At 66.3% G+C, this 56,358-nt stretch carries 60 protein-coding genes and 1 pseudogene (1 of these 61 only partly in view); 27 read left to right on the top strand and 34 right to left on the bottom strand.

All coding sequences use genetic code 11. The annotated features are described in order from the left end of the window. The 9 genes from B1790_RS02320 to B1790_RS02280 form a co-directional block, all read right to left on the bottom strand. Nucleotides 1-258, bottom strand: partial view of an MCE family protein gene (locus B1790_RS02320; protein WP_369832271.1) — the beginning only. 1,068 nt of this gene lie to the left of the window's left edge; the window shows 258 of its 1,326 coding nt (coding positions 1-258); the start codon lies at nt 256-258; the stop codon falls past the left edge of the window. An 8-nt stretch (nt 259-266) separates the two neighbouring features. Then, on the bottom strand, nt 267-1,772 hold the full coding sequence (locus tag B1790_RS02315) for an MCE family protein (protein ID WP_079921527.1): 1,506 nt from the start codon (nt 1,770-1,772) through the stop codon (nt 267-269). Then, nucleotides 1,769-2,863, bottom strand: a complete 1,095-nt coding sequence (locus tag B1790_RS02310; protein ID WP_079921526.1) for an MCE family protein — start codon at nt 2,861-2,863, stop codon at nt 1,769-1,771. Before B1790_RS02310 ends, B1790_RS02315 begins: the two co-directional genes overlap by 4 nt. After that, a complete protein-coding gene (locus tag B1790_RS02305; protein ID WP_079921525.1) occupies nt 2,863-3,888 on the bottom strand; it encodes an MCE family protein in 1,026 nt (341 codons plus the stop codon). The genes B1790_RS02310 and B1790_RS02305 overlap by 1 nt, the downstream gene beginning before the upstream one ends. Next, the gene (locus B1790_RS02300) at nt 3,885-5,078 is read right to left on the bottom strand and encodes an MCE family protein (RefSeq protein WP_079921690.1); all 1,194 of its coding nucleotides are present in this window, start codon (nt 5,076-5,078) and stop codon (nt 3,885-3,887) included. The genes B1790_RS02305 and B1790_RS02300 overlap by 4 nt, the downstream gene beginning before the upstream one ends. Nucleotides 5,079-5,090: 12 nt before the next feature. Next, entirely contained in the window at nt 5,091-5,948 is an 858-nt protein-coding gene (locus B1790_RS02295) for an ABC transporter permease (RefSeq protein ID WP_079921524.1), read from the bottom strand. 7 nt (nt 5,949-5,955) lie between these two features. Then, on the bottom strand, nt 5,956-6,765 hold the full coding sequence (locus B1790_RS02290) for an ABC transporter permease (protein ID WP_079921523.1): 810 nt from the start codon (nt 6,763-6,765) through the stop codon (nt 5,956-5,958). Between the two features lie 289 nt (nt 6,766-7,054). Next, nucleotides 7,055-8,263: a CaiB/BaiF CoA-transferase family protein gene (locus B1790_RS02285; RefSeq protein ID WP_079921522.1), complete on the bottom strand. Its 1,209-nt coding sequence runs from the start codon at nt 8,261-8,263 to the stop codon at nt 7,055-7,057. After that, nucleotides 8,260-9,765 carry an aldehyde dehydrogenase family protein gene (locus tag B1790_RS02280; protein WP_079921688.1) on the bottom strand — a complete coding sequence of 502 codons (1,506 nt, stop codon included), beginning with the start codon at nt 9,763-9,765 and terminating at the stop codon, nt 8,260-8,262. The genes B1790_RS02285 and B1790_RS02280 overlap by 4 nt, the downstream gene beginning before the upstream one ends. Nucleotides 9,766-10,004: 239 nt before the next feature. On the opposite strand from B1790_RS02280, the gene B1790_RS02275 reads away from it, so the two are divergent. The 4 genes from B1790_RS02275 to B1790_RS02260 are packed head-to-tail and all read left to right on the top strand — an operon-like array spanning nt 10,005 to nt 13,222. Further along, on the top strand, nt 10,005-10,706 hold the full coding sequence (locus B1790_RS02275; protein ID WP_079921521.1) for an SDR family NAD(P)-dependent oxidoreductase: 702 nt from the start codon (nt 10,005-10,007) through the stop codon (nt 10,704-10,706). A 45-nt stretch (nt 10,707-10,751) separates the two neighbouring features. After that, entirely contained in the window at nt 10,752-11,612 is an 861-nt protein-coding gene (locus B1790_RS02270) for a mycofactocin-coupled SDR family oxidoreductase (protein WP_079921520.1), read from the top strand. A gap of 19 nt (nt 11,613-11,631) precedes the next feature. After that, complete coding sequence (locus tag B1790_RS02265) at nt 11,632-11,823, top strand: ferredoxin (RefSeq protein WP_079921519.1); 192 nt, start codon at nt 11,632-11,634, stop codon at nt 11,821-11,823. A 31-nt stretch (nt 11,824-11,854) separates the two neighbouring features. Further along, nucleotides 11,855-13,222: a cytochrome P450 gene (locus B1790_RS02260; RefSeq protein WP_079921518.1), complete on the top strand. Its 1,368-nt coding sequence runs from the start codon at nt 11,855-11,857 to the stop codon at nt 13,220-13,222. A 22-nt stretch (nt 13,223-13,244) separates the two neighbouring features. Here B1790_RS02260 and B1790_RS02255 read toward each other — a convergent pair whose 3' ends face one another. Genes B1790_RS02255 through B1790_RS02245 form a run of 3 tightly spaced genes read right to left on the bottom strand, consistent with a single transcriptional unit; the run spans nt 13,245 to nt 16,217 of the window. Continuing rightward, complete coding sequence (locus tag B1790_RS02255; protein ID WP_079921517.1) at nt 13,245-14,021, bottom strand: SDR family NAD(P)-dependent oxidoreductase; 777 nt, start codon at nt 14,019-14,021, stop codon at nt 13,245-13,247. 16 nt (nt 14,022-14,037) lie between these two features. After that, the gene (locus B1790_RS02250) at nt 14,038-15,219 is read right to left on the bottom strand and encodes an acyl-CoA dehydrogenase family protein (RefSeq protein WP_079921516.1); all 1,182 of its coding nucleotides are present in this window, start codon (nt 15,217-15,219) and stop codon (nt 14,038-14,040) included. After that, complete coding sequence (locus B1790_RS02245) at nt 15,219-16,217, bottom strand: acyl-CoA dehydrogenase family protein (RefSeq protein WP_079921515.1); 999 nt, start codon at nt 16,215-16,217, stop codon at nt 15,219-15,221. The genes B1790_RS02250 and B1790_RS02245 overlap by 1 nt, the downstream gene beginning before the upstream one ends. A 246-nt stretch (nt 16,218-16,463) precedes the next feature. On the opposite strand from B1790_RS02245, the gene B1790_RS02240 reads away from it, so the two are divergent. Genes B1790_RS02240 through B1790_RS02225 form a run of 4 tightly spaced genes read left to right on the top strand, consistent with a single transcriptional unit; the run spans nt 16,464 to nt 20,043 of the window. Further along, on the top strand, nt 16,464-17,564 hold the full coding sequence (locus tag B1790_RS02240) for an amidohydrolase family protein (RefSeq protein ID WP_079921514.1): 1,101 nt from the start codon (nt 16,464-16,466) through the stop codon (nt 17,562-17,564). A gap of 14 nt (nt 17,565-17,578) precedes the next feature. Beyond that, entirely contained in the window at nt 17,579-18,721 is a 1,143-nt protein-coding gene (locus tag B1790_RS02235; protein ID WP_079921513.1) for an amidohydrolase family protein, read from the top strand. 40 nt (nt 18,722-18,761) lie between these two features. Next, nucleotides 18,762-19,154, top strand: a complete 393-nt coding sequence (locus B1790_RS02230; protein WP_079921512.1) for a Rieske 2Fe-2S domain-containing protein — start codon at nt 18,762-18,764, stop codon at nt 19,152-19,154. 31 nt (nt 19,155-19,185) lie between these two features. Then, nucleotides 19,186-20,043, top strand: a complete 858-nt coding sequence (locus tag B1790_RS02225; RefSeq protein ID WP_079921511.1) for an alpha/beta fold hydrolase — start codon at nt 19,186-19,188, stop codon at nt 20,041-20,043. A 9-nt stretch (nt 20,044-20,052) separates the two neighbouring features. On the opposite strand, the gene B1790_RS02220 is transcribed toward B1790_RS02225, so the two are convergent. Further along, nucleotides 20,053-20,535 (bottom strand): hypothetical protein, encoded by a 483-nt coding sequence (locus B1790_RS02220; protein WP_079921510.1) that lies wholly within the window; start codon nt 20,533-20,535, stop codon nt 20,053-20,055. 39 nt (nt 20,536-20,574) lie between these two features. On the opposite strand from B1790_RS02220, the gene B1790_RS02215 reads away from it, so the two are divergent. The 7 genes and pseudogenes from B1790_RS02215 to B1790_RS35155 all read left to right on the top strand — a co-directional run. Beyond that, nucleotides 20,575-21,852 (top strand): NADH-ubiquinone oxidoreductase-F iron-sulfur binding region domain-containing protein, encoded by a 1,278-nt coding sequence (locus tag B1790_RS02215; RefSeq protein ID WP_079921509.1) that lies wholly within the window; start codon nt 20,575-20,577, stop codon nt 21,850-21,852. Next, complete coding sequence (locus tag B1790_RS02210) at nt 21,853-22,071, top strand: ferredoxin (RefSeq protein ID WP_079921508.1); 219 nt, start codon at nt 21,853-21,855, stop codon at nt 22,069-22,071. It abuts the gene before it with no gap. Between the two features lies 1 nt (nt 22,072). Continuing rightward, entirely contained in the window at nt 22,073-23,728 is a 1,656-nt protein-coding gene (locus B1790_RS02205; protein ID WP_079921507.1) for an OB-fold domain-containing protein, read from the top strand. Next, nucleotides 23,725-24,594: an alpha/beta hydrolase gene (locus B1790_RS02200; RefSeq protein WP_079921506.1), complete on the top strand. Its 870-nt coding sequence runs from the start codon at nt 23,725-23,727 to the stop codon at nt 24,592-24,594. The genes B1790_RS02205 and B1790_RS02200 overlap by 4 nt, the downstream gene beginning before the upstream one ends. After that, nucleotides 24,594-25,415: an NAD(P)-dependent oxidoreductase gene (locus tag B1790_RS02195; RefSeq protein ID WP_079921505.1), complete on the top strand. Its 822-nt coding sequence runs from the start codon at nt 24,594-24,596 to the stop codon at nt 25,413-25,415. Before B1790_RS02200 ends, B1790_RS02195 begins: the two co-directional genes overlap by 1 nt. Next, nucleotides 25,412-26,206 (top strand): NAD(P)-dependent oxidoreductase, encoded by a 795-nt coding sequence (locus B1790_RS02190; protein WP_079921504.1) that lies wholly within the window; start codon nt 25,412-25,414, stop codon nt 26,204-26,206. The genes B1790_RS02195 and B1790_RS02190 overlap by 4 nt, the downstream gene beginning before the upstream one ends. 78 nt (nt 26,207-26,284) lie before the next feature. Beyond that, a pseudogene (locus tag B1790_RS35155) lies at nt 26,285-26,431 on the top strand (cytochrome P450); the annotation flags it as partial. Nucleotides 26,432-26,542: 111 nt separating this feature from the next. Here B1790_RS35155 and B1790_RS02185 read toward each other — a convergent pair. From B1790_RS02185 to B1790_RS02175, 3 genes are read right to left on the bottom strand one after another with little or no spacing between them, the layout of a single operon-like run. Then, nucleotides 26,543-26,836 carry a DUF1330 domain-containing protein gene (locus B1790_RS02185; protein ID WP_255407240.1) on the bottom strand — a complete coding sequence of 98 codons (294 nt, stop codon included), beginning with the start codon at nt 26,834-26,836 and terminating at the stop codon, nt 26,543-26,545. An 18-nt stretch (nt 26,837-26,854) separates the two neighbouring features. Further along, nucleotides 26,855-27,046: a ferredoxin gene (locus tag B1790_RS02180; protein ID WP_079921503.1), complete on the bottom strand. Its 192-nt coding sequence runs from the start codon at nt 27,044-27,046 to the stop codon at nt 26,855-26,857. After that, complete coding sequence (locus B1790_RS02175) at nt 27,043-28,317, bottom strand: cytochrome P450 (RefSeq protein ID WP_079921502.1); 1,275 nt, start codon at nt 28,315-28,317, stop codon at nt 27,043-27,045. Before B1790_RS02175 ends, B1790_RS02180 begins: the two co-directional genes overlap by 4 nt. 321 nt (nt 28,318-28,638) lie before the next feature. Here B1790_RS02175 and B1790_RS02170 point away from each other — a divergent pair, with 321 nt between their 5' ends. After that, nucleotides 28,639-29,436 carry an emopamil-binding protein gene (locus tag B1790_RS02170; protein ID WP_142270971.1) on the top strand — a complete coding sequence of 266 codons (798 nt, stop codon included), beginning with the start codon at nt 28,639-28,641 and terminating at the stop codon, nt 29,434-29,436. Nucleotides 29,437-29,500: 64 nt separating this feature from the next. Here B1790_RS02170 and B1790_RS02165 read toward each other — a convergent pair whose 3' ends face one another. The 7 genes from B1790_RS02165 to B1790_RS02135 all read right to left on the bottom strand — a co-directional run bounded on the left by B1790_RS02165 (nt 29,501) and on the right by B1790_RS02135 (nt 35,890). Further along, complete coding sequence (locus tag B1790_RS02165) at nt 29,501-30,007, bottom strand: hypothetical protein (protein ID WP_079921501.1); 507 nt, start codon at nt 30,005-30,007, stop codon at nt 29,501-29,503. Next, nucleotides 30,004-30,624: a TetR/AcrR family transcriptional regulator gene (locus B1790_RS02160; RefSeq protein WP_079921684.1), complete on the bottom strand. Its 621-nt coding sequence runs from the start codon at nt 30,622-30,624 to the stop codon at nt 30,004-30,006. Before B1790_RS02160 ends, B1790_RS02165 begins: the two co-directional genes overlap by 4 nt. 127 nt (nt 30,625-30,751) lie before the next feature. Beyond that, nucleotides 30,752-31,900 carry an acyl-CoA dehydrogenase family protein gene (locus tag B1790_RS02155; RefSeq protein ID WP_079921500.1) on the bottom strand — a complete coding sequence of 383 codons (1,149 nt, stop codon included), beginning with the start codon at nt 31,898-31,900 and terminating at the stop codon, nt 30,752-30,754. Continuing rightward, nucleotides 31,890-32,735: an enoyl-CoA hydratase/isomerase family protein gene (locus B1790_RS02150; protein ID WP_079921499.1), complete on the bottom strand. Its 846-nt coding sequence runs from the start codon at nt 32,733-32,735 to the stop codon at nt 31,890-31,892. The genes B1790_RS02155 and B1790_RS02150 overlap by 11 nt, the downstream gene beginning before the upstream one ends. Further along, nucleotides 32,732-33,949, bottom strand: a complete 1,218-nt coding sequence (locus B1790_RS02145; RefSeq protein WP_079921498.1) for a CaiB/BaiF CoA-transferase family protein — start codon at nt 33,947-33,949, stop codon at nt 32,732-32,734. Before B1790_RS02145 ends, B1790_RS02150 begins: the two co-directional genes overlap by 4 nt. A 10-nt stretch (nt 33,950-33,959) precedes the next feature. After that, entirely contained in the window at nt 33,960-34,724 is a 765-nt protein-coding gene (locus tag B1790_RS02140; protein WP_079921497.1) for an SDR family NAD(P)-dependent oxidoreductase, read from the bottom strand. Then, nucleotides 34,724-35,890 (bottom strand): acyl-CoA dehydrogenase family protein, encoded by a 1,167-nt coding sequence (locus B1790_RS02135; protein ID WP_142270990.1) that lies wholly within the window; start codon nt 35,888-35,890, stop codon nt 34,724-34,726. Before B1790_RS02135 ends, B1790_RS02140 begins: the two co-directional genes overlap by 1 nt. 365 nt (nt 35,891-36,255) lie before the next feature. On the opposite strand from B1790_RS02135, the gene B1790_RS02130 reads away from it, so the two are divergent. From B1790_RS02130 to B1790_RS02100, 7 genes are read left to right on the top strand one after another with little or no spacing between them, the layout of a single operon-like run. Then, nucleotides 36,256-36,783: a carboxymuconolactone decarboxylase family protein gene (locus tag B1790_RS02130; protein WP_079921495.1), complete on the top strand. Its 528-nt coding sequence runs from the start codon at nt 36,256-36,258 to the stop codon at nt 36,781-36,783. A gap of 2 nt (nt 36,784-36,785) precedes the next feature. Continuing rightward, complete coding sequence (locus tag B1790_RS02125; protein ID WP_079921494.1) at nt 36,786-38,117, top strand: SRPBCC family protein; 1,332 nt, start codon at nt 36,786-36,788, stop codon at nt 38,115-38,117. Further along, nucleotides 38,110-38,439 carry a hypothetical protein gene (locus tag B1790_RS02120; protein ID WP_079921493.1) on the top strand — a complete coding sequence of 110 codons (330 nt, stop codon included), beginning with the start codon at nt 38,110-38,112 and terminating at the stop codon, nt 38,437-38,439. Before B1790_RS02125 ends, B1790_RS02120 begins: the two co-directional genes overlap by 8 nt. A 2-nt stretch (nt 38,440-38,441) precedes the next feature. After that, nucleotides 38,442-39,671, top strand: coding sequence for an amidohydrolase family protein (locus tag B1790_RS02115; protein WP_079921492.1), 1,230 nt, complete (start codon nt 38,442-38,444; stop codon nt 39,669-39,671). After that, nucleotides 39,664-40,104: a nuclear transport factor 2 family protein gene (locus B1790_RS02110; RefSeq protein ID WP_369832274.1), complete on the top strand. Its 441-nt coding sequence runs from the start codon at nt 39,664-39,666 to the stop codon at nt 40,102-40,104. Before B1790_RS02115 ends, B1790_RS02110 begins: the two co-directional genes overlap by 8 nt. Beyond that, entirely contained in the window at nt 40,101-41,231 is a 1,131-nt protein-coding gene (locus B1790_RS02105; protein ID WP_079921490.1) for an acyl-CoA dehydrogenase family protein, read from the top strand. Before B1790_RS02110 ends, B1790_RS02105 begins: the two co-directional genes overlap by 4 nt. A 2-nt stretch (nt 41,232-41,233) precedes the next feature. Further along, entirely contained in the window at nt 41,234-42,028 is a 795-nt protein-coding gene (locus B1790_RS02100; protein ID WP_079921489.1) for an acyl-CoA dehydrogenase family protein, read from the top strand. Nucleotides 42,029-42,068: 40 nt separating this feature from the next. On the opposite strand, the gene B1790_RS02095 is transcribed toward B1790_RS02100, so the two are convergent. After that, nucleotides 42,069-43,235, bottom strand: coding sequence for an acyl-CoA dehydrogenase family protein (locus B1790_RS02095; protein ID WP_079921488.1), 1,167 nt, complete (start codon nt 43,233-43,235; stop codon nt 42,069-42,071). 183 nt (nt 43,236-43,418) lie between these two features. Here B1790_RS02095 and B1790_RS02090 point away from each other — a divergent pair, with 183 nt between their 5' ends. Together B1790_RS02090 and B1790_RS02085 are read left to right on the top strand one after the other, a co-directional pair. Then, entirely contained in the window at nt 43,419-44,075 is a 657-nt protein-coding gene (locus B1790_RS02090) for a TetR/AcrR family transcriptional regulator (RefSeq protein WP_142270970.1), read from the top strand. A 201-nt stretch (nt 44,076-44,276) separates the two neighbouring features. Continuing rightward, on the top strand, nt 44,277-45,116 hold the full coding sequence (locus tag B1790_RS02085) for a mycofactocin-coupled SDR family oxidoreductase (RefSeq protein ID WP_079921486.1): 840 nt from the start codon (nt 44,277-44,279) through the stop codon (nt 45,114-45,116). Nucleotides 45,117-45,355: 239 nt separating this feature from the next. Here the strand turns inward: B1790_RS02085 and B1790_RS02080 are convergent, their stop codons facing one another. The 5 genes from B1790_RS02080 to B1790_RS02060 all read right to left on the bottom strand — a co-directional run bounded on the left by B1790_RS02080 (nt 45,356) and on the right by B1790_RS02060 (nt 50,051). Continuing rightward, a complete protein-coding gene (locus B1790_RS02080) occupies nt 45,356-46,258 on the bottom strand; it encodes an enoyl-CoA hydratase (protein WP_079921485.1) in 903 nt (300 codons plus the stop codon). Between the two features lie 57 nt (nt 46,259-46,315). After that, nucleotides 46,316-47,461 (bottom strand): thiolase family protein, encoded by a 1,146-nt coding sequence (locus tag B1790_RS02075; protein WP_079921484.1) that lies wholly within the window; start codon nt 47,459-47,461, stop codon nt 46,316-46,318. Between the two features lie 37 nt (nt 47,462-47,498). Continuing rightward, nucleotides 47,499-47,918 (bottom strand): Zn-ribbon domain-containing OB-fold protein, encoded by a 420-nt coding sequence (locus B1790_RS02070; protein ID WP_198951888.1) that lies wholly within the window; start codon nt 47,916-47,918, stop codon nt 47,499-47,501. Nucleotides 47,919-47,994: 76 nt separating this feature from the next. Next, entirely contained in the window at nt 47,995-48,888 is an 894-nt protein-coding gene (locus tag B1790_RS02065) for an ArgK/MeaB family GTPase (RefSeq protein WP_079921482.1), read from the bottom strand. 11 nt (nt 48,889-48,899) lie between these two features. Further along, on the bottom strand, nt 48,900-50,051 hold the full coding sequence (locus B1790_RS02060; protein WP_079921481.1) for a thiolase family protein: 1,152 nt from the start codon (nt 50,049-50,051) through the stop codon (nt 48,900-48,902). A gap of 76 nt (nt 50,052-50,127) precedes the next feature. Between B1790_RS02060 and B1790_RS02055 the strand changes: the two genes are divergently transcribed. Beyond that, nucleotides 50,128-50,892, top strand: coding sequence for an SDR family NAD(P)-dependent oxidoreductase (locus tag B1790_RS02055; protein WP_079921480.1), 765 nt, complete (start codon nt 50,128-50,130; stop codon nt 50,890-50,892). A gap of 10 nt (nt 50,893-50,902) precedes the next feature. On the opposite strand, the gene B1790_RS02050 is transcribed toward B1790_RS02055, so the two are convergent. Genes B1790_RS02050 through B1790_RS02035 form a run of 4 tightly spaced genes read right to left on the bottom strand, consistent with a single transcriptional unit; the run spans nt 50,903 to nt 54,965 of the window. Further along, nucleotides 50,903-51,667: an enoyl-CoA hydratase/isomerase family protein gene (locus B1790_RS02050; RefSeq protein ID WP_079921479.1), complete on the bottom strand. Its 765-nt coding sequence runs from the start codon at nt 51,665-51,667 to the stop codon at nt 50,903-50,905. A 7-nt stretch (nt 51,668-51,674) separates the two neighbouring features. Further along, complete coding sequence (locus B1790_RS02045; protein ID WP_079921478.1) at nt 51,675-52,763, bottom strand: acyl-CoA dehydrogenase family protein; 1,089 nt, start codon at nt 52,761-52,763, stop codon at nt 51,675-51,677. Then, nucleotides 52,750-53,565, bottom strand: coding sequence for an acyl-CoA dehydrogenase family protein (locus B1790_RS02040; protein ID WP_079921477.1), 816 nt, complete (start codon nt 53,563-53,565; stop codon nt 52,750-52,752). The genes B1790_RS02045 and B1790_RS02040 overlap by 14 nt, the downstream gene beginning before the upstream one ends. Continuing rightward, nucleotides 53,550-54,965 (bottom strand): class I adenylate-forming enzyme family protein, encoded by a 1,416-nt coding sequence (locus B1790_RS02035; protein ID WP_079921476.1) that lies wholly within the window; start codon nt 54,963-54,965, stop codon nt 53,550-53,552. Before B1790_RS02035 ends, B1790_RS02040 begins: the two co-directional genes overlap by 16 nt. A gap of 101 nt (nt 54,966-55,066) precedes the next feature. Here B1790_RS02035 and B1790_RS02030 point away from each other — a divergent pair, with 101 nt between their 5' ends. Beyond that, a complete protein-coding gene (locus B1790_RS02030; protein WP_079921475.1) occupies nt 55,067-55,396 on the top strand; it encodes a 2Fe-2S iron-sulfur cluster-binding protein in 330 nt (109 codons plus the stop codon). Here the strand turns inward: B1790_RS02030 and B1790_RS02025 are convergent. After that, on the bottom strand, nt 55,384-56,358 hold a 975-nt coding region (locus B1790_RS02025; protein ID WP_142270968.1), incomplete at its 5' end, for a CaiB/BaiF CoA-transferase family protein. The two genes, B1790_RS02030 and B1790_RS02025, sit on opposite strands and share 13 nt — an antisense overlap.

Raw genomic sequence — 56,358 nt, 5'->3', positions numbered from 1 at the left:
GGGTTCGATCGACACGTCGACCTCGGCATGCCAGCCCTTGACGCGCATCGCTCCGACACTCCCCACGACCACGTCGTTCATGAGCACCGGCGAATTCGATTCCAGCGTGGCGATGTTCGCGATCTCCACGTGGTAGACGTGTGCGTCGGAACCACGTCCCACCGCACCCGGTAGGGGCAGAGAGTTGATTCCCTGGAACGCACAGCCGGTGGCGGTCGTCACCACACAGGCCCCGACGGCCAGCAGGCGGATCGGCATCCTCGACCTCATGACGGCGGTGTCCCCTCGGCCGGTGGCGGGCCGGGTGCGGGACCCGGTGGAAGTTCGGCGGGAAGCAACAGCTGCGGCAGGCTCGGCGTGCCCGCCCCTTCTGGAGCCGCCTGCCCCGAGGGGTTCCCCGGGAGTATCTGCGGCGGATCCGTCGGCACCGGCGCCCCGGGATACAGGGCGGGGAACGGCGCCACGGGGAGGCGGTCGTTCGCGGGGAGCGGCACGCCAGGAGGGCCCATTCCCGGCGGCGGCGGAACGTCGCCGTCGAGGCCGGTGTAGGCGGACACGGCGGGCGGAATCTCCGGTGCCGACTGCACTCCACCGGCGCCGCCCGGCGCCAAGGCGGGGTCTGCGTAGATCACGTGATCCGGGCTGGCCGACTTGGCGAGGTACGGATTAATCGGCACCGGAATGTAATTGAGGTTGAGCAGCCGCAGGGCCGGCCCGAGGTAGTCGTTGCACAGCTTGGCGGTCTCCGGTGCCGTGCTGTTGGCGGTCGCGCCGACCATGCCGCAGACGAACTGCATGGGGTTCGCGAGGTTGGGAATCGAGAACGCTCCCCGGACCGCGCCGAGATCGGGGTCGTAGATGTTGTAGGCGTTGGCGAATGCGTTGGGCGTGACGTGCAGGACCTGCTCCAGGTCGTCCTTGGAGTTCACCAGCGTCTGGGTGACCTGGGCCAATCCCTGGACCTGCTCGACGGTCTGATTCCTGGTGCCGGCGACGAACCGCGTCACCTCGTGCACAGCGGCCGCAAGGTTCGTCAATGCGCCGTCCAGATCCGACTTGCTTCCGTCCAGCACGCTGGACAACGTCGCCAGCCGATCGTTGAACGACACGATCTGTTCGTTGCTGTCGCGCAGGGCGGTGACGAAGACCTGCAGGTTCTTGATTGTGCCGATGAAGTTGCCGCTACCGTCGGCCAGGATTCGTCCGACTCCGGAGAGTTGGGCCAGGGTCTGACGCAGCTTGTCGCCGTTGCCGTCGAGCGCGTTCGCCGCGCTGTCGATGAACCTGCCGACCGAGGACGTCGACACGTCGCTCGTCGGACCTAGGTCCGACGCGAGCCGCTCGAGTTGCCGTTTGACCTCGTCCCATTCCACCGGAACGGCCGTGCGCTCCAACGGGATGACCGCTCCGTCGGCCATCTTGGGACCGGACGAACGATAGGCCGGTGTCAGCTGCACGTACCGGGCGGCGATCAGATTCTGCGCGACGATCACGGCCTTGGCGTCGGCGGGCACCGACACGGAATGGTCGACGCTCATGACGATCTTGGACTGGGTGCCCTGAGGGACGATCGAGTCGATCGTCCCGACCTTCACCCCGGCGACCTTGACGTCGTCACCGGGATAGATGGACGTGGCCGTCGAGAAGTAGGCGGTGAGCGTCGCGGGCGCGAAGAACGCATCGCGGAGCACCAGGAACCCGCCGCCGATCAGTGCGACCGCCAGCGCCACCGCCACGGCAGGCGCCAACCAACGCCGCGACCCGGCCGTCATCGAGATCCACCAGGAATGGCGTTATAGGGCAACGGAAGCTCGGCGCGTGGTCCCGTCTCCGGGGTGGTGGGAGGCGCCCCGGAACCGAACGGACCGCGGCGGAAGCCGAAGGCGTAGTCCAGGAACGGCTGCAGGTACTGACCGAAGGCGACATTGGGCACGTACGCGATGTAGTAGGGACCGCTGGAGACGGCCTCACTCTGCGTCAACTGGTACTTCGCCAGACCCGGAAGCGCCTTGGAGATGTTGTCGCGGTTGCGAATGAGTACCTCGTTCACCTTGTTCAGGCGCTCCAGCGTTGGCGCTAGCGCCTTTTCGTTGTCCGCCACGAGGCCGACGAGTTGTTGGGAGACCGCGGAGGTGTTGGCGAGCAGGTCGACGATCGCCTGTCGGCGTTGCACCAGCACGTCCAGCAAGTCGTTGGCGTTGAGGATCAGGCTGTTCACCTGCTGGCTTCGCGCGGAGAGGATTCCCGTGACGTTCGACGCGGCTTGCAGCAGATCGCGCAGACTTTCGTTGCGACCGTTCAGTGCGCGGGACAATCGGGTCAGGCCATCGAACGTCGGGCCGAGCTGAGGCGCCATCTGATCGAGCGTCTCGGAGAGGGTGTCCAACGAGAGGTTCAACTGTTGGGTGTCCGTACCGGCTGTGTTGACGGTGAGCTCGCCGACGGCGTCGCTAAGCGAGTACGGCGACGACGTCCGGGAGACCGGGATCGGGTCGGCCCGGTTGAGGGCTTGACTCCCACTCGAGTCCAGAGTCAGGACCCGTTGTCCAAGAAGCGATCCCGTGCGGATATGCGCGGACGTCTCCGACCCCAGCGGGTACTGACTCTGCACGGTGAAGCCCACCAGGGCGTCACCGTCGTCGAGCGACACACTCGTCACGGAGCCGACTTTGATGCCGGACATGGTGACGTCGTTGCCGACGTAGATGCCGCCGGCCTCGGCGAAGCGAGCCTGGTACTTCAACGAGGTCGCATAGGAGAACAACCGTTCAGGTTGCAGCCCGACGGCGATGACCAGAATGGCGAGCACGACACCGACGAAGCCGGCTCTGATCAAGCGTGCGCTGGCGCGATACTTCAGCATTAGGGCTCAGCACACCTTCCGTTTTCCTGTTTCACGAAGGGGAACACCGACGCCCTGCCCTGAAGATCGGTGACGCGGACCTGAAGTGCACATATGTAGTACTGCACGAAGGATCCGTAGGCGCCGACCCGCGCGAGCTTGCGGTAGTTGCCCGGCGCGCGCTGCAGCGCACCGTCGAGGAAACCCTTGCCGCTCTCCAGATTTGGAGCGAGACGATTGAGCTGCTCGACCGTGGCCGCAAGCGGTGGCCGGGCTTGGGTCAGCAGGTCGGTCAGCGATGCCGTGCCGTTGTCGAGCGAGGTGATGGCCGTCCCGATCGGATCGCGGTCCTGCGCCAACCCGCTGACCAACTTCTCCAGCCGGTCGATGGCCCCGCCGAACTGGTCACCGTCCTTGGCGATCGTGCCCAGCGTCGTCTTCAGGTTGTCGATGAGGGCCTGAACCGTCTGGTCGTCGTCGGCTACCGTGCCGGTGAACGACGACGTCTTCGACAGCAGCGAGTCCAGGGTGCCGCCTTCGCCCTGAAACACTTGTACCAGTGAGGCTGTCAACGCGTTGACGTCCTTGGGGTTGAGGCCCTGGACGACGGGCTTGAGTCCGCTGAGCAACAGATCGAGGTCGAGCGCCGGTGCGGTGCGGCTCTTCGGAATCTGGGAGCCGGGGGGCAGCAACGCGGTGGAGCCGGGGCCGTCCACCAGGTCGACGAAGCGGTCACCGGTGAGGTTGAGGTACCGAATCTGCGCCCTTGTTCCGTCGGTCAATCCGATGCTGCGGTCGACGTCGAAGTCGACGAGCACCTCGCGGTCCGATCGCAGCGACACGTCGGTGACCGTGCCGACCCGGATACCGGCCACTCGCACCGTGTCACCCGACTTCAGCCGGGAGGCGTCGGTGAACACCGCCGAGTAGTCGTCGGTCGAACCGGTTCGGTACTGCCCGAAGGTGAAGAAGAGGAACACGGTCAGCAGCGCCATGACCGCGGCGAAGACGCCGAATTTCAGGATCATCCCCCGCGACCCGGTCATCCCGGCATTCCGACCTGCGAGGTGTTGCGCGGTGGCCCCTCGAGCGGTCCGAACAGCGCCTGTTTGAGTCCATCGGAGTTGACCAACACGCCCTGGTTGCCGAACCGCCACGGGTTCGCGCCGACGTCGGTGACCAGGAACGGCGGCCGCTTTCCGTTCGGTACGACCGGCAGCATCTGTTCCGTGCAGGACGTTCCGCTCTTCGCCGCGACCTTCGGAAGGTCCGACGGATAGCGGTAGCGGTCGACCCCGAGGGTGAACGTCGCCGAAATGTTCAGTCCGGCATTGTCGAACGGCGGGGTCTTGGTGAACGCGGCCAAACCCTGCACACCGCAGCGAAGGTTGTCGCTGTACTTGCTGGCCACTGCCGTCGTCGGCACCAGCATGCGCAGCAGGTCGGTGAGCGCCTGGCGGTTGGTCCCCAGCACGTCTTGCCCGGTTTCGGCAAGGCCGATCGAGCTCAGCAGGAACACGTCGATCGCTTGGGCCTGGTCGACGATCGTGTCACCCACCTTGGTGGTGTTGGCCAGCACGTCGACGAGATCGGGCGCGGCGTCGGCGTATGCATTCACCACGACGGGCGCCGCCTCCAGATCACGGCTGACGTTCTCCAGACTTGGGTTGAGGTTCTGCAGAAAGCGGTCGAGGTCGGTGACTGTCTGTCCGAGTTTGTCGCCGCGTCCCCGCAGGGCGCCCGAGACGGCGCCAAGAGTCTGGTTCAACTTGACCGGGTCGACGGCGTTGAGCACTGAGTTCAGTTGCTGGAAGACGGTATTCGTCTCCACGGTCACGTGTTCGACACTGACCTGGGCGCCCGCCGCCAACGGTGTCGGCGACGGATCGGGCGGTTCGGACAATTGAACCGACTTGGCGCCGAAGACCGTCGACGAACTGACGTCGACCAGGACGTTGGACGGTATGTTCCGGAGCTCGTCGGGATCCATCGCGAGGTGTAGGACGGCCATTCCGTCGGGGCGGGTCTCGATGGACTCGACCTGGCCGACCTGAACACCACGCATCTGGACCTTGGCCTCTGGATTCATCACCAGGCCCGCGCGTTCGGAGATTACGGTCACCGGAACGGTCTGACCGAAACCGCCAAGGAACATCGTGATCGCAAACACGATGACCGCGACGATCGCGAGTACGGTGGCCAGCCCCGCGAGGGGGCGCACGGACGTGCTCGACATCGGTGCCACCGCCTATCCCGACAGGTTGAAGTGGCCGTTGGAGCCGTACACGGCCAGGGAGATCAGCAGGGTGACCGACACGACGATGATCAGTGACGTGCGCACGGCGTTGCCGACGGCCACGCCCACCCCCGACGGCCCGCCGCTGGCGTAGTAGCCGTAGTAGGTGTGCACCAGCAGGATCGCCAGCGCCATCAGCAGGGCCTGCAGAAAGGACCACAGCAGGTCGACGGGGTTGAGGAACGTTCCGAAGTAGTGGTCGTACAGGCCGCCCGATTGCCCGAAGAGCACCACGGTGGTGAATCGCGAGGCAAGGAAGGACAGGATCACCGCGATCGAGTACAGCGGGGTGATGGCCAGCATCCCTGCCACGATGCGGGTGGACACCAGGTACTCGATGGGCGGGATCCCCATCGTTTCCAGGGCGTCGATTTCCTCGTTGATGCGCATCGCGCCCAACTGCGCGGTGACCCCGGCGCCGAAGGTGGCGGCCAGCCCGATGCCGGCCACCACCGGGGCGGCGATGCGGACGTTGATGAAGGCGGCGAGGAAACCGGTCAAGGCCTCGATGCCGATGTTGCCCAGCGACGAGTAGCCCTGCACGGCCAGGGTGCCGCCGGTGGCCAGCGTGAGGAAGCCGACGATGACCAAGGTGCCACCAATCATGGCCAGCACGCCGGCACCCATGGAGATCTCGGCGATCAGGCGGATGACCTCGGTGCGGAAGTGTGCTGCGGCACGCGGCGTTCCAGCGAGCGCCTTGCCGAAGAACAGCGTCTGGTCACCGATCCGGCTCAGCCTGCCGATCGGACGGTTCACCGTGCTCACCAGTCTCGGGAAGCGGCTGCGCACCACCTGCAATGTGCCCATGGCGTGCCTACCTCGCCGTCAACTGGATGCCGATGGCGGTGACCACCACGTTGATGACGAACAGGGCCATGAACGCGAAGACAACGGTCTCGTTGACGGCGTTGCCGACGGCCTTGGCGCCGCCACCGGTGATGGTCAACCCGCGGTAGCAGGCGATCAGGCCGGCGAACAAGCCGAACAAGGCCGCCTTCACGCACGAGATGATGACCTCAGGAACGCCGGTGAGCAGGGTGATTCCCGCAGCGAACGCGCCGGGGTTGACGTCCTGGACGAACACCGAGAAGAAGTAGCCGCCGAGGATTCCGATGATGACCACCAAGCTGTTGAGCAGGAACGCCACCAGACCCGAGGCCAGCATGCGCGGCGTGACCAGACGCTGGACCGGGTTGATGCCCAGCACCTCCATGGCGTCGATCTCCTCGCGAATGGTGCGCGACCCCAGATCTGCGCACATCGCCGTGGCGCCCGCGCCGGCAACGATCAGCACGGTGACCAAGGGGCCGACCTGGGTGACCGCGCCGAACGCTGCACCTGCGCCGGACAGGTCGGCCGCGCCCAGTTCGCGCAGCAGGATGTTGAGGATGAAGCTCACCAATACGGTGAATGGGATCGCCACTAGCAACGTGGGTACCAGCGACACGCGCGCCACGAACCAGCATTGTTCCAGGAATTCCCGCCCCTGAAACGGCCGCACGAACACGAATCGAATCGCATCGAGACCCATTGAGAACAACCCGCCAACGGCGCCCATCGGCGCCGACAATCCCTTGGGTAGCGAGATGCCCGTCGACCAACGTTCCGGCCCCTTGACCGCCATGGGCTTCAGGTCCTTCCCTTTTGATCGTCGTCAGCGTCAATATGTTGTGCGACAGCGCATTTCGTCTGACGTAGTTGGCGCTCGGCGTCGAGCCGCGAAAGCGGCTTGACGCACTGTGCCACACCGGACGCGCTACGCGGAGCACCTTCGACGAAGAAGTCCGCACCGATGGGTGACCCCACCGGGTGCGGATGGACGTAGACGAATAGACCCGCAGCACGGCATCTTTCACCACACCGATGACGTCGGGCCTTCCGTTGGGGCATTGCGAACACGATGTCTCCGGCGCCTAGGTGACCGCGCCGGCGGTCTTCAGCTCGATGATGCGATCCCAGTCCAGACCCAGTTCGACCAAGACCTCGTCGGTCTGCGCGGCGAATGCCGGCGCCGGGCCCGTGCGCGGCGCGGTGACGTCGAACTGAACGGGGTTGGCGACGAGGTCGAGATCGCCCGCCCGCACGATGTATTCGTTCGCAAGCACCTGCGCGTCGGCGGCGGCCTGCAAGGTGTCCTGCACGGGTGCCCACGGTCCCGCCAGCGTGGCGAAGCGCTCACTCCACTCCGGCAGGGTGCGGGTCGCGATGACGTCCCGAAGGATCTCCACGGCGGCGGCGGTGTTCTCCGCGATTGACGCCGCGGTGGAGAACCGCGGGTCGTCAACCAGGTCGTCGCGATCGATGTGCCTGCACACGTCGGCCCAGAACTTGGTGGGCTGCATCATCACCAACGAGATGTAGCGGTCGTCCTTGGTCGCATAGACACCGACGAGCGGGTTGACCGGCGAGCCGTGCACGCCGGGCGTCGGGGCGACGAGGCACTGGTCGAGGTGCGACGTCACCGCGATGGTGTGGCCCATCGCCCACAGCCCGCTTCCGAGCAGGGAGACGTCGACCGTCGACGGCTCCCCCGTGCGTTCACGCTTGAGCAACGCCGCTGCGATGCCGCCGGCCAGATTGGTGCCCGAGATGGTGTCGCCGTAGGCCGGGCCGGGAGGAGCGATCATGCCCGCGGTGCCGGGCGGGGTGATGGTGGCCGCGGTCCCGGCGCGGCACCAGAACGCGGTCATGTCATAGCCGCCCTTGGTGGCTTCGAGGCCGCGTGGACCGAGCGCGCTTCCCCTGGCGTAGACGATCTTTGGGTTCACCGCCCGAATGTCGTCGACGTCCATGCCGAACTTTTCGCGGTGGCCGGGCAGGAAGCTGGTCAAGAAGACGTCCGCGCGCCGGGCGAGTTCCAGGAGTACCTCGCGGCCCTCTGCGGTCGACACGTCCAGGCCGATGCTGCGCTTGCCACGGTTGGCGTGTTCGATGTTGGGATTGGGGTCGCCCTCGACGCGGAGCGAGCCGGTCTGCCGGAGGCCGCGCTGCGGGTCGCCAGTGACGGCGTGCTCGACCTTGATCACGTCGGCGCCCCATTCGGCGAGGACTGCGCCGGCCGACGGCACGAACCCGTACATCGCGACCTCCAGGACGCGAATACCCGCCAGCGGCAGGCTCACGACGCGGACCCGTGGACGACGGTCGCGAAGGTCTTGCGTTCTTGAAACTCCTCGAGGCCGGCGATCCCCATTTCGCGGCCGATGCCCGACTGCTTGTACCCGCCGAAGGGAGCGTCAGGACTGAAGTAGTTGCCGCCGTTGATGGAGAAGGTGCCGGTACGAATGCGGCGGGCAATCGCCACTGCGCGATCCTCGCTACCGAACACCGCGCCGGACAGGCCGTAGATCGAGTCGTTGGCGATCCGGACGGCGTCGTCGTCGTCGTCGTAGGCGATGACCACCAGAACCGGTCCGAAGACCTCCTCCTGCGCGATCTCGGCGTCGACGGCCACGTCGGTGAGCAGGGTGGGTGTGTAGAAGTATCCCGGATCCTTCTTCTCGCCACCGAAGACCAGGGTCGCGCCCGCGGCGACGGCGCGCTGGACCATGCCGTCGACCTTGTCTCGCTGCCGCTCGCTGATGAGCGGGCCCATGTAGGTCTTCGGATCTCGGGGGTCGCCGTAGCGCACGTGGGCGAAGTTGGCCTTGACCATCTCCACGATGGCGTCGTGGTGTGCGCGGGGCACCAGCAACCGCGAGGTCAGCGCGCAACCCTGGCCGGCGTGGGTGACCATGCTGAAGGCGGCGAACGTCGCCGCGGTGCCGAAGTCCGCGTCGTCGAGCACGATGGCCGCCGACTTGCCGCCCAGTTCGAGGAAGACCCGCTTGAGGGTGGCGCTGGCGGCAGCCATGATCGCCCGGCCGGTCGGCGTAGATCCGGTGAAGGTCACGATGTCGACCTCCGGGCTCGCCACGAGCGCGGCCCCCACCGCCGGATCCGATGAACTGAGGACGTTCACCACACCTGCGGGGATGTCGGTGTGGTTGGCGATGATCTCGCCGAGGGCCAGGGTCACCAGGGGCGTGTCGGGCGCACCCTTGAGGACGACGGTGCAGCCGGCGGCCAACGACGGCGCCAGCTTCGCGAGCGCCAGTTGGTTGGGGTAGTTGTAGGCCACGATGGCCGCGACCACACCGCCGGCCTCCTTCTCCACCCAGCGGTGGTGTTGCATCCCGCGGCTTTCGACGTTCCCCAGGTCTTCGGTGAGCGGGTGCGTCTTCAGGAGGTCTGAGTAGAAGCGCACGATGGCGATCGGCCCATCGAGCTGTGCGCCCGCGAGCAGGGCGGGGGTGGCGCCCACTTCGTCGGTGGTCAGCGCGGCCAGCTCATCGCGGTGGTCGACCAGCGCCTGGTGGAACTGGTTCAGGCACCGCATCCGCAGCTCGACGTCCGTCGCCCACCGGCCCTCGTCGAAGGCGCGGCGGGCCGCGGCGACCGCCGCCTCCGCGTCGGCGACGGTCCCGTCCGGCGCGTGCCCGACGACCTCGCCGGTTGCCGGGTTCATCGAGGCGAACGACCGTTGCGCCCCGACGAGGCTGCCGTCGATCAGCATCCGTCGACCGGGTGCCGCAGAATCCGTCTCGGAGAGCTCTCCGGTGGTGACCGTGGGTGACTGGCCCATCATCCTCCTCGAGTGTGATGGAAATTTCATTCTCATCTAGCGCAAATCATACATTCGGGCCCTGAGAACACAAACGTCCGTAGATCCGCTAGTCACGGCCCTTCGCGTGCCATCTCGAAATTTCCCGCGAATCGCCAGGTGGCCCAATTATCTTGCACGTAGACGGGATCCGAGAGTACGGTTCTCACAATCGGAAGCAGTATTCTTGCCGTCCACGACCGTTATCTGGAGGCCATGCAGTGAAGAACGCCGTCGTCACCGGAGGCGGATCCGGCATCGGCCGGGCGATTGCGAATCGGCTTCGATCCGACGGCTATCACGTGGCGAGTCTCGACCTGACCCCGTCGGACGAGGAATTCGCCTATACCGTCGACGTCACCGACCGTGCCGCGATCGACACGGCACTCGACGCCATCCACGCCCAGCTGGGGCCGGTCACGATCCTGGTCAACGCCGCGGGCCTCGACGGTTTCAAACGATTCCTCGACATCGACTTCGACACCTGGCAGCGGGTGGTGAACGTCAACCTCCACGGCGTCTTCCACTGCATCCAGGCCGTGCTGCCCGACATGATCGAGGCAGGCTGGGGTCGCATCGTCAACATCTCGTCCTCCAGCACGCATTCGGGCACGCCCTACATGTCGCACTACGTATCGGCCAAGTCGGCGGTCAACGGGCTCACCAAGAGCTTGGCGCTGGAGTACGGGCCGGCCGGTATCACGGTCAACGCCGTGCCGCCCGGGTTCATCGACACCCCGATGCTGCGCAAGGCCGCGAGCCGCGGATTTCTCGGCGACATCGACGAGAACATCGAGCGCACCCCGGTTCGGCGCATCGGCAGGCCCGAGGACATCGCCGCCGCGTGCTCCTACTTCGTCTCGGAGGAAGCCGATTACGTCACCGGGCAGATCTTGGGCGTCAACGGCGGCCGTAACACCTGATGCCGACGCGACGGGCCATCGATCACGGACACGAGAGGACACCCCATGGGACGCGTTGAGGGCAAGGTCGCATTCATCACGGGTGCGGCGCGGGGGCAGGGCCGCAGTCACGCGATCCGGCTGGCCGAAGAGGGCGCCGACGTCATCGCCGTCGACTTGTGCGAGGACATCGCGTCCATCGGCTACCCGCTGGCCACCGCGGAAGACCTCGAGGAGACGGCCAAGTACGTCGAGAAGACCGGACGTCGCATGGTCGCCGTCAGGGCCGACGTGCGGGAGCCCGCTCAGCTCAAGAGCGCACTCGAGCAGGGCATCGCCGAATTCGGCAAACTCGACATCGTGGTCGCCCAAGCCGGCGTCGCCGGGATGAAGGGCGAGCCGCAAATCGACGCGTGGTGCGACGTCATCAACACGAACTTGGTCGGCACCATCAACGCCATCCAGGTGGCTCTCCCCCATCTCGGTGAAGGCGCCTCGATCATCGCCACCGGGTCGACCGCCGCCCTGATGGACGTGGCCAAGGTGGACAATCCGGGTGCCGACCTGGGCGGGGTCGCGTACATGACGTCCAAGCGTGCGCTCTCCGGGTACGTCTACGACCTCGCCACCCACCTCGCTCCACGCGGAATCCGCGCCAACGTCGTGCATCCGACCAACTGCAACACCGACATGTTGCAAAGCGCGCCGATGTACCGCTCGTTTCGGCCCGACCTGGAGAAGCCAACCCGCGCCGACGCCGAGCCGGCGTTCGGGGTGCAGCAGGCCATGAAGATCCCCTACGTCGAACCGTCGGACATCAGCAACATGGTGCTGTTCCTCGCCTCCGAGGAGTCGCGGTACGTGACCGGAATGCAGATGCGGGTCGACGGCGGAGGCTACCTGAAGTGGTACGACTACCACATTTGATTCGAAAGAGGTTGCGGAAGTGAAGGTTTCAGTTGACGGACAGCGCTGCCAGGGCCACACCCTGTGCTCGATGATCGCGCCCGACTCGTTCGAGCTCGACGACGTGGACGGCCACGCGTCACCCGTCACCGACCTCGTTCCCGACGACCGGGAAGATCAGGTCAGGGAAGCCGCCCACTCATGCCCCGAGCAGGCGATCATCCTCGAATGACGTTGCGCGCCAAACAATAGGAGACACCGCCGTGAGCATCGACGACGTCGTAGGCGACGAGCACCGCAAGAAGAACAACTTTCACTTCGACCGGCACACCCCGGAGTATCGCGAGCAGTTTCAGCAGATCACCGAGGAAATGCACGCCAAGTGCCCGGTGGCGTGGACCGACGCGTACGACGGCCACTGGGTTGCGGCGGGCAGTAACGAGGTATTCGAACTGGCCCGCTGCCCGGCGATCTCCAACGACCACGATCTCAACGGAGAACGAAAGGGCTATCAGGGCATCACGATTCCCAGAGCCCAGCGGGCCACCATCGTCCGCGGCGGCATTCTGGAGATGGACGAACCCGACCACAGCATCTACCGAGGTGCGCTAAATCCCTACCTCTCGCCCGCCGCCGTCAAGCGGTGGGTGCCCTTCGTCGACGAAATCACCCGCGCGGCAATCGACGAGAAGATCGAGACGGGCCGAATCGACTTCGTCGACGACCTGGCCAACATCGTGCCAGCGGTCCTCACGCTGGCCATGATGGGCATCCACCTGGACAAGTGGCCCGTCTACAGTGAGCCCGCCCATCTGTCGGTGTCCACGCCCGAGCATTCACCCGACGCCCCTCGCGTCGCGGAGATGAGCAGACAGATGGGCATCGACATGATCACCACGATGATGGCGATCCGCGAGAACCCCCGGCCTGGTTTGGTGAACGCTCTGCTGCAACTGCGGATCGACGGCGAGCCGGCGCCAGATCTGGAGATCCTGGGCAACCTGGGGTTGGTCATCGGCGGCGGGTTCGACACGACAACGGCCCTCACCGCACACGCACTGGAGTGGTTGTCGGACAACCCCGACGAGCGCGACCGACTCAGCCGCGAACGCGACACCCTGCTGCACCCGGCCACCGAGGAGTTCCTGCGCTTCTTCACTCCCGCAGCCGGGGACGGCCGCACGTTCGCCGAGGACGTCGAGGTCGACGGCCAACGGTTCAAGGAGGGTGAGCGGCTGTGGCTGTCGTGGGCGATGGCCAACCGCGACCCGTCGGTGTTCGATGAACCCGAGAAGGTCGTCTTGGACCGGAAGGGCAACCGTCACTTCAGCTTCGGCATCGGCGTGCACCGGTGCGTCGGCTCCAACGTGGCCCGGACGGTGTTCAAGTCGATGCTGACCGCGGTGCTCGACCGGATGCCGGACTACCTCTGCGATCCCGAGGGTACGGAACACTACGAGAGCATCGGCGTCATCCAGGGCATGAAGCACCTGCCCGCGACGTTCACCCCCGGGCGACGGCTTGGCCCCGGCTTGGAGGACACGCTGCAACGGCTGCAGCAGATTTGCGACGAGCAGGAGCTCGCGCGGCCGATCACCGAGCGCAAGCAGGACGCGGTCATCACCTGGTAGCCGTCGGAAGAGCTCGACAGAACTAAAGGGCGAAGGAGAAGCCACCATTCACCGGAAGGGTCTGCCCGGTGATCCATGAACCGTGCTCACTTGCGAGCAACGCTGCAAGGTGGGTGACGTCCTCTGAGGTGCCGGGGCGCCGGATGGCGTAATTGCGAAGTATTGCCTTTGCCTGCAAAGCATCTGGCTGACTCCACAGCGGTTGGGTCAGCGGCGTCCGCATGGTCCCCAGTGCAATGTTGTTGGCGGTGATCCCGAAGCGGCCCACTTCCAGCGCAATTGACCGCGTGAATCCCGCGGCCCCGGCCTTGGCCGTCGCGTAGGCAGCTGAATTCGGATCGCCGGTTCGGCCGGCGTCGGAGACGATCGTGATGATGCGGCCCCAGTTCCGTTCGACCATCGCCGGCAGCACGGCGCGGGTGCAGTGAAGGACGCCGTAGAGATTCACCAGGAGAAAGGGCTCCCAGTCGACCGGTTCGGTCACTGCGAAACTCTGCCTAGTGCGGAAGCCGTCGGCGCCGGCGTTGCCGGCGTTGTTGATCAACACGTCCACCGTGCCAGCCGCCACGAAGGCGTCGGTGACGGCACCGTAATCGGTCACGTCGAAGACGAACGCCCGTGCCAATCCCCCTGCTGCACGTGCTTCCTCGACGACGTCGTCGGCGCGTTCCATACGTAGGTCGTTGACCAGTACCTCGGCGCCGGCCATGGCGAACGCCAGCGCCAGGCCGCGACCGATGCCCTGACCTGCCCCGGTGATTGCGACCCGCCGGCCGGCCAGATCGATCTCCAGCGTCACAGGAACATCCGAGGGATCAGCGCGGCGGCCGCGGCAGCCCCAGCACCTGCTGGGCGATGATGTTGCGCTGGATCTCCGACGTGCCGCCCGCGATCGTTCCCGAAAAGCTGCGCGCGAAGCGCTCGAACCAACTCGCGAAGTAGTGGTCGAGGTTCATGTGCGCGTACGAGCCGGACGTGGACGGATGGGTCAGACCGTCGGGTCCTACGGCGGTCAGGATGTTGGCCGACGCGTTCATCTCCGCCTCCGAGCCGAAGAGCTTGAGCACCGACACCGAGGCGACGTCGACTTCGCCCCGCGCCGCGCGGGCCAGGGAGATCGACCCCATCGCACGCAGCGCCTGATAGTCCATGACGATGGTCGCGAACTGGTCGCGCTCGAGTTCCGAACTCGGCGAGAAATCGGTGATCATGTTGTCGATCCGGTCGGCGAAGCCCAGCCACATCATCGTGCGCTCGTGGCCGAGGGAGCCGTTGACGACGCCCCAGCCGCCGTTCAGCGGGCCCACCAGATTCTCCGCGGGCACCCGGACGTCGGTGAAGAACACCTCGTTGAAGTCGTCGTTCTGCTGGCCGCACAGGTCGGCGAACGGCCGGCGCACCACACCCTCGAGGTCGGTCGGCACGACCAAAGCGCTGATGCCCTTGTGCTTCGGCGCGTCGGGGTCGGTGCGCACGAAGGTCAGCAGGAAGTCTGCGTCGTGCGCGCCGGAGGTCCAGACCTTCTGTCCGTTGACGACGAACGCGTCACCGTCGCGGACGGCGCGGGTGCGCAGCGACGCGAGGTCGGAGCCGGCGCTGGGTTCACTCATGCCCAGCGACGCGGTCTTCTCGCCGCGCAGGACCGGCACGGCCCACTCACGCTTCTGCTTCTCGCTGCCAAACGTAAGCAGAGACGCCGCAACGATGTTCACGCCTTGAGGGTTGAAGCTGTGGTAGATCCGGCGCCGGCAGAGCTCCTCGAGGTGCACGTAGGTCTGCAGTACCGAGGCGTTGCGGCCGCCGAACTCCGGCGGTTGCGCGGGGAGCAGCCAGCCGTTGTCGAACAACAACCGCTGCCAGTCGCGCGCCCATTGGGGCAGGTGAGACACCGAGCGGGGCCGTTCGAGCGTCTGCGCCGAGGTGGGCAGGTTCTCCTCGAGGAAGTCCACGAATTCGGCGCGGAAGTCCTCGACGTCGGAGTCAAAGGTCAATTGCATCAGCAGGTTCCGTATTCCGCGGCGATGACGGCGCGGTGCATGGCCGCGCCACCCAGCATGTGCTCGCCGGCCTTGGCGCGCTTGAGCGCGAACTGAAGATCGTTCTCCCAGGTGAATCCCATGGCCCCGAACAGCTGCAAACCGTGGCGGAAGACCAGCGCCTGGCACTCCCCCGCCGACGCCTTGGCCATCGCTGCAGCCAGCCGCCGGCGCGGATCGTCGGCGGCGATGGTCAGCGCCGCAAAGTACGACAGGGCGCGGGCGCGCTCGATGGCGACGTGCATGTCGGCGGCCTTGTGCTGCACCGCCTGAAAGGACCCGATCGGTACGCCGAACTGCTGGCGATTCTTGACGTGGTCCAGCGCCAAGTCGAGCACGCGTTGACAGGCTCCGACCATGGTGATCGCCATCCCCGCCAGCGCGACGTGGTGAGCGCGTTGCGCGTCGACCACGAGTCGGTCGCCGTCGACTGCGTGTAGGCCCACCAGGCTGACCTCGCCGACGTGCAGCACCGGGTCGAAGACGTCGGCGCGGCGGGCCACGACGGCGGGGTCGTCGGCATCGATGAGGAACACCCCGGCTGCGGTCACCACCGCGAACCGCTCGGCCCGGTCTGCGTCGAGGACGTAGCGGCATGTCCCGTTCAAGATCCACCCGTCGGCGTCGCGGTGGGCGGTGATGCCTTCGATGAGTGCCGCCCCGGCACGCTGCGGATCGAAGCGGTCGCCGACCAGCGGCGCGAATTGCGTCAGCGTCGCCAGAAAGGGGGTCGGGTCGGTCGCCCTGCCGAGTTCTTCGAGCAGGATGGCCAATTCAACGGCGTTCTCGGGGTCGGTCAGTTCGGTCCAGCCAGCCCCGACGTAGGTCTTCCACAGCGGTGCGGCGTCGGCACCTGCCTCGGCCACCTCACGCACCAGGGAGGCTGGACATTGCTTGCCAACCGCATCGCGGACTGTCTCCTGCCACAGACGTTGATCAGCGTCCAATTCCAATAGCATGCCGCCGCCTCCACTCTGATGATCGCCGAATGCGAGAATAGCATTCTCATTGATGAGGTATCCGTTCTCCAATTACTAAGGCGAACTTTCGGCACAGCTGGTCGCCCGACGATCTGCACGACGGTGCAACCTGCGCCTACTTGCCCGACGAGCCGGTGAGAACATAGTTCTTGCCATAGAAGAACAAGGATCTACACTGGGTTCGGCAGGAGCAGCGGTACATCCGCGCGATAGGACGGAAACGACGTGAGAGAACTGCGTGACGGGGCGGGCACGGTGTGGAACACACCGGTCATCGACGCCAGCGTGCACATCTTCTGTCAGTCGAACGCCGACCTGCGGCACACCTTCATGCGCGAGCCGTTCCGAAGCCGCGGCTTTCCCGACTACGAGATGGATTGGTACGGCGCACCCGGCGGCGAGTACGTCGCGGGCAGCGTCGGACCGGACGGTCAGTACCCCGGGTCCGACCCGGCACTGGTGGCGCACGAGCTGTTCGAGCGACGCGGCGTCGACGTCGCGATCCTGCATCCGATGACTCGCGGCATCATGCCCGACCGCCACCTCGGCACGGCGATCGCCTCGGCACACAACGACATGATGGTGACCAGGTGGCTCGACGGGGAGTTCGGCGACCGCTTCCGTGGCACCATCCGCGTCAACCCCGACGACGTCACCGGTGCCGTCCGAGAAATCGAGAAGTACCGCGACCATACGCGCGTCGTGCAGATCGGCATTCCGCTGCAGTCCCGCGAGCTCTACGGCAAGCCCCAGTTCTGGCCACTGTGGGATGCCGCGGTGGCGGCGAACCTTCCCGTGGCAGTACACGTCGAGGTGGGTACGGGCGTCGCGGCGGCACCCACCCCGTCGGGCAACACCCAGACCTACGAGCAGTACGCCGGCTTCATGGCCCTGAACTATCTGTACCACCTGATGAACATGATCGCCGAGGGTGTGTTCGAGCGACTGCCCGCGTTGAAGTTCGTCTGGGCGGACGGCGCGGCCGATCTGCTGACCCCGTTCACGTGGCGAATGGACTGCTTCGGCCGCCCACATTTGGAGCAGACGCCGTGGGCTCCGAAAATGCCGAGCGACTATCTGCCCGACCACGTCTACTTCGTGCAGGGCGACCTCGACGGACCCGGCGACGTGCCGTTCGCCGGCGAATGGGCGAGCTTCACCGGAAAGGACGACATGGTGATGTTCGGCTCGAGTTACCCGCACTGGCAGTGCAACGAACTCGTGGTGCCCACCAGCTACACCGCCGAACAGCGCGACAAGTTGTGTTGGCGCAACGCCGCCGAGCTGTACGGCGTCGACGTCCCAGCCACCGTGGTCGCAACGTAGCCAGAGGAGGCCTCGTGACAGTGACAGCGAATCCCCGGGTGGCGGCGACCGAGCGCGTCGCCGTCAGGTGCGTCGACTCCGACGTCCACCCCACGCCACGCCGTGGAGAGCTCGCCGAGTACATCCCAGAACCGTGGCGCGGCGACTACTTCGGCACGCACCCGGTGGGTGACCAGATCTACTACGACGCGCCCGATTACGCGCACGCCTACGCCATGCGGGTCGACAGCTTCCCGCCCGACGGCGAATTCCCCGGCAGCAGTCCGGATCTGGCGTTCCGCCAGCTCATCATGGAGGCCGGCGCCGACATCGCCATCCTGGAGCCGGCGTCCTACTCCGCCCGCGTGCCCGGAGCCAATACGGCCATGTGCTCGGCGCTGAACGACTGGCAGGCCAACCACTGGTTGGACGGTCGCAACAACTGGCATGAACGGTGGCGTGGCTCGATCTGCGCCAACGTCGAGGAGCCAGAAGCGGCTGCCCGGGAGATCGAGAAGTGGGCCGGACACGACTACATGGCGCAGGTGCTCATCAAGGCCGAGCCGCGTCCGTCGTGGGGCAACCCCAAGTACGACCCACTGTGGGCGGCGGCGACCAAGCACGACATCACGGTGAGCTGCCATCTGTCCCGGGGGCACTTCGAGGAGTTGCCCTTCCCCCCGGTCGGGCTGCCCAGCTACAACCACGACTTCATGGTCACCTACTCGCTGCTGGCGGCGAATCAGGTGATGAGCCTGGTGTTCGACGGGACCTTCGAACGGTTCCCGACCCTGCGAATCGTGTTCGTGGAGCACGCCTTCACGTGGATCTTGCCGCTGATGTGGCGGATGGACGCCATTTACCAGCGGCGCAAGCAGTGGATGCAGATCACACGCAAGCCGTCGGAGATCGTCAAGGACCACATCAAGTTCACCACCCAACCGCTTGACTATCCGGAGGACAAGACCGAGTTGGGCCGGGCGTTCGAATGGATGGAATGCGAGAAGATCTTGCTCTACTCGTCGGACTACCCGCACTGGACCTTCGACGACCCTCGCTGGTTGGTCAAGCACCTGCCCGAGCATGTCCGTGAACAGGTGATGTTCCGCAACGGAATTCAGACTTATCACCTGCCAGAGACCGTTCCGGCCCTCGAGGGCCAGGTCAGGGTGTTCTGATGCGGCGGGCAGGAGCGAAGCCACCGGGGAGTCCACTCTAGTGACCGAGGAAGTCGAACCGCCCCGGCTGGCGCAGGGCCGCGAGCACGTCGTGGCAACCGTGGGCGACATCCCCCCTGGCACACACAAATTGGTCCCGATCGGCAGGCACGGCGTTGGCGTCTACAACGTCAACGGCACCTTCTACGCCATCGCCAACTACTGCCCGCACGAGGGCGGCCCGCTGTGCTCGGGACGCACCCGCGGACGCACCGTCGTGGACCAGACTGCGCCCGGCGACGCGGTCATGGTCCGCGATCAGGAGTACATCTACTGCCCCTGGCATCAATGGGGTTTCGAGCTCGCCACCGGGACCACCGCGGTCAAACCGGAGTGGAGTATTCGCACCTATCCCGTGCGGGTCGTCGGCGACGACGTCCTGGTGCAGGCGTGAGGAACCGGACCGGAACGTGACGGTAGAACGAATGGAGATCAACGGCGGTAACGTCGTCTACGAGGTGCTTGGCGATTCCGGCGAGGTCATCGCGTTGACACCGGGTGGCCGGTTCGGCAAGGACATCCCCGGACTGAGGCCGCTGGCCGATGCGCTGGTCGCCGGTGGGTATCGGGTGTTGCTGTGGGACAGGCCCAACTGCGGCGCGTCGGACGTACAGTTCTACGGCTACAGCGAATCTCACATGCGCGCCGAGACGTTGATGCGGCTGGTCACCGGACTCGGCCTCGGTCCGTGCATAATCGCGGGCGGATCGGGTGGCGCCCGCGATTCGATACTGACCACGATCCTGTACCCCGAACTGGTGACCAAGCTGGTGGTCTGGAACATCGTCGGCGGCGTCTACGGCTCGTTCGTGCTCGGGGGGCATTACGTGGTGCCGAGCATCCTGGCCGTCCGAGGTTCCGGCATCGACGGGCTGCTGGCGATCGGCGAGTGGCAGGATCGAATTGCGGCAAATCCAGTCAACGAGAAGCGGATTCGCGATCTGGACGCTGACGCCTTCCTCAAGGTGATGCTGCGTTGGCTGAACGCCTTCGTTCCCAAGCCGGGGCAGACCATTCCCGGCGTCGAGGACGGCTTGTTCGACGACATCTCGGTGCCCACGTTGATCATCCGGGGCGGCGAAAACGACTGGGATCATCCCAAGCGGACGTCGCTGGAGGTCAGCTGTCTGATCAAGGGCTCGCATCTCGTCGATCCGCCGTGGCCGGAGGATGCCTGGGAGCGTGCGGGCGAAAAGTTCGCCGCCAGCGGCGGCACGGACTTCTGCCTGTTCGACACGTGGGTGCAGGCCGCGCCCGCAATCCTCGAATTCCTCGGCAGGTAGGCGGTGCGCTCACCGGGTGACGATGTGGACCTCGCAGTTCAGCGAAGCCTCCAACGCCGTCTGCACCCGACTCTCCGGCACCCGCGCCACGGCGGCCTTGGGCAGCGTCACCGTCACGACGTCCCAACCGCGGGGGTCGGGGCGGCGGTCGATCTCACCGCGCAACCCCAACCCTTCGAGCACACCATGCGCGTCGTCGTCGGTACCCCGGCTGACGTAGGTGAGCACACTCACCGTGGGCACCGCCCCAAGCAAGCCAAAGGAGTCGTCGCACAATCGAAGTGCCGTCATCTTCAGCTGATCGACGTCGACGCCGGTGATCAGGATTTCGACCTGGCGACGGCTGGGCGGCAGTGCCGCGAGGTCCACGTCGACGACTGCGGCCCCGGCGGCGGCCGCTGCGGCGCACAGGGACACCATGGCCTCGCGTAACCGGGCGGGCTCCAGCCGTGCCGTCGGATCCACGTCGACCCGCACCACCGCAGTCCTCACGCCCGCCACCCTATCCGCGCCGACGACGAAGGGTCACCGATGACGGCAGCTGCGCCAGAACTGACCGTGACGTCCTGGCCGGGCACCGCTCCCCGGCTGCTGCGCACCACAGCCGACCGTGAGGATCTCGGGGAGTACGACGACACCGGGGGCTATCAGCGACTCGACGACCCCGATGCCCTGCTCGAGGAGATCGACCGGTCCGGACTGCTCGGTCGCGGTGGCGCCGCATTCCCGCTGGCCGTCAAGTTGCGGACCGTTCGCGACGCCGGCCGCACCGGTCGTCCCACCGTGGTCCTTGCCAACGGCGAAGAGGGAGAACCGGCTTCCGTCAAGGACAGATGGCTGATGCGCCATCGGCCCCACCTGGTGCTGGACGGCGTGCGGCTGGCCGCCCGCATCGTCTCCGCCGAGCGGGCCCATCTCTATCTCTCCGACGCCGCCTCCGCCCGCGCGCTCCGAGACGCCCTTCAGACCGCTCGCGTCGACGTCCCGGTCGACGTCGTGGTGGTCGACGCAGGGTACGTGTCCGGCGAGGAGACGGCCGCGGTACGCGCGGTCGACGGCGGCCCGGCCAAACCGACCGACAAGCCGCCGCGCCCGTTCGAGCAAGGAGTGGGGGGACACCCGACCCTGGTCTGCAACGTGGAGACGCTGGCCAACTTGCCGTTTCTGCTGCGGCACGGCGCGGACGCCTATCGCGCGGTCGGCACGTCGGCCTCCCCCGGCACCTTCCTGGCGACTGTCAGCGGGGCGGGTCGGCCACCGGCGCTCTACGAGCTCCCGTACGGCGTGGCGTTATCCGAAGTGCTTGTCCACCATGATGTCTCGCCTGACAGCGTCGTCGGCGTACTGATGGGCGGCTACTTCACCGGCTTGCTCAACACCGACGTCCTCGACGCCACGCTCGACCACGAGTCGATGCGCCGATTGGGTGGCGGGCTAGGTTGCGGAGCCATCGCCATCCTCATCGACGACTGTCCCGTCGCCGTCGCGGCGTCGGTGATGGCCTACTTCGACCGCGAGAACGCCGGGCAGTGCGGGTCGTGTTTCAACGGCACCGCGGCGATGTCGGCGGTGACCACCGCACTGCGCGACGGTCGGGCCACGCCCGAGGACCTCGTGCGCCTTGAGCGGTGGTCGGTGGTCCTGCGGGGACGGGGTGCTTGCGCGACGCTCGACGCAGCCACGAACGTGGCGGCGACTGTGCTGCAACACTTCCCGCACGTCGTCGCGAGACACCTGAACGGGGAATGCGACTCCTGTCGGGCGGGCGCGTTCACCGCACGACGGCCCTACGAAGTGGAGGCGCTCTAGATGAAGATCCGCATGGACCGGACGGTGTGCGACGGCTTCGGCACCTGCGCACGGCATGCGCCGCAGTACTTCTCGCTCGACGATTGGGGCTATGCGTCCCTGATCGGGAACGGCTCGGTGCCGGAGACCGACCGCGACGCGGTCAGGCGGGCCGTGCTGGACTGCCCCGTGCACGCGATCACCGAGATGGACACCCACCAGGAGAGGACGGCGATCTGACGTGCCCGACGAACCGGGTCGCCCGCTGCCGCAAGTCACCCTCGCCAACGAGTACTTCTGGACCGCAGGCGCCGACGGTCGGCTGCGTCTGCAGGAGTGCCAAGCCTGTCGGGCGCTCATCCACCCACCGGCCCCGATCTGCCGGTACTGCCGTAGTCGGGATCTGGGCATCCGGACCGTGTCGGGGCGAGCCAGTCTCTCGGCGTTCACCGTCAACCATCGCTTCGGTTTCCCCGAGTTGCCGCCGCCCTACGTCGTCGCGCAGGTCGCCATCGCCGAGGATCCCCGGGTCCGGTTGACCACCAACATCGTCGACTGCATGCCAGCTGATCTCGTACTCGGCCAACCCCTCGAGGTGGTGTTCCGGCAACTCGGCGACGTGTGGCTGCCGTTGTTCCGGCCCTCCTCTGACGACGCCCCCGTGCCGCAGCCGGTCGACGAGATCGAGCCCCGCGACTTTCCCCGCCACGTGCGCGCGATGCGGACGACGGCCAAGTTCGAGGACCACTCGGCCATCACCGGGATCGGCGCCTCGCGGCTGGGCCGCCGCCTGATGGTGCCACCGCTTGCACTGACCATCGAGGCGTGCGAGGCGGCGGTCGCCGACGCGGGCCTGACCTTCGACGACGTCGACGGAATGTCGACCTATCCGGGACTGGACGTCGCAGGCATGGGAGAAGGTGGAGTGAGCGCGCTCGAGGGCGCCCTGGGCCTCAAACCCACGTGGATCAACGGCGGCATGGACACCTTCGGCCCCGGAGGTTCGGTGATCGCGGCCATGATGGCGGTCGCCACCGGAATGGCCCGCCATGTGCTGTGCTTCCGCACCCTGTGGGAGGCCACCTACGGACAGTTGATGAAGGAGGGCAAGGCGTCTCCGCCGGGTGGTGCGCGCACCACCAGCTGGCAGGTGCCCTTCGGCGCCACCTCCGCCGCGCACACGTTGGCCATGAACGCGCAGAGGCACTTTCACCGCTATGGGACCACGCGCGAGACGCTGGGCTGGATCGCTCTGAACCAGCGTGCCAACGCCACGCTGAACCCGACGGCCATCTATCGGGATCCGATGACGATGGACGACTATCTAGGCGCCCGGCTGATCACGACGCCGTTCGGCCTATACGACTGCGACGTGCCCTGCGACGGTGCCGTGGCCGTGATCGTCTCCGCAGTCGACGCCGCCCGCGACATGCCGAGGAGGCCCGTGTTCTTCGAGGCGGTGGGCACCCAGATCGTCGAGCGCACCGACTGGGATCAGTCGACGATGACCCACGAGCCCCAAGTTCTCGGGCAGGCAGCGCATCTGTGGACTAGGACCTCGATGAGAGCCGACGACGTCGACGTCGCGCAGCTGTACGACGGGTTCACCTTCAACTGCCTGTCCTGGCTGGAGGCACTGGGCTTCTGCGGCATCGGCGAGGCCAAGGACTTCTTGGACGGTGGCCACAACATAGCCCGAGACGGCGTCATCCCGCTGAACACCCACGGCGGCCAGCTCTCCCACGGTCGGACTCACGGCATGGGCCTCATCTACGAGGCGGTCAGCCAGTTGCGGGGCGAGGCAGGTGAGCGCCAGGTCGCCGACGCCAAGGTCGCCGTGGTGAGCACCGGCGGCCTGACCCCAAGCGGTGCACTCCTGCTGAGGACCGACTCGTGACCGCGCCCCGCCCCCGCGTCGTCATGGTCGACGGCGTGCCGATGTCGGCGGCGGTCATCCAGGTGCCCCAGCCGCGCGCGGTGATCGTGGCCGTCCACGGCGGTGCCGTGACGTCTCGGTACTTCGACTGCCCCGGCCAGCCGCGACTGTCGTTGTTGCGTATGGCCGCTTCTCAGGGATATTCGGTGATCGCCCTTGATCGACCCGGCTACGGCGCCTCGGCGCTGTATCAGGACGAGATGGCAGAAGCCGGTCGGCGATTGGAGTTGGCGTTCGGCGCAGTGGACGCGATCGTCGCCGCCGACGGTGGTGCAGGCCTGTTCGTGATGGCCCACTCCTCAGGATGTGAGTTGGGGCTCCGCATGGCCGGTGACGACACCCGACACGACGTCATCGGCGTCGAGATGGCAGGCACGGGATTGTGTTTCACCACGGGGGCCCAGGCTCTCATCGGTCAGGTGACCGCGACGTCGAGACCTACGGGCCTTCGCGACCTGCTGTGGCAACCCACCGTCTTGTACCCGGCCGAGGTTCTCACCGGTGCCCTGTCGGCGCCCGGCGCTGCGTATGAAGCAGACGTCACCGCCAACTGGGCCAACCGGGACTTCCCCGCCGCCGCGGCTCGGGTCACCGTGCCGGTGCAGTTCAGCGTCGCCGATCACGAGAGCGTATGGGAGACAACGCCACAGGCCTTGAACGACATCGCGGCGCTGTTCACCGCGGCGCCCCGGGTGACGGTCAACGCCATGGCCGACAGCGGACACAATCTCAGCGTCGGATTGACGGCTGAGGACTATCACCGACGGGTGCTGTCGTTCGTCGACGGGTGCCTGACGGACACCAACGTCGAAGTGGAGGCACCGTGATGCGCGTCGGATTCATCGGATTGGGCAGCCAGGGCGCACCAATGGCGCGCCGCATCGTCGAGGGCGGCTACGAGCTGACCCTGTGGAGCCGTCGCCCCCAGTCCGTCGCGCCGTTCGCCGGCACCGGCGCAAAGGTCGCCTCCTCGCCCGCAGAGTTGGCGGCGGCCAGCGATCTCGTGTGCCTGTGCGTGGTGGGTGACGACGACGTCCGACAGATCCTCGACGGTGACACGGGCGTGCTGGTCGGACTCGCACCAGGCTCCATCGTCGCCATCCACAGCACCGTACACCCGAATACGTGTCGCGACATCGCCGAACAGATTGCCGAGCAGGGTGTTTCAGTGGTCGACGCACCGGTCAGCGGCGGTGGCCCGGCCGCCGCCGACGGCACTCTCTTGGTCATGGTCGGTGGCGAGGATGCCGTCGTCGAGAGGTGTCGACCCGTGTTTTCGACGTTCGCCGACCCGATCGTGCACCTCGGGCCGGTGGGCAGCGGTCAGGTGACGAAGATCCTGAACAACCTGTTGTTCAGCGCGAACCTCGGGGCGGCCCTGAGCACGCTGGAACTCGGTGAGGCTCTTGGGGTTCCCAGGACAGCGCTGTGCGAGGTGCTGGCGCGAGGATCGGCGGCGAGCAAGGCCGTCAACAGCATGGGCCGGGCCGGTGGCACGCTGGCGTCCCTCGCGCCGGTCGCGGGAGCCCTGCTGCAGAAGGACGTCCGGCACGCGGCCAGCCTCGCCGAGGGCGCATCGGCGCCAGAGGGGACGGTCTTCACCGTCGCCGACGGCGCGCTGGCCGCAATGGACCATCCACGCCGATGATCGTCGGGTTCGTCGGGGCCGGGCGCATGGGCGGGCCGATGGTGCGCCGACTCGTCGACGCCGGGCACCGGGTGAACGTCCTGGCCCGCACCGATGAGAAGGCCCGGGTGATCGCGGGTCTGGGCGCGCACCCGGTGACCGATCCGTCGGCCGCCGCCCGCGCGGTCGCCGTCGTCCTTGGCGTCCTCACCGACGAACAGGTCCGAAGCGTGTGCGTCGACGATGGACTGCTGGCCGCGATGCCGCCGGGCTCGACGCTGATCCTGCACACCACCGGCAGCCCGGGCACCGCCAAAGGCCTTGCGGCGCAGCGACCCGACGTAGCGGTCGTCGACGCTCCGGTCAGCGGCGGCCCGCATGACGTCGCGGCCGGCTCGGTCACCCTGTTCGTCGGCGGTGACGACACCGCCGTGGCCCGGGTCCGGCCGATGCTCGGCGCCTATGCCGATCCGATTCTGCACGTCGGTGCCACTGGCGCAGGGCAACTCGTCAAGCTCGTCAACAACACCCTCTTCGCAGCTCAGATCGGCCTCGTCGCCGAAGCCGTTCGACTGGGCGCGCACTTCGGTATCACCGAGACGTCCTTGCTCGGCGCCCTGACCCATGGCAGTTCGCAGAGCCGGGCCCTGGCGATGATCGACGCGGCAGGGTCGGTCGACGCCTTCGTCGCCTCGGTTGGCGAGTTCGTCGGCAAAGACATTGCGGTGGTGCGCCACACCGTTGCCGGGCTGGGCGTCGACTTGGGCATCCTGGATGCCGCCGTCGAGGCAATCGCACCGCGACCGGCGTAGACATTCGACCGAGCGGAAAGGCCGAGGAGGACGCGGACGGGGACTTCTACGCGCTGACGCGACACGAAGAGAACTCCTGCGCCGGCGCGGATGGAGACTGCGATCGCACTCGAGCATCTGCTGGACTTCGTGCCGCGGTACGAAGTTGACTTCGATCGCCTGGAGCGGGTCAACATGCAGAATGTAGCCGACTATCGCCATGTCCCGGTGAAGGTTTCGCGGTGAGCGTCGCATGACGAGGAAGATCGACCGCACAGCGACCAGCAGATCAAGGAGGCCGTCCGACAGTGCCCTCGGCAGGCCATCACCATCGTTGGCGAGTGATTCGGCCGCGGCTCAGAGACCCGAGATGACGACCGCGTTGCACTCGGCCGCGGCGTGGCGAAGCTTCGCCGCCCGCTGGTAGTCCTCGGAGTGGTACCACTCGTTGGCCGCATCTACGGACTCGAATTCCAGTAGGACGGTTTGGGTTCCGTGCCACTGCCCCTCCAGCGTGGCGACGGCGGGGCTGAACGCCAGCAGCTTCGCGGTGGACATCGCCGTGCGTGCCAGCTTGCCGTACTCCGCCATTCCGGCCGGATCCTTGACATCCTCGGTGAGGATCACGTAACCCTTGGGCTCGTCGGACACCGTCGATCTCCCTTCGTCTCAGTCGATCTCGCGAATGGCCCGCTCGGGGCAATTCTCAATGGCCGCCCGCGCAGCGGGCTCGGCATTCTCGGGAACCTCTTCGTGTACCGCGACCGCCCACCCGTCGTCCGTCAGATCGAAGACCTCCGGACACAGCGTCAGACACATACCGTGACCCGCGCACCGATCCTCGTCGACGGTGACCTTCACGTGGCGTCGAACTCGACGTGCAACTCGGTCAGCCCGCGCAGGATGTAGGTGGGGATGTACTGGTAGTTGCGCTGTCCTGCTGGCCCGTGGTGCCTCTCGCTGATCCGTAGGTCGGTCGTCCGGTCGAGCAGCCGTTCCAGGCCGACCCGTGTCTCCGCTCGCGCGAGCGGCGCCCCGGGGCAGCTGTGGATCCCGCGCCCGAACGCAAGGTGTTGCCTGGCGTTCTTGCGGTCCGGGTCGAAGTCGTCAGGGTTGTCGAACCGGCGCGGGTCGCGATTGGCGGCACCGTTGACGACCATCAGAGTGCTTCCGGCGGCGACGGTTTCGTCACCGATCTCGGTCGGGACGCGCGACAATCGGAAGTCGCCCTTGACGGGGCTCTCGATGCGCAGGCATTCCTCGATGAAGTTGCCGAGCAGGCTGCGGTCGTCGCGCAGCCGCTGCTGGACGTCGGGCTGATCCCCCATGATCTTTATCGCGGTGCTGAGCAACCGCACCGTGGTCTCCTGCCCCGCCGAGAAGACGTTGGTGGCCACGCGGACGACGTCACCGACCTCCGGCATGGTTCCGTCGGGGAAGGTGGCCGTGGCCAGTCCGGTCAGCACGTCGTCGCGGGGTTCGGCGCGACGGTCTTCCACGTACTGGCCGAAGATGTCGTAGAGATATTCCAGGGGCGTCTTGGTCATTGCCTTGTCGGCGTTGCCCAGCCCGCTTCCGTGGGTGCCGCGGGCTAGTCGCTCCAGCAGTTCGGGACGATCCTCCTCGGGCACGCCAAGCAGGTCGGCGATGACGCGCAGCGTGAAGGGTGCGGCGAACCCGGAGATGAAGTCCCCTGCACCGGGGGCCATGAATTCGTCGAGGACTTCGTCGGCGATCTGCCACATCGCGTCCTCGTTCTCCTTGAGCCGCTTGGGCGTGATCAAGCGCATGAGAAGGGCACGGTGATTGGTGTGCGTCGGCGGATCCAGCGTCGGCAACTGGTCGCTGAAGGGGATCTCGTCGCGGTGCTTGACGATGAGATCAGTGACGTCGTCGCCTTCGAGCGGGACCGGAAACCCTGGGAACGGTCCCGTCACCGAGATGCAGGACGAGAACGTGTCCGCGTCGTTGTAGACGTCGACCGCCTCTTGCCAGCCCGTCACCATCGTGACGCCGTAGTGGTCCTCCCGGCTCACCGGGCACTTGTCCCGCAACGCCGCGTAAAAGGGGTACGGGTCGGCGACCAGTCGGTTGTCCCGAAAGAAGTCGACCGAGGTCAGGTCTTCCGCCATGTGCGCTCCACTCTTGCAATATCGTCCAGTGAGAATATGATTCTCATCTGTAGCGCATAACATTTTCACACGTCTGCCCGGTCGTCAATCTGCTCGAGCCGAACACCGGAGGTCTGCGCCAGTCAACGTGGTCGGCGCACTCCTCTCGTATTCGCTCGCGGCGACGACGAGCGGGGAAGCCGTCCCGTCGTGGCCCGAGCCGAACACCGCCTCGAACGACTACGGGCCATGAGTAGACGCAACGACGTTGCGGCTCAGCAGCATTGCGCGTGCGCGACGATTCGTCACCACTAGCGCCGGCCAGGAACGAGGGTGCATGACATGAGCAACCGCGGGAGAGAAGTGACACCGACGTTGCCCGTGCTGCCCAAGGAGACGAATTTCGCCAGACCGGTCGCACCGCATCGCGGACGGATTTACCTGGGCACCGGCATCTTCACCGCGGCCGTGTTCCTAGTGGTCACCATTGGGGTTCAGATCGGCGTCGTGGCACCGTCGTTCACCACCGACGTGGTCGTCAATCTCATCTTCGGCGTTCCCGTCCTGCTTCTGCCCCTCGTCATCTTCTGGAACGCGCCGGGCGAGAATCGAACGCGCCTCGACAGGGCCGCCGAACTCGTCCTGTTCTACCTTCCGTACACCGCGGGCAGCCAGATCGGTTACGAGTTGATGTTCCTGATCGGACATCCGCTTGGCTTGTGGGCGCCGACCGACGACCCCGGCTGGAAGTGGTTGTGGTGGCAGTACGGTCTGGCGGACACCCGCTACGTCAGCGGCAACCCGTGGATCTTCGCGCTAGAGGTCGTCGGCGTGCTCACCGGGGTGATGGTCTTCGTGATGTGGACGCAGCTGATCCGTACGCAACTCGGCACCGAGTCACGAATTCGCTGTCTCTGGTTGACATTTGCCGGCGTCGCCGTCTTGATGAGCAGCACCGCCGTGTACTTCGTCTCGGAAGTGGGTGCCGGGTTCGCCGACATCGGACAGGGCGGATACGGCTTGGGCTTCAAATTCGTCGCCGAGAACGTCCCCTTCATCGTGTTGCCACCGCTGGTGCTGTACGCCACCTACCTGCAGATCGACCATCTCACCCGCGCCGCCGCGCGAGGACTACCCTGAACTCGACCTCGTCTGGCGCATCTCGGTCGGCTGGAAGTACTTCTCCCCCAACGCCAATACCGCGTCAGCTTGCCGGGATGAGGTCCGCAGCCACGGAGGGCCGGAGCATCGCGCCGCACCGGAACGTCTCCGAATCGCCGACGTCGACGGCTCCGGTTTCGAATACACCCAACGCCTGTGCCTTGAAGGCGCGGGCGGCGGCACTCAGCCGGTGGCGCACCGAATCCACGGTGTCGTCGAGTTCGGCCGGGCAACGCTCACCCCAGAGCGTCACCTCCGTCAGTCCGTGGTCGAGTGCCTCGAGCACGCCGCGGCGAACCCGCGCGTCGGTCGCGAACAACTCCGACGCCACGGCCACGGTATGCGGGTGGGGCCGGTCGGCCCACATCTCCAGTGCGCCTTCAAGATCCTGGACGTCGACGCCAAGAATCTCCAGTGCTCGAAGGTCCTCCGCTCCGTCGACGAGCACCGTGACGTCCCAGCCCGCCATGACGCGGTCGACGACGAAGCCGCCGGCGAATGTGACGACGTCGTGGACCGAGGGCCCCACCACGTCCAACCGATACCTCATGGTCTGCTCCTGTCCACGGGTCCGAAATCTCTGGCCAGCGTCTGGGCGTACCCCCTGAAGACCTCGACCAGGGGTATCGAAGGATCGAGCAACCATACGGACTCCATTCCGTTGATGAAGGCGAGAATCTCCACGGCCTTGATGGCCGGGTCGAAGTCGGGGCGATAGACGCCGGTGTCCTGCGCGCGTCGAATGAAGTCGGTCACGATGCCCATCGCGGCCTGCTGTCGCCTGACCAGACGATCGTGCAACGGCGCATCGGGGGCGATGTTCTCGGCGAGCAACACCGTGAAGGTGCCGATCAGCTCGGGTTCACGGTCGAATCGCTCCGCGACCCTGCAAATCTCGGTGATCAGGTCGCCCGTGCGGTCGGCGTGTTGGTCGTCGTCGGCGTCGCGGGCGTCGAGCACGGCGTTGAGGAGTTGTTCCTTCGATGCGTAGTGGTGCAGCAGTCCGGCCGCGCTGACGCCCGCTTCCCTCGCGATCTGCGCGAGCGAGGTGTTGCGCCAACCGTTGCGGGCCAGCAGGCGCTCGGCCACTTCGAGAATCCGGACTCTGCGGTCGTCACCCTTCGCGAGCAGCGACGCGTAGGGCCGCGGCGACTGCTGCTCCGACATCGTCACCGGACTCCGATCACTCACCTGGCCCCGTTGCCAATCCAACCTAGTGAACACACAGTAGGTAGGTTTGGCCGCTGTGACAAGAGTCTCTTTTCGGCCGCGAGTCACTCGCCGGTAGGCCCCCTCAGAGACCGAGCGACTTGGCGATGATCACCTTCATGACCTCGCTGGTGCCCGCGTAGATCCGGGCCACCCGGGCGTCGGTGTACAGCCGCGCGATCGGATATTCCATCATGTAGCCGTAACCACCGAACAGCTGTAGGCAGCGGTCGACGACCCGCTGCTGCATCTCGCTGCAGAACAGCTTGACCCTGGCCGCGTCGGCGGCAGACAGCTCGCCATCGACGTGCAACTGAACCGCGCGGTCGAGCATTGCCTGCCCCGCCTCGACCTCGGTGGAGCACGCGGCAAGCTCGAACTTCGTGTTCTGGAAGGACGCCACCGGCGAACCGAAGGCCTTGCGGTCCTTGGTGTAGCCGATTGCCGCGGCAATGGCCGACCGCGCCTGCGCGACCGACCCGACCGCCACCGTCAGACGCTCCTGCGGCAAGTTGTGGCCGAGGTAGCCGAAGGCCTCGCCGATCTCACCGAGCACGTTGGCCGCGGGGACGCGGACGTCCACGAACGACAACTCCGCCGTGTCCTGGACCTTGCAACCCATCTTTTCCAGCTCGCGTCCGCGGGTGAAGCCGGGCATGCCGTCCTCGACGACCAACAGCGTCAGGCCCTTGCGACGGTTGTCCGGGTCGGTGGAGGTGCGCGCGACTACGACCACCAGGTCGGCCTGCATGCCTCCGGTGATGAACGTCTTGGCTCCGTTGAGGACGTAGTCGTCGCCGTCGACCACCGCGGTACTTCGCATCCCCGCGAGATCCGAGCCGGTGCCCGGTTCGGTCATCGCCACGGCGGTCAGCAGCGTGCCCGCCGCTAGGCCGGGATACCATCGCTCGCGCTGCTCGGCGTTCGCGTAGTGCAGGAAGTACGGCAGGATCACCTCGAGCTGAGTGCGCACCGTGGACAACGTCACCAGGGCTCGCGCCGCCTCTTCCTGCAGGACGACGTTGAAGCGGTAGTCCGGCGCACCGCCCCCGCCGAACTCCTCTGGAATCGCCATTCCCAGCAGGCCCAGCTCACCCATCTGCTCGAACACCTTCCGAGGTAGCCGACCGCCCTTCTCCCAGTGCGGATAATGCGGCACGACCTCCTTCTCGACGAATTCGCGCGCCAGCGCGCGAAACGCCTCGTGGTCTTCGTCGAACAGGTCACGGCGCATGAGCGTTCCCTCCGGTGGGGTCGGGCGTTGGGCTCGTCGGAGGCGGTCGGGTCGGAACCGCCCACTCCCCAACGAAGTTGGGTTCGCGCCTTGCGGTGAATGCGGCGTAGGCCTCCGCCGAATCCGTGGTCGCGAAGTTCCCCGGCTGGGCGCGGGCTTCGTTCGCCAGGGCTTGCTGCAGCGTGCTGCTGGCGCCGTCGTTGACCAGCGCCTTGCTCTGCGCCAACGCGAACGGCGGGCCGGCTGCCAACCGGCCGGTCAGGTCGTCGACGAATGCGTCGATCTCGTCGGCCTGGCGTACCCAGGTCACCAGACCGAGCGTACGAGCCTCGTCCGCATCGATCATGTCTCCCAACAGAATCAGGCGCTTGGCCTGCTGCAGTCCGACGATCTTGGGCAGCAGCCACGACCCGCCGAGGTCCACCGACAGTCCGCGCTTGGCGAAGATTTGGCAGAAGCGCGACTCGGGGGTGGCCACCACCAGATCGCATCCGAGGGCGAGGTTCCAGCCAGCGCCGACCGCAACCCCGGCCACCTTGGCCACCGTGGGGACGGGCAATTCGTGCAGGGCCAGCGCCACGTCGCCGAGCCGTTGCAGTTTGTATCGGGGGTGAATGTCCTCGCCGGTGCCGATGTCGGCGCCCGAGCAGAAGGCTCCGCCCGCACCGGTGATCACGAGTACTCGCACGGCGGGGTCACGTGCGGTCGCACGCAACGCATCGGCGAGTTCCCGCCACAACCGGGCATCGAGTGCGTTCTTGCGGTGCGGTCGATTCAGGGTGAGGGTGCGCACGCCGCCGACGTCGTCGACGAGCAGGACGGGATCGTCGGTCATCGGTACGCCGGGCCGATCGCGCCCTCGTCCCGCAGCGCGGCGATGTCGTCGGCGACGAGACCCAGTTCCGCGAGGATGAGGTCGGTGTGCTCACCGAGCCCCGGCACGGCGCGCATCGGCGCCTCGTACCCGGCGATCACCGGCGGTGGCAGCAGCGCGGGGATGCTGCCCTTGGGCGAGCCGATTCGACGCCAGCGGTCGCGTGCGCGCAGTTGCGGGTGCGCCACGACCTCGCTCGGCAGGTTGTATCGGGAGTTGCCGATGCCCGCGTCATCCGCGATCTTCTGCACGTTCACTAGATCGCGTGTGGCGCACCAGGATCCGATGGCTTCGTCGAGTACGTCACGATGCGCGCATCGGTCGGCGTTGGTGCTGAATCGTGGGTCGTCAGCCAAGTCGGGTCGCTCGATGACGTCCCTGGCCAGCCGTTGCCACTCACGGTCGTTGGTGGTGCCGAGCACGACGGTGTGACCGTCACCGGTTCGGAAGGACCCGTATGGCGCGACGGCGGGTGCGCTGACTCCCAGCGGAACCTGGTCGACGCCGGTGTGCTGGGTGTAGGTCAGCTGATACCCCATGATGTCGGTCATCACGTCGAACAGGCTGAGTTCGACCGCAGGCGCCACGACGTCCGGGTGTCGCCCGCGTGCGACGAGAAGCGCCATGATCGAGAGGGCGGCGTAGAGGCCGGTGGTGAAGTCGGCCATCGCCGGCCCCGGCTTGGCAGGCAGGCCCGGATGGCCCGTGACCGCACACGAGCCCGACTCCGCCTGTACGAGGAGGTCGTACGCCCGCTTGTGAGAAATGGGGCCACCCGGTCCGTACCCGTCGATCTCCACGGGAATGAGTCTCGGATGACGGACCGCGAGGTCGGCGCGGCCCAGCCCGAGTCGTGCCGTCGCACCGGGCGCGAGATTGGACACGAAGGCGTCGGCCCCGTCGAGAAGTCGATGCAGGACGTCGATCCCGTTCGGCGACTTCAGGTTCAGCGTGATCGACTCCTTGCCCCGGTTGCACCAGACGAAGTGCGCGCCCAGGCCGTCGGGCCCGTTGACGACGTCGTCGTAGTCGCGGGCGAAGTCTCCCCCGACGGGATTCTCCACCTTGATGACCCGGGCGCCGAAGTCGGCGAGCACCCGGCTGCAGATGGGGGCGGCCACGGCCTGCTCCATGGCCACGATCGTGATGCCCGCCAGGGGCCCCGGATTGGTCATGATCCCCCGGTCACATCACCATGCCGCCGTCGACGGGCAGCACCTGGCCCGTGACGTAGGACGCGGCGTTGGATGCGAGGAAGACGAAGGCACCCGCGATCTCGTCGGGATCGGCCCAGCGCTGCAACGGGATTCGACGCATCATGTTCGCCGAGAACTTCTCGTTCGTGCGGATGGTCTCGGTCATCGCCGTGGCCGCCAACGGCGCCAGCGCGTTCACGAGGATGTTCTTGCGCGCGAGCTCCCTGGCCAATGACTTGGTGAACCCGATGATGCCGGCCTTGGCCATCGAATAGTTGACCTGCCCGAGCGTGCCGGTGATGCCAGCCGCCGAGGTGACGTTGATGACGCGCCCGGTGCCGTCGGTCGCGAGGAACGGCAGCGCCGCCTGTGTGACCCGGAAGGCGCCCATCACGTGAATGTCGATGAGACGGCCGACGTTGTCCTCGGTGATGTCGGCGAACATCGCCGGCGCGGTGACACCCGCGTTGTTGACCACGACGTGGAGCACACCCCCGGTCATCGCCGCCGCCTGCACGGCCGCGGCGTCGGCGGATCCTCGGTCGGCGACGTCGAGTCCCGCGCTCTGGGCAATGCCGCCCCGTTCGACGATCCCGGCGGCGACGGCGGCTGCGGCGTTCTCGTCGAGGTCGGTCACCAGAACCGACGCACCCGCAGTGGCGAGCGCTCCCGCCACCGCAGAGCCGATGCCGCCCGCGGCGCCCGTCACGAGCGCCGACCGGCCCGAGAGGTCGAAGAGCGGGTTCGCAGTCATCAGTAACTCCTCGGCAGGCCGAGCACCTTGGACGCCAGGAAGTTCAGGATCATCTCCTGACTCACCGGGGCGATCTTCATCAGCCGAGACTCACGGAAGAAGCGCGAGATGTGGTACTCCTCCGAGTAACCCATGCCCCCGTGGGTTTGCAGGGCGCGGTCCGCTGCATCGAATCCGGCTTCTGCGCACAGGTATTTGGCCATGTTGGCCTCCCGGCCGCAGGATTGGCCGTTGTCGTAGAGCCACGTCGCCTTCCGCAGGACGAGCTCCGCGGCATCCAGGCGCGCCAGCGAGTCAGCGAGCGGGAACTGAATGCCCTGATTCATGCCGATCGGGCGATCGAAGACGACCCGCTCGTTGGCGTATTTGACCGCGCGATCCAACGACACCCGCCCGATGCCCAACGCTTCCGCCGCGATCAGCATCCGCTCGGGATTCAGGCCGTGCAGGATGTACTCGAACCCCTTGCCCTCCTCGCCGATTCGGTCCTCGACCGGGATGCGAAGGTCGTCGATGAACAATTCGTTGCTGCTGACCGCGTTGCGGCCCATCTTCCTGATGGGCCGCACGTCGACGTGGTCGCGATCGAGGTCGGTGAGGAACAGCGACAAGCCGTCGGTCTTCTTCGTCACGTCGTCGTAGGGCGTGGTGCGGGTCAGCAGCAGGATCTTCTCGGACTCCATGGCCTTGGAGATCCACACCTTGCGCCCGTTGACCACGTACGAGTCGCCATCCCGCTTGGCAAAGGTGGTGATCCGCGACGTGTCAAGGCCCGCACCGGGTTCGGTGACACCGAAGCAGACGTGGAGGTCGCCGTCGACGATTCTGGGCAGCGTCGCGGCCTTCATCTCCGCGGAGCCGAACACCACCACGGGCTGCATGCCGAAGATGGACATGTGAATCGCACTGGCCGCGTTCATCCCGCCGCCGGAACGCGCCACCTCCTCGGCGAGGATGGTCGCCTCGGTGATGCCGAGACCATGCCCGCCGTACTCCTCGGGGATGGTCATGCCCAGCCACCCGCCGGAGGCGACCGCGCCGTAGAACTCCTGGGGGAACTCGTGACCCAGGTCCTTGTCCATCCAGTACTGGTCGTCGAAGCGCGCGGCCAGTTCGGCCACCGACTTGCGGATCAGCTGCTGATCCTCGGTCAGTGCGAAGTTCATCCCACCGGTCACTGAATCTCCTCGTCGAAGGTAGTCGGGTGCCATCTAGGGCCACCTCGACCAACCGCTGATCCGCGTGGCGCCGACCAAACGGCTTGCGACCGTCACGAGTCTCGACGCCGACGGTCGCGGTGTTGTCCGGTCCCAGTAAACGAAAACTATCCTCTCACTGACGGAGAATCAACTAGCGTGAGTGACAAATGACGCGGCGCCTGCACCTTTCTCGCCCGTGGCACGGTCGGGAGCCGCACCATTTCGACCCCCGGCGTTGACGATCTAGCGTCAACGTGGAAACTTGTTAGTCGAATATGAGAATATGATTCTCATATCGGCGGGACACCGCCTCGTCATCGAAGGGAGACGCCGTGCGGATACCACCGTTGCCTGCCACGGAATGGGACGACGCCGTGCTGAGCGCCCTGCGGACGATGCCCGAGGAACGGCGTAATCCCACGGCTGCCGGCAACGCGATCGGCACCCTGGTCAACCACCCCGACCTCACCCGCCCGTTCCTGACATTCAGCTTCTACCTGCTGACGCGTTCGACGCTCAACGCTCGCATTCGGGAGCTGGCCATCCTGAGGGTCGCCCACCGCACCGCGTGCGCCTACGAGTGGGACGAGCACCTAGCGATCGGCACGGACGCGGGATTGACCGCCCACGACATCGCCGCGGTGCAGAGCGTCGACGCCGCCGAGGGCTTCGACCGCACGCTGCTCGCCGGCGTGGACGAACTCGTCGACGACGCTCGAATCTCCGACGGCACGTGGGCCGCGCTGTCCGAACACTTCGACAAGCGCGAGCTCATGGACTTCGTCTTCACCGTTGGCGGCTACCACATGCTGGCCATGGCCCTGAACACATTTGGCGTCGAACCCAAGAAGGAGAACTAATCGTGGCATTCTTCCCGAAGCCGCAGGCGGGTAGCTGGACCGAGAACTGGCCCGAATTGGGCACCGCTCCGGTCGACTACACCGACTCGGTCGACCCGGAGCACTGGAAGCTCGAGCAGCAGGCCATCTTCCGCAAGACGTGGCTGCACCTCGGTCGCGTCGAACTGCTACCCAAGACCGGTAGCTACTTCACCCGCGAGATGCCGTCCGTCGGTCCTGGGACGTCGATCATCGTCAACAAGGGCTCGGACGGCACGATCCAGGCCTTCTACAACATGTGCCGCCACCGCGGAAACAAGCTGGTGTGGAACGACTATCCGGGCGAAGAGGTCTCGGGAAGCTGCCGGCAGTTCGTCTGCAAGTACCACGCCTGGCGTTACGACCTCAAGGGTGACCTGACGTTCATTCAGCAAGAGGGCGAGTTCTTCGACGTCGACAAGGCCGACTATCCGCTCAAGTCGGTGCGTTGCGAGGTGTGGGAGGGCTTCATCTTCGTCAACTTCGACGACGACGCCGAGCCGTTGGTCGACTTCCTCGGCGAATTCGGAGAGGGGCTCAAGGGCTACCCGTTCCACGAGATGACCGAGCACTACAGCTATCGCTCGGAGGTCAAGGCGAATTGGAAGCTCTTCATCGATGCCTTCACGGAGTTCTATCACGCCCCGATCCTGCACATGAAGCAGGCCGAAAAGGAGGAGGCCGAGAAGCTGGCCAAGTTCGGCTTCGAAGCGCTCGCCTACGACCTCAAGGGCGACCACTCGATGGTCTCGTCGTGGGGTGGTATGTCCCCGCCCAAGGACATCAACATGGTCAAGCCCATCGAGCAGATCCTGCACAGCGGTCTCTTCGGTCCGTGGGACCGGCCCGACATCGACGGCATCCTGCCCGAGGAGTTGCCGCCGGCCATCAACCCCGGTCGACACAAGACCTGGGGCACTGACTCGTTCGAGTTCTTCCCCAATTGGACGTTGCTGTTCTGGGCGCCAGGCTGGTACCTGACCTACAACTACTGGCCGACCGGCGTCGACTCGCACATCTTCGAGGCGGATCTCTACTTCGTGCCGCCAAAGAACCTGCGCCAGCGCCTTTCTCAGGAGCTGGCGGCGGTGACTTTCAAGGAGTACGCCTTCCAGGACGCGAACACCTTGGAGGCGACGCAGACACAGATCGGGACCCGCGCGGTCACCAAATTCCCGCTGTGCGATCAAGAGATTCTGTTGCGGCACCTGCACATGACCGCGCATCAGTACGTGGATCGGTACAAGGCGTCGCTGGCCGACACCGCAAGCGCCGACGCCACCACGACCGTCGAGAAGGATCCCGCACATGTCTAAGCTGCCCGCGGAGTTCGCCGATCTCGAGCGATTTACGGATTGGTGCCTGCCGACCGAGGAGGAGCGATACGCCAAGCGCCTTGCGTCGTCCATGGACCAGATGCAGGAGTTGTACGACGCCGGTTTGGCGCGCCTGGAGGACATCATGGTCTACGTCGACGCACGCTTTCCCCTGGCGAGCATGCCCGAGGACGCCAAGGCACTGGTCCATCTCGGACAGTCGATCGTCATGGTGAGTTTCCCGGTCGAAGTGTGGAAGCAGCCCCGCGTACTGGACAGCGGCGCGGCCTACATCCAGTTGATCAAGGAGCCGGTGGTTTAGTCGTGCTGACCCTGAAGGCCGCGGGCTACGTCGACGTCGACGCCGGTGAGGTGATTCGACCGGCCGTCATCAAGATCGAGGGCGACCGGATCGTCGAAATCGGCGGCGACCTACCGCAGGGCCTGGATGGCGAGGTCGTCGACCTCGGCGACTCCATCCTGCTGCCGGGCCTGATGGACATGGAGGTCAACCTGCTGATGGGCGGGCGCGGGGAGAACCCGGGGCTGTCCCAGGTACAGGACGACCCCCCCACGCGTGTCCTTCGCGCCGTTGGCAATTCACGTCGGACGCTGCGAGCGGGGTTCACCACGGTCCGCAACCTCGGGCTGTTCGTCAAGACAGGCGGCTATCTGCTCGACGTCGCGTTGGGCAAGGCCATCGACGCCGGCTGGATCGACGGGCCGCGCGTAGTGCCAGCGGGTCATGCGATCACGCCGACGGGGGGACATCTCGACCCGACGATGTTCGCCGCGTTCATGCCAGGTGCGCTCGAGCTGACCGTCGAGGAAGGCATCGCCAACGGCGTCGACGAAGTTCGCAAGGCGGTGCGTTACCAGATCAAGCACGGCGCCCAGTTGATCAAGGTGTGTGTCTCCGGCGGGGTCATGTCCTTGACCGGAGAGGCTGGTGCACAGCATTACTCGGATGAGGAGCTGGCAGCCATCGTGGACGAGGCGCACCGCCGCGGACTGCGGGTGGCCGCCCACACCCACGGCGCCGAGGCCGTCAAGCACGCTGTTGCAGTCGGCATCGACTGCATCGAACACGGTTTCCTGATGGATGACGAGGCCATCCAGATGCTGGTGGACAACGACCGGTTCCTGGTCACCACCCGTCGACTGGCCGAGGCGATGGACGTCTCGAAGGCCCCAAAGGCGCTGCAGGACAAAGCCGCTCTGATGTTTCCGATGGCCAGGACGTCGCTGGTCGCAGCCTACGAAGCCGGCGTCAAGATCGCGGTCGGCACCGACGCGCCCGCCATCCCGCACGGCCGCAACGCCGACGAGCTCGTCACGCTCGTCGACTGGGGCATGCCCGCGTCGGCTGTGCTGCGGGCGGCGACGGTAGTCGCCGCAGACCTCCTCGACGTCACCGACCGGGGGCGCATCGCCGAGGGCCTGCTGGCCGACGTCATTGCCGTGCCAGGTGATCCACTGCAGGACATCAGAGTTACCCAGAACGTCAACTTCGTGATGAAGGGCGGAAAGGTCTTCCGACATGACAATGCCTAGCACTCGGCCGTCGCGCACCGACGACCTCGTCGAGATCCAGCAGCTCCTGGCCAAGTACGCGGTCACCATTACCCAGGGCGACGTCGGGGGGCTCGTCACGGTCTTCACACCGGACGGCACCTACAGCGCGTTCGGCTCGACCTACACCCTGGCGCGGTTCCCCGAGCTCGTCGCTGCCGCCCCCAGCGGGTTGTTCATGACCGGGACGGCACTGATCGACCTCGGCGATGACGCCGACACCGCGAGCGGCACCCAACCTCTGTGCTTCGTCGAGCACTCCACGCACGACATGCGCATTGGGTACTACCGGGACACCTATCTCCGCACGGATGACGGATGGCGTATTGGCACCCGTGCCATGACGTTCATTCGGCGTAACGGTGACCACGACTCCGGCCGTCCGCATGCCATCGGCAGGCCGGAGGCGGGATGACGACGTTCACCGGCGTTCCGAACGTCGCCGAGTTTCGGGCCGGGCTGCGGAATTGGCTCGACGACAACGACTTGACTCCCCCGGCCAACCACTCCCTACAGGCCGATCAGGCGCAACACGCACGTGTCCTCGGCGCCCTCTACGACGCCGGTTGGATGCGATGGGGCTGGCCAGAGCAGGTGGGCGGTCTTGGCGGACCCGCTGTTCTGCGCGCGGTCGTCGGCGAGGAGATCGTCGGTCGGCGCCTCGACGAGCCTGGCCCGTATTCGATGCTCGAGGTGCTTACGCCCACGATGATCGACTATGCCCGGCCCGAGCTGGCCGCGGAGATGGTGCCACGCTTGTTGTCTGGACGGGAGACCTGGTGTCAAGGGTTCTCCGAGCCAGGATCGGGTAGCGATCTGGCCTCCCTGAGCACCCGCGCCGAGCGGCGGGGTGACTCGTGGGTGGTCAACGGCCAGAAGGTGTGGACCAGCTATGCGCAGTTCTCGTCCAAGTGCATCCTGCTGACCCGCACCGGCGACGGTGACACGCCGAGGAGCCAGGGCCTGACCGCGTTCTTCGTCGACCTGGACAGCCCGGGAATCGACGTCCGCCCGGTGCGCACGATGCACGGCGTCGACGAATTCTGCGAGGTGTACTTCGACGACGTCGTGGTGCCCGACGATCGAATGCTCGGAAACCCCGGTGACGGTTGGCAACTGGCGATGGATCTGCTGCCTTACGAGCGTTCGACCTGCTTCTGGCAGCGCATCGCCTATCTCTACTCCAGGTTCGACGCGCTGGTCGTCGATGTCAAGGATCTGGGCCGCGACGTCGACGGCGAGATGGGTGAGGCGTATCTCGCCCTGCACACGTTGCGTTGCCGTTCCCTGGCCACCCAGCAGCGGTTGGACGACGGAGCCAAGCTGGGTCCGGAGACCTCCGTCGACAAGCTGTTGCTGGCCGGAGCAGAGCAGCGACTCTACGACACCGTGTTCGACTTACTGCCGGGCGCAATCGATCTCGATGACACGCCGTGGCGTGCCGAGTATCTCTATTCTCGCGCGTCGACGATCTACGGCGGTACCGCCGAAGTGCAGCGCAACATCATCGCGCGCCGACTACTCGATCTGGGGAGTGAGTGACGATGGATCCTGAATCGCTGAAGATGCTCGAGGGCACCCTGCGCAAGACGATGCTGTCGGCGTCCGGCGTCGACCTGGACGTGGCGCTCGCCGAGCTGGGATGGACCGAGATGCTCACCGATTCGGCGGAGACGACGGTTCCGCTGGTCTTCCGCCTCCTGGGCGAAACCGGCTCGCACGCCTCAATTCTGAACGACGTGGTGTTGCAGTCCAGTCGTCGTGAGCTCGGCGGCACCCCCGCACTGCCCTTCGCCGGCAACGTTCAGGTGGTGTGGGATCGGTCGACCGGCGGCCCGACGAGCACGGTGATGGGCGGGCTGCCATTACTGCGCGTGGAGGAGGGAGAACTGCTCCGCCTCGCCGAGGCCCGACGAGCCCTTGGCTGGTGGCTGATCGGAAGCTCGCGGGCCATGCTGTCGCTGGCCCGTCGGCATGCCCTTGACCGCGTGCAGTTCGGCAAGCCGATTGCATCCTTTCAGGCGGTGCGACACCGGCTGGCGGACACGTTGGTGGCGATCGAGGGCGCCGAAGCAACCCTGACCCTGTCTGGTGTCGACAATCCCGACCTGACCGCGCTGCTGGCAAAGGCGGCTGCGGGCAAGGCCGCTCTCACCGCTGCCAGACACTGCCAGCAGGTACTCGGCGGAATCGGCTTCACCGCCGAGCACGCCCTGCATCATCACGTGAAGCGTGTGCTGGTACTCGACGGGCTGCTTGGCAGCTCGAGGGAACTCACCCAAAAGGCCGGTGCGGGTCTGCGAGCACGCGGCTCGGTGCCGCGGCTGGCTGAATTGTGACGGTCGCGTAGGTCGGGTGACCGACCGCGGCATTCGAGTACTAGCGAGGTAGACCGAGTACGCGCTGCGCGATGATGTTGCGCTGAATCTCCGACGTGCCACCCGCAATGGTGCCGGCGAACGACCGGATGTAACGGTCGGCCCAACTACCCGAGTAGTGGTCGTGATTCAACGGCACGTACGGCGCCGTCATGCCGGACTGAGCCAGTCCGTCTGCGCCTTGCGCGGAGAGCGCATGCTCCGTGGCAGCCTGTACAGAATCAGCCCCGTGGACCTTGAGCACCGACAATGCGGCCACGTCCTCGTCGCCACGGGCCGCGCGGGCCAGCGCCGCGGAGCCCATCAACCTCAGCGCATGGTTGTCCATCACCAGCGTCGCGTACCGATCCCGTTCGACCACGGATTTCGGGTGCCAGTCGTCGACCAGGTCTTGTAGCCGATCGGCGTAGCTGAGCCACAGCATGTTTCGCTCGTGGCCCAACGATCCGGTGGCTACGCCCCAGCCCTTGCCGAGCTCGCCGACGAGGTTGGCCGCCGGTACCCGGACATCGGTGAAGAACACCTCGTTGAAGTCCAGATCGTCTCGATCGGCGGCCGACGCAAAGGGCCGACACGTCACGCCCGGCGAGTCGGTCGAGACGAGCAGCACGCTGATGCCCCCGTGCTTGACCGACTTGGGGTCGGTGCGGACGAAGGTCAGGATCACGTCGGCGTCATGGGCACCTGAGGTCCACACCTTCTGACCGTTGACGATGAAGTCGTCGCCGTCGCTCTCGGCGGTGGTACGAAGCGACGCCAAGTCCGAGCCTGCGCCCGGCTCGCTCATGCCGAGGGCGGCCGTCATCTCCCCCCGCAAGATGGGCACTGCCCACTTCTGCTGCTGTTCGGGAGTACCAAACGTCAACAACGATGCGGCGATGATGCCGACACCCTGCGGGTTGAAACTCGACACCATCCGCCGACGGGCCAACTCCGTCTGGTGCACGTACTGCTGCATCAGGGTGGCGTTGCGGCCGCCGAAGGCGGGCGGATTGCCGGGCACCAGCCAGCCGTTGTCGAACAGCTGGCGCTGCCAGTTGCGGGCCCAGTCCGGCATGTGCGACGACGACCGCGGCCGAAGCACTGCGTCGTCAGGGGCGTGTTCGTCGAGGAAGGCGGCGAACTCGGAGCGAAAGGACTCGACATCGTCATCGAAGGTCAGCTGCACGACATCCCATTCGTACCTCGCCGCCAGTCTTCTCTTGCGGACATTATGAGAATACTATTCTCGTCGTGCGCAAGTTTCAATCTCCGACACGCTGGCCCCGATGGGGAGTAGCGCACTGTACAGCGTCGTTCTCCGGTACAGTTCATCCATGTTCTCACGAATCGGCCCACGTCAGAGGCGTCGATGACGACTAGCCCCAGCGAAGAACCGGCCTGGAAGCAGCGCGCGGTCGAACGCTCCATCAAGACGGCGAAACTGCGTGCAGCGCAACGCGTCCAGCGTTTCCTCGACGCCGCGCAGGCCATCATCATCGAAAAGGGCAGCACCGACTTCACGGTGCAAGAGGTCGTCGACCGTTCACGACAGTCCCTACGCAGCTTCTATTTGCAGTTCGACGGCAAGCACGAATTGCTGCTGGCCCTGTTCGAGGACGCCCTGAGCCGGTCGGCCGAACAGATTCGGGCAGCCACCGCCAACCACACCGATCCACTAGAACGGCTCAAGGTGGCCATTCAACTCCTGTTCGAGTCCTCGCGACCCGACCCGGTGGCGAAGCGGCCCCTGTTCACCGATTTCGCACCGCGCCTGCTGGTCACGCATCCATCCGAAGTCAAGGTTGCGCACGCACCGCTTCTGGTGTTGCTCGCCGAACTCATGGAGGACGCCGCGGCGGCCGGCGAGTTGCGCTCCAGCTTGAATCCGAAGCGGGTTGCCGCGATGACGATGCAGACCGTGATGTTCGTCGCGCAGAGCAGCGGCTCGGAGGACATCGCGACGACGCCCATCTCTGCCGACGAGGTCTGGGACTTCGTGTCGCACGGGTTTGCGTCCGAGGCGTAGTTCGCGAAACCCTCCGCCGCGGGTGAGCTTGCTCGCGTGCGTCGCGACCTTGGCGCAGTAGCACTCTCGGCTGAGCAGCCCCCTCCGGCACGTCCCGAGGGCACTCGAAGTCCTCACACCGTTGACATGACGAGACTTGCGGTGACAGAGTGCTGAGCAAGTGCACAGCACGTGCGATTCATCGAAGATTCGAGGGAACACATGTCAGGACGGGTAGCGGGCAAGGTCGCCTTCATCACCGGCGCGGCGCGAGGTCAGGGGCGCAGCCATGCGGTGCGGTTGGCCGAGGAGGGCGCCGACATCATCGCCGTCGACGTGTGCAAGCCGATGACCGCACCGGACGGCATCCCGGCGTCGACTCCCGAGGACCTCGCCGAAACCGCCGACCTGGTCAAGAATCTCAACCGCCGCATCGTCACCGCCGAGGTGGACGTGCGCGACTACGCAGCCTTGAAGGAGGCGGTCGACAGCGGCGTCGAGCAGCTGGGCCGGCTCGACATCGTCGTCGCGAACGCCGGCATCGGCAACGGCGGACAGACGCTGGACCAGACCAGCGAAGAGGACTGGGACGACATGATCGGCACCAACCTCACGGGGGTCTGGAAGACCGTGAAGGCCGCCGTCCCCCACGTCATCGCCGGCGGCGCGGGCGGTTCGATCATCCTGACGAGTTCGGTCGGCGGACTGAAGGCGTACCCCCACACCGGGCACTACGTCGCAGCCAAACACGGCGTCGTCGGATTGATGCGCACCTTCGCAGTCGAGTTGGGCCAGCACATGATTCGCGTAAACTCCGTGCACCCCACCCACGTGAGCACCCAGATGCTGCACAACGACGCGACGTTCAAGATGTTCCGGCCCGACCTGGAGAACCCGGGCGCCGACGACATGGCGCCGATCTGCCAGATGTTCCACACGCTTCCCATCCCATGGGTGGATGCCGTCGACGTCAGCAATGCCGTGCTGTTCTTCGCCTCGGACGAGGGTCGCTACCTCACCGGTGTCACGCTGCCGATCGACGCGGGCAGCTGCCTGAAGTAGAGGGCGGCCGCCGACCGCCGGAGGGCGGCATCGCGGATATCGCCCTCGTGGCGGGTCTCCCCCCGCGGCCGGACGAGCGGGAGAAGGTACGGCTCGCCCGCGAACGGGGATCGGTGGTCATCAACGGCGAGATCGGTTCCCGTGAGTGGGAACTCGCCGTTCCGGTACCGCGCGGCGGCGATCGAGGCGGCCGAGACTGTCCGCCATCTTCCGCCTGACCGCTACGCTCGGCGAGCGCGCTAGTCCCTGACCCTGTCCTTCGTGGCGGGCACGATGGGCGGCGCCTCGCGCCAATTCGGCAGGCCGTCACTCTCGTTGGCCACCGGGAAGCCGCCGCCGTGCACCTGGGACCAGTGGCTGTGGTTGAGCTGGTGCAGCGTGAAGCAGGCGTTCAGCGAGTTGTAGAACCCCTGGTTGTCCTGAGTCTGGTTGACCGATTCCTTGATGAGCAGGGCCGCCATCGTCGGGACCTTGGCTATCCGACGGGCGAACTCCAACGTCTGGTCGGTCAGCTGAGCGGCCGGAAACACCTTGGACACCATTCCCAGAGCATGTGCCTCGTCCACCGAGAGCGAATCGCCGGTGAGCATGAGCTCCTTGGTCTTTCGGGCGCCGAACTCCCAGGGATGGGCGAAGTACTCGACCCCGCACATGCCGAGTCGGGTGCCGACGACGTCGGCGAAGGTGGTGTCGTCGGCAGCCACGATGAGATCGCAGGCCCACATGAGCATCAGGGCCGCGGCGTAGACCTCACCGTGTACCTGAGCGATCGTGATCTTGCGAAGATTGCGCCACCGGCGGGTGTTCTCGAAGAAGTGGTGCCACTCCTGCAGCATCAGCTTCTCCGCGCCCTCCCGGGTGGCACCGTTCTCACCGAAGCTCGAATGTTGTTCCGGGCCAGGCTGATACTCCTGCATCATCACCTTGGAACCAAGGTCGTGGCCGGAGGAGAACATCGGCCCATTGCCGCCGAGTATCACCACCCGCACCGTGTCGTCGGCCTCGGCTGCGAGGAAGGCCGCGGTCAGCTCCACCAGCAGTCCGCGCTGCTGCGCGTTGCGCTGATCCGGCCGGTTGAGCATGATGCGGGCGATGGTGCCGTGGTCGAGCGTTTCATAGGTGATGAAGCGGTAGCCAGCCATGGGCCACAAGCCTTTCAGGGGTCGACGACGTTGCGGCCCAAGGCTTCCGCCCCTGGATCACAGCGACAGGATGGTGGCCGACGCGGTGCCCGGCGCACCGTAGACCTGTGCCAGCCCCACCCGGGGGTTACCTGGCACCTGGCGGTCGCCGGCCTCGCAGCGCAGCTGCCGCACCAGTTCGTGCATCTGCCGCAAACCCGACGCGCCGATCGGCTCGCCGTTGGCGATCAGCCCACCGTCGGTGTTCACCGGCAGCGATCCCCCGATCTCGGTCTCGCCGTCGGCGAGGAGCTTCTCCTGGTCGCCGTCGGCGCACAGGCCGGTCTCCGCCATGTGGATGATCTCGGCACCCGCGTCGGTGTCCTGGAGTTGGGCGACGTCCACGTCCTCCGGTCCGATCCCGGCGACCTCGTAGGCGGCCCGCGCCGCATACACCGTCGGCGACACGTCCTCTTCCAGCGGCGAGGACGTCGCGTGCACCTCGTAGGCACCGAAGCGGCGGGTCCGAATTTCACTGGCACGCACGTAGACAGGCTTGTCGGTGTAGCGGCGGGCGATCTCACCCCGGCACATGACGACCGCGGCGGCGCCTTCGTCCGGGGCGCAGAACATGAACTGCCGCAACGGGTAGTTGAGTACCGGCGAGGCCATGATGTCCTCTTCGGAGATTGGCTTGCGACGGAACGCGTTGGGGTTGAGAGCACCGTTGCGGAAGTTCTTGGCCGCCACCTTGGCCAGCGTCTCCTCGGATATCCCGTGCCGGTGGAGGTAGTGGTTGGCCTTCATCCCGAAGAACTTGGTGGTGACGAACTGGCCGTTCTCGGCGTACCACTGCGGCAGCGCGAGTTTGGCTGGATCGTCGGTGAAGGCCCCCCGTGGGTGCTTGTCCAGTCCGACCGCGATGCCGATGTCGTATTTGCCGAGCCGAATGGTGTCGGCGGTCTGCTGAATGGCGCTGGCCGAGGTCGCGCATGCGTTGAACACGTTGGTGAACGTGATGCCGGTGAGTCCGACGAGCCGGGTGACGGAGTCGGGGTTGGACACCTCGTAGCTGCCACCGAAGCCGAATTGCACGTCCTCCCAGGCAATGCCGGCATCGACGAGAGCCGACCTAATTGCTTCGGCCCCCATCTCGACGGCGGACTTGTCGAATCGGCCAAACGGGTGGATGCCCACCCCGATGATGGCGACGTCGTTCGTCATGTGATCTCTCCCTAGACTCTGGTCTTCGCGCAAGCGCTCATCGCGACAACGGCCGGAATGCGAAGGTGACGATCTCGTTGCCGTCGGGGTCCGTCGTGAACGGAATCATCGTCAGCTCGACCTCCATGCCGAAACTCAGCTTCGCTGGGTCATTTTCGGTGAGGCGTCCCTCCACACGCACGACGTCGCCCAACTCGACGAGACCCACGCCGAAGGGAACGAAGTCCTTGCCGGTGGGGCCGATGTAAGGCGCGCCGGGCGGGAAGCCCTGAGTCGTCCACGCCACGACCGTTCCCCGTCGGGGCAGCAGGACATCAGCGGTATCGGCCCGACTGCACTTCGGACAGTGACTCTGGCGCGGAAACACCGTCGCGCCGCAGGCCCCGCACTGGCTGCCGATGAGTTGCGGATCGTCGTCCGGCCACGTGGAGATCGCAGGATCCATTGCCTTCTGCACGAAGCCTCCTCGAAGGGCGAAAGAATACGTTGACGAAATCGTACAACATGCTTTCTGTAAAACGGTAATGGCATTCTCATCGCTGATCGTCGCGCGGATCGGCCTGTCGCAGTAGCCACTTCGTCGCGGCGTACACGTCGAGTCGACCGGTCGCGACCCCCGCGGCGAGGTCGTCGAGTTCTGGATGGGAACGCAGGGCACTTTGAGCCAGGGAGAGGACCTGGGCTCGCGCCCGTGCGGCGCGGCGCGCGGGGTCGTCGTCGCGCAGGTGGGCGTCGACGGCCTCCACCAGCTCGGCGACACCCTCGTTCTTCGAGGCGACGATCTTGAGGATTGGCACACCGGTCTCGGCTCGCAGATCCCGGACGGTCTGGTCGGCGCCCTCGCGGTCGGCCTTGTTGACTGCAACGATGTCTGCCACCTCGAGCAGACCCGCCTTGGCGGCCTGGATGGCGTCTCCGGCACCAGGATTGAGCACGACGATGGCGGGGTCTGCGATCGCCGCGATCTCGATCTCGGATTGCCCGACGCCCACGGTTTCTGTCAGCACGACGTCGTAGAACAGCGCGGCGAGAACCTTGATGGCTGCGGGCACGCCCTCGGCGAGGCCGCCGAGGTGGCCGCGGGTGGCCACTGAGCGGATGAGGACGTCGGCGTCGCCGATGTGCGCCGCCATGCGGATGCGGTCCCCCAGCAGCGCTCCACCGCTGTAGGGCGACGACGGATCCACGGCGAGCACCGCGACCCGCCTACCCTGCAGGCGGTACGCCGAGACCAGCACGGCAATGGTCGTCGACTTGCCGGCACCGGGCGGACCGGTGATTCCGATGACCCGAACGGCATGGATGGCTCCGCCGTGGAGTGCGTCGAGAACCTCGTCGCGCCTGCTGCTCTCGACCATGCTCAACAGCCGGCCGGTTGCACGGACGGAACCGCCGCGTGCCGCAGCGACGAGATCGTCGATCGTCATCGGTCGCGAGCCTACGGGGCCGGGACCTCGATGACCGTCGCCGAACCAATCCCACCCCCGGCGCACATCGCGGCGACGCCGATACCGCCACCGCGGCGACGCAGTTCGTGGACCAGCGAGACGATCATGCGTGCGCCGCTGGCGGCGACGGGGTGGCCAAGCGAGCAGCCGCTGCCGCTGACGTTGACGATCGCCGGATCGATGTCGAGCAGCTTGACGGTGGCCACTGCCATCGCGGCAAACGCCTCGTTGATCTCGAACAGGTCGACGTCCGAGACCGAGAGCCCGGCGCGCTTGAGCGCCTTCGGAATCGCCTCGACCGGCGCAAGACCAGTGAAGGCGGGGTCGACGCCAACCGAGGCCCACGCCCTGACCGTTGCCAGGGCAGGTAGGCCGAGCCGGTCACTGGCGATGACGAGCGCGACGGCGGCGTCGTTCGCTCCGCTGGAGTTGCCCGCAGTGATGGAGAACCCCTCGATCTCCGGATGCAGGACCTTCAACGACGCCAGCTTCTCGAGGCTGGTGTCACGGCGGGGATGTTCATCGGTGTCGAAATACCCATGGCGAGTGTCGATCCCGACGATCTCGGCCTTGAACCGGCCTTCGTCGATGGCCTCGATCGCCTTGCGGTGCGAATGGAACGCCCACTCGTCCATTTCCTCGCGGGTCACCCCGGCCCGGACTGCCGAATTCCACCCCACCGTGATCGACATGTCCATGTTCGGAGCTTCCGGACTATCCGGATGCGTCGGCGGAAACCACCCCACGGTCTCGGCATCCTTGGCGCTGCTCACCTTTCGGGTGAACCGCGGTGACGTGGACGCCGAGTTCACCCCACCGGCGATGACGAGCTGGTCCATGCCGGCGCGAATGCTCGCGGCCGCAATCTGCACGGCAGCCTGGCCCGCCGCACAGTGGCGGTTGACGGCCAGTCCCGGCACCCCCTGCAGGCCCGCGGTGATGGCGGCGTGCCGAGCGACGACGCCGCCGCCGTAGAGCCCCTCGCCCAGAATGACGTCGTCGACCTGGGCTGGATCGAGGTCGGCGACGGCGTGACCGACGACGTGATCGGCGAGCACGTAAGCGTCGGTGTCTCGCAGAGTGCCGCGCATCGCGGTTCCGATCGGCGTGCGTAGGGCCGAGACGATCACGGCTTCGGGCATGGTCTGTCCCCTTTCGGATGCGTACGAGAATGATATTCTCATAGTTCGAGAGTCATAATTGCACGAAGGGTGGCACATGCACATCGAAGGGAACTCCGCGCTGGTCGTCGGTGGCGCAGGCGGGTTGGGCGAGGCGACGGTCCGGCGTTTGCACTCCGCAGGCGCGAAGGTCGTCGTCGCCGACATGGCCGACGACAAGGGCAAGGCGCTCGAGAGTGAACTCGGCGTCCGCTACGTCAAGACCGACGCCACCTCCGAGGAGTCCGTGCTGGCAGCCATCGCCGAGGCCGAATCCCTGGGACCACTGCGCATCTCGGTGGACACCCACGGTGGCCCGGCCAGCGGTGGTCGCTTGGTCGGCAAGGACGGCTCCGCGCTGGACCTGGACGGGTTCAAGAAGACCGTCGAGTTCTACCTGACCGCCGTGTTCAACGTGATGCGCCTGTCGGCGGCTGCCATCGCCAAGACCGAACCGCTGGAGGAAGGCGGCCGCGGCGTCATCGTGAACACCGCGTCGATCGCCGGCTACGAGGGTCAAATCGGTCAGCTTCCCTACGCCGCGGCGAAGGGTGGTGTCCTCGGCATGACGCTGGTGGCGGCCCGCGACCTGTCACCGTTGGGCATCCGCGTCGTCACCATCGCCCCCGGCACGATCAACACCCCTGCGTACGGCCAGGCCGGTGAGCAGCTGGAGAAGTACTGGGGTCCGCAAGTGCCATTCCCCAAGCGGATGGGCCGGTCCACCGAGTACGCCCAGCTCGCCCAGAGCATCATCGAGAACGACTACCTCAACGGGGAGATCATCCGACTCGACGGGGCGCTGCGCTTCCCACCGAAGTGACCAGGGCGGGTCACCCCTTGGCGATCAACCCGTCGACGATCCGGTTGAAGTCCGCTGTCCCAAAGGACACGTATTCCGCAAGGTTGGCGTAATCCAGCGAGGCCATGACCGACTTCTCCAGCTGAATGTTCATCAGTCTCTTGGTGGCTTCCACCGCCTGCTGCGGCAGTCCCATGATCTTCTTCGCGCACGCGATCGCCTCGGTCAACGGATCGGCGACGACGTGGTTGGCCAGACCGAGGTCCACTGCGCGCTGCGCCTTGATCCGCACACCGGTCAGGGCGAACTCCTTGGCCTGCAGCAAGCCGATCTGTGACGGCCAGACCAGCGGTCCGCCGTCAGCGGCGACGAGGCCGATCTGCACGTGAGGGTCGGCGAAGAACGCCGTCTCGGCGATGTAGACCACGTCCGAGAGCGCCGCGAGGCTGCAGCCCAACCCCACGGCCGGTCCGTTGACCGCGGCGATCACGGGAATGCGGCACCGCACCATGCCGATCACCAGTTCGCGACCGTGCTTGATCGTCTTCTGGCGCAACGCGTCGTCGCTGCGCAGTTCGTTGAGGTAGTTGAAGTCGCCACCTGCCGAGAAGGCGCGTCCTGCCCCCGTGATCACCGCCGCCCGTGCGTCGGCGTCCTCGTCGAGAGCCGCCCAGACCTTCGCCAACCCGACGTGCAGATCGTCGTTGACGGCGTTGAGTTCCTCGGGCCGGTTCAGGGTGATGATGCGTAATCCGCCGTCGGCGGTGACGTCGAGTTCTGCTGGCAGGTCATACATTTTAGTCCTAGGCTCCCAATCCGAGAATGCGCTGAGCAATGATGTTCTTCTGAATCTGTGACGTTCCGCCCATGACGCTTTGGGCCCGGCTGTACATGTAGGCCCCGAACATCTCGGCGTCACCCGTGCCGACGGTGGCCAACGCCGCGTGCCCGACGGACTGTTCGACCCATGTCATCAGCAGCTTGTCGAGTGACCCCTGGGGACCGTGGGTGATGCCGTCCATCTGTTCGGACAACCGGCGTCGGACGTGCAACCGCAGCATCTCGGTCTGCACCCACGCCCACGACAATTCGTCGGGCACCGAGCCGTTGGTCTGCTTCGCCAACTGCCGCACCAGCTTTCCGTACCGCGCCGAGAACCCCAGCGTCGACGGTTCGCGCTCGTGGCTGACGACGGTCATCGCGAGCTTCCACCCGTCACCCGGTGCGCCGACCATGTTGTCAGCCGACACCCTGGCCCCGTCGAACTCGACTTGGCCGAACTCCTTCGTCACGCCGCTGATCATCTTCAACGGGCGCTGAGTGACGCCGGGCTGATGCATCGGCACGATGAACGCCGAAATGCCCTCGTGCTTGCGCACGTCCTTGTCGGTGCGGGCCAACAGGAGACACCAATCCGCGACGTCGGAGTAGCTCGTCCAGATCTTGTGTCCGTGGATGACGTACTCGTCGCCGTCCTTGACCGCCGTCGTGGTCAGGGATGCGAGGTCCGAACCGGCCCCCGGTTCGCTGAAGCCCTGGCACCACCGCTGGCTACCGTCGATCATGCCGGGGAGGAAGCGCTGCGCCAGGGACTGGTCGCCGTGATGGCTGAGGCCGACCACGAGGTACCCGAGGCTTGGCCGCGCAGGCGCACCGCCCTTGGCGATCTCCTCGTCGACGATCACGTCGTACACGGCGGGAAGGTCTTGCCCACCGTATTCCTTTGGCCACGTCGTACCGAAGAAACCGGCGGCGTACAGAGCCTGATGCCACTCCCCCGCCTTGGCCCAGTATTCGTCGCCCGAGGTGGGGAACCTGCCCTTCTGCTCGGTCAGCCAGCCACGCAGCCGATCCCGGAAGGCGGCCTCGGATGGTGAGTCACGAAAGTCCAATGGTCAACTCCTCCAACTTCACCGGCCACGACTCCGTCGCGACCAGTACCCGGCGCAGATACACGTGCGCCAGGCATTCCCAGGTGTTGCCGATCCCGCCGTGGACCTGAATCGACGTCTCGCAGACCGTCAGCGCCGAACGCGCGCAGTAGATCTTGGCGACCTTCGCCGCCTCGACGGCCTCGGCCTCCGGAAGCTCGTCGACCGCCCACGCCGCGTGGCGTAGCACGCTGACGCATCCTTCGATCAGCGCGAGGCTCTCCGCCAGCAGATGCCGAACCGCTTGGTAGGAACCAATCGTCGACCCGTACTGCTCGCGCACCTTGGCGTAGTCGGCCGCCAGGGCGAGTGCGCCGCGGGCGGCGCCGACCAGATCTGCGGTCGTCGCCGTTAGCGCCAGCGCATGCCAGCGAGCCGCCTCCGCTGGGGCCAACTCGGCGAGCTCGGGGGGCGACTCGACCACCCCGGCGAAACTGTTGGTCAGGTCGATCGCATCGACGTAGCTTGCGGGACTGGCAATTTCGCGTCCAAGTCGGCGGCACAAGTCGTCGTGCAGGACCGGCCCGAGGAAGGGTACGTCGACGAGGCCCCTCGCGAATTCTTCCACTACGAGGGCGACCTCGACGCCCGTCGCCTCGTCGGAGCGCAGCGATCGCCACCCGGTCGAGTGCACGGTCTTCTCGAGTCGTGCGATGCGGCCGTCGTCGTCCAGATCGGCGACCGAGCCGGGTCCGAGGTCGTCGGCCAGTTTGGCCGCCGCCTCGCGTAGTTGTCGTTGTTCAGATGTCAGTCGGACGTCCACAGTCGCTCCTTGAGCACTCGGCGCAACACCTTTCCGGAAGGCAGGCGGGGGATTTCGGCCACGAAGAGAACCTGGCTCGGCCGTTTGTAGGAGGCCAGCCGGTCGCCGACCAGCCGAATCAAGTCGTCGGCGTCGACCGGGGCACATCGTGACACTGCCGCGACGACGGTCTCCCCGTTCGCCTCGTCCAGCACGCCGAACACGGCGCAGTCGCCGACGGCGGGATGTTCGTGCAGCACGCCTTCGATCTCGGCGGGGGCGACCTGAAAGCCGCGAACCTTGATCATCTCCTTGGCGCGGTCGGTGATGCGCAGCCATCCCTCGCTGTCGAGGTAGCCCACGTCTCCGGTGCGGTACCAACCGTCGACGAACGCGTCGGCCGTCGCCTCGTCGGGCAGGTACCCGGTCATCACGGATTCCGACCGGACTTGTATTTCGCCGACCTCGCCGTAGAACACCGCGTCGCCGGTGTGCAGCGAGGCTACTCGTACCTCGACGCCCGGAACGGCACGACCGACGGTGTCGAGGTGTCCACCGTCCAGTGCGTTGCAGGCGATCACGGGAAGCTCACTGGCGCCGTAGGCGGTCACCCACGACACGCCGGTGCGCCGGGTCACCTCGTCGGCGACGCTGCGCGCGACGGGCGTCGCGCACCACATCACGTAACGCAGCGACGACAGGTCGAAGCTCTCCAGCCCGGGATGGGCGGCAAGCGCCAGGGCGATCGGAGCGACGGCCATCTCTACCGTGATGCGATCGGACTCGATGTGCCGCAACATCGCGTCGACGTCGAACCGTGGGTGCAAGCGAATCCATGCACCCACCTCGAGGGCGGTGGCGATGTTGAGCAGGCCGAGGATGTGCGAGGGCGGAGTCATGATCTGCATGCGGTCATCGGACGACAGCCCCAGCGCCGTTCGCCAATGTGCCACGGCCTGAGTGAATGCGCCGTGGGCGTGCCTGACCGCCTTGGGCATGCCCGTGGTTCCCGAACTGAAGACCAGCAGTGCGTCCGAGGACGGGTCCACCGGCGCGAACTCCCGGCACCCGGGAGTGACGGGTTCGTCGAGGTGCAGCATCGGCATCAGATCGGCCAGGAGCGCGTTGTCTCCGACGCCGTGTGACGGCCTGGTGAGGGACAGCGCATACGCCACCTCGGCCGTCTTCCAGGACGTACTGATCAGGACGACCGCCGCTCCGAGCGCCCAGACGGCACGGACGGCGACGACGAACTCCGGCCTGTTGGACGACATCAGTGCGACGCGGTCACCCGCGCGCACCCCACGACGTTCGAGCGCAGTCGCCATCCCGCTGACCAATGCGTCGAGTTCGGCGCGGGAGTATTGGCGATCGCCGAAAGCGAGTGCGGGGGAACCGACGGCGTGCGATCCTTCGACCACTTCAGCCCGACCTCCCGCCTCAACCGACACTGAGAATACCCTATCCTTAAACGAGAATAGTATTCTCACTGGAATGGAATGATGACCTCAGGAGCGCCTCGATGACCGCAGACCCCGCATCAACCCCGCAAACCGGACACGACGAGCCCCTCGTCGCCGGAGACGTGACGATTCTCTTGGACCGCAAGACGACGACCGTCTCGAGGCGGGCCGGCGAGACGCTCCTGGAAAGCGCACGCCGGGGCGGCTTGACCCCGCCGTTTTCCTGCGAGGCCGGCAATTGCGGGACGTGCATGGCGCGACTGACCGAGGGCACCGCCACGATGCAGGTGAACGACGCACTGATGGACGACGAGGTCGCCGACGGTTACGTACTGACCTGCCAGGCCGTCCCGGACGACGGCCACGTCACCGTCGACTACGAGGACTGAACCTCCGCAGCACCCGAGTGCTGACCCAACGCCGGCGGCGGTCCGTACTGCGGTTCGTGGCCGACGACACGAATCGAACTACGTACCAGGTCGAACTCGCCCGCGCGCACGACGACTTCCGGTGTGTCCCGAAGCGCCTCGGGAAGCGTGCGCACCGCGGCAGCCGGGATGCCGAGCGGCCGCAGCCGGGCCTCCCACCCGACGGCCGAATCCGTCGCCAGGACGGCGGCGACCGCCGCCAGAACCTCGTCGCGGTGAGCCGCCCGCTCGGCCATCGTCGGGAAGCCCGTGATGCCCGCTTCCGCGCAGAACGCGCGCCAGAACGCGTCGTGGGTGACGAACAGCGCCAGGTAGCCGCCGGCGGTGGCGAACAGTTGCGCCGGAACGTAATACGAATGCGCACCATTCGGATGGCGGCGCGGTTCGACGCCGTCGTTGAGATAGGCCGACGCGCGATAGTTCAGCTGCGAGAGCATCACGTCGCGCAACGACACGTCGACCTGACCGCCGCGTCCCGACACGATCTGCGCGAGCAGACCAATCGCGGCAGTCAAGCCGGTGGAGTTGTCGGCCGACGAGTAACCGGGCAGCGTGGGTGGTCCGTCGGGATCCCCAGTCAGAGAGGCAATTCCGGTCGCGGCCTGGATCACGTAGTCGAACGCGGGATCGTCGGCCGCGTCGAGCCCGTAGCCGGTCAACGCCACGCACACGATCTTCTCGTTGTGGCGCCGCAGCGCGTCGTAGGTGAGCCCGAGCTTGCGGATGCCGGACGGCTTGAGATTCACCAGCAGCGCATGGGATTCCGCGACCAACTCACCGAGCCGGCGCTGTCCCGCGTCGGTGCCCAACTCGAGACAGACGCTGCGCTTGCCCCGGTTGAGGCTCGCGAAGTAACTGTCGCCCACCTGGCGAGAGATGTCCCCGCCAGGTGGTTCGATCTTGGTGACCTCGGCGCCGAGGTC

It is taken from the genome of Mycobacterium sp. AT1, from assembly GCF_002043095.1.
Lineage (GTDB): Bacteria > Actinomycetota > Actinomycetes > Mycobacteriales > Mycobacteriaceae > Mycobacterium.
Note: the sequence above shows the minus strand (reverse complement) of the source record. Positions and strands in the feature narration are given on the sequence as shown.

Excerpts from the sequence above, each read along its gene's own strand:
- B1790_RS02085 (WP_079921486.1), top strand. The coding sequence starts at position 44,277 with ATGTCAGGACGGGTAGCGGGCAAGGTCGCCTTCATCACCGGCGCGGCG.
- B1790_RS02170 (WP_142270971.1), top strand. The coding sequence starts at position 28,639 with ATGAGCAACCGCGGGAGAGAAGTGACACCGACGTTGCCCGTGCTGCCC.
- B1790_RS02225 (WP_079921511.1), top strand. The coding sequence starts at position 19,186 with ATGGAGATCAACGGCGGTAACGTCGTCTACGAGGTGCTTGGCGATTCC.
- B1790_RS02250 (WP_079921516.1), bottom strand. The coding sequence starts at position 15,219 with ATGCAATTGACCTTTGACTCCGACGTCGAGGACTTCCGCGCCGAATTC.
- B1790_RS02310 (WP_079921526.1), bottom strand. The coding sequence starts at position 2,863 with ATGCTGAAGTATCGCGCCAGCGCACGCTTGATCAGAGCCGGCTTCGTC.
- B1790_RS02060 (WP_079921481.1), bottom strand. The coding sequence starts at position 50,051 with ATGCCCGAAGCCGTGATCGTCTCGGCCCTACGCACGCCGATCGGAACC.
- B1790_RS02080 (WP_079921485.1), bottom strand. The coding sequence starts at position 46,258 with ATGGCTGGCTACCGCTTCATCACCTATGAAACGCTCGACCACGGCACC.
- B1790_RS02305 (WP_079921525.1), bottom strand. The coding sequence starts at position 3,888 with ATGACCGGGTCGCGGGGGATGATCCTGAAATTCGGCGTCTTCGCCGCG.
- B1790_RS02300 (WP_079921690.1), bottom strand. The coding sequence starts at position 5,078 with ATGTCGAGCACGTCCGTGCGCCCCCTCGCGGGGCTGGCCACCGTACTC.
- B1790_RS02270 (WP_079921520.1), top strand. The coding sequence starts at position 10,752 with ATGGGACGCGTTGAGGGCAAGGTCGCATTCATCACGGGTGCGGCGCGG.
- B1790_RS02145 (WP_079921498.1), bottom strand. The coding sequence starts at position 33,949 with ATGACCAATCCGGGGCCCCTGGCGGGCATCACGATCGTGGCCATGGAG.
- B1790_RS02150 (WP_079921499.1), bottom strand. The coding sequence starts at position 32,735 with ATGACCGACGATCCCGTCCTGCTCGTCGACGACGTCGGCGGCGTGCGC.
- B1790_RS02050 (WP_079921479.1), bottom strand. The coding sequence starts at position 51,667 with ATGTATGACCTGCCAGCAGAACTCGACGTCACCGCCGACGGCGGATTA.
- B1790_RS02140 (WP_079921497.1), bottom strand. The coding sequence starts at position 34,724 with ATGACTGCGAACCCGCTCTTCGACCTCTCGGGCCGGTCGGCGCTCGTG.
- B1790_RS02110 (WP_369832274.1), top strand. The coding sequence starts at position 39,664 with ATGCCTAGCACTCGGCCGTCGCGCACCGACGACCTCGTCGAGATCCAG.
- B1790_RS02160 (WP_079921684.1), bottom strand. The coding sequence starts at position 30,624 with ATGTCGGAGCAGCAGTCGCCGCGGCCCTACGCGTCGCTGCTCGCGAAG.
- B1790_RS02100 (WP_079921489.1), top strand. The coding sequence starts at position 41,234 with ATGGATCCTGAATCGCTGAAGATGCTCGAGGGCACCCTGCGCAAGACG.
- B1790_RS02315 (WP_079921527.1), bottom strand. The coding sequence starts at position 1,772 with ATGACGGCCGGGTCGCGGCGTTGGTTGGCGCCTGCCGTGGCGGTGGCG.
- B1790_RS02075 (WP_079921484.1), bottom strand. The coding sequence starts at position 47,461 with ATGACGAACGACGTCGCCATCATCGGGGTGGGCATCCACCCGTTTGGC.
- B1790_RS02120 (WP_079921493.1), top strand. The coding sequence starts at position 38,110 with ATGTCTAAGCTGCCCGCGGAGTTCGCCGATCTCGAGCGATTTACGGAT.
- B1790_RS02065 (WP_079921482.1), bottom strand. The coding sequence starts at position 48,888 with ATGACGATCGACGATCTCGTCGCTGCGGCACGCGGCGGTTCCGTCCGT.
- B1790_RS02105 (WP_079921490.1), top strand. The coding sequence starts at position 40,101 with ATGACGACGTTCACCGGCGTTCCGAACGTCGCCGAGTTTCGGGCCGGG.
- B1790_RS02290 (WP_079921523.1), bottom strand. The coding sequence starts at position 6,765 with ATGGCGGTCAAGGGGCCGGAACGTTGGTCGACGGGCATCTCGCTACCC.
- B1790_RS02195 (WP_079921505.1), top strand. The coding sequence starts at position 24,594 with ATGCGCGTCGGATTCATCGGATTGGGCAGCCAGGGCGCACCAATGGCG.
- B1790_RS02210 (WP_079921508.1), top strand. The coding sequence starts at position 21,853 with ATGAAGATCCGCATGGACCGGACGGTGTGCGACGGCTTCGGCACCTGC.
- B1790_RS02090 (WP_142270970.1), top strand. The coding sequence starts at position 43,419 with ATGACGACTAGCCCCAGCGAAGAACCGGCCTGGAAGCAGCGCGCGGTC.
- B1790_RS02190 (WP_079921504.1), top strand. The coding sequence starts at position 25,412 with ATGATCGTCGGGTTCGTCGGGGCCGGGCGCATGGGCGGGCCGATGGTG.
- B1790_RS02030 (WP_079921475.1), top strand. The coding sequence starts at position 55,067 with ATGACCGCAGACCCCGCATCAACCCCGCAAACCGGACACGACGAGCCC.
- B1790_RS02245 (WP_079921515.1), bottom strand. The coding sequence starts at position 16,217 with ATGCTATTGGAATTGGACGCTGATCAACGTCTGTGGCAGGAGACAGTC.
- B1790_RS02155 (WP_079921500.1), bottom strand. The coding sequence starts at position 31,900 with ATGCGCCGTGACCTGTTCGACGAAGACCACGAGGCGTTTCGCGCGCTG.
- B1790_RS02215 (WP_079921509.1), top strand. The coding sequence starts at position 20,575 with ATGACGGCAGCTGCGCCAGAACTGACCGTGACGTCCTGGCCGGGCACC.
- B1790_RS02175 (WP_079921502.1), bottom strand. The coding sequence starts at position 28,317 with ATGGCGGAAGACCTGACCTCGGTCGACTTCTTTCGGGACAACCGACTG.
- B1790_RS02055 (WP_079921480.1), top strand. The coding sequence starts at position 50,128 with ATGCACATCGAAGGGAACTCCGCGCTGGTCGTCGGTGGCGCAGGCGGG.
- B1790_RS02135 (WP_142270990.1), bottom strand. The coding sequence starts at position 35,890 with ATGAACTTCGCACTGACCGAGGATCAGCAGCTGATCCGCAAGTCGGTG.
- B1790_RS02165 (WP_079921501.1), bottom strand. The coding sequence starts at position 30,007 with ATGAGGTATCGGTTGGACGTGGTGGGGCCCTCGGTCCACGACGTCGTC.
- B1790_RS02295 (WP_079921524.1), bottom strand. The coding sequence starts at position 5,948 with ATGGGCACATTGCAGGTGGTGCGCAGCCGCTTCCCGAGACTGGTGAGC.
- B1790_RS02280 (WP_079921688.1), bottom strand. The coding sequence starts at position 9,765 with ATGGGCCAGTCACCCACGGTCACCACCGGAGAGCTCTCCGAGACGGAT.